This window comes from Mycoplana sp. MJR14 (assembly GCF_029210525.1).
Classification (GTDB): domain Bacteria; phylum Pseudomonadota; class Alphaproteobacteria; order Rhizobiales; family Rhizobiaceae; genus Mycoplana.
Genome location: NZ_JARGEO010000001.1, coordinates 169354 through 226696, shown reverse-complemented (window position 1 = coordinate 226696; position 57343 = coordinate 169354). Strand labels below are relative to the sequence as shown.

Annotated in this window: 49 protein-coding genes, 1 tRNA gene, 3 pseudogenes and 1 other annotated feature (2 of these 54 running past the window's edge); of the genes and pseudogenes, 24 read left to right on the top strand and 29 right to left on the bottom strand. The window is 62.5% G+C overall.

Annotated elements, in window-relative coordinates:
* The 5 genes from P0086_RS01075 to P0086_RS01055 all read right to left on the bottom strand — a co-directional run.
* A protein-coding gene (locus tag P0086_RS01075; protein ID WP_275782118.1) for a DJ-1/PfpI family protein crosses the window boundary here: on the bottom strand, positions 1-465 show its 5' portion. The gene continues 123 nt to the left of window position 1, outside the view; only the first 465 of its 588 coding nucleotides appear in the window; its start codon is at positions 463-465; the stop codon falls past the left edge of the window.
* A 65-nt stretch (positions 466-530) separates the two neighbouring features.
* A complete protein-coding gene (locus tag P0086_RS01070) occupies positions 531-1496 on the bottom strand; it encodes a substrate-binding domain-containing protein (RefSeq protein WP_148189546.1) in 966 nt (321 codons plus the stop codon).
* Between the two features lie 31 nt (positions 1497-1527).
* Complete coding sequence (locus P0086_RS01065; protein ID WP_148189547.1) at positions 1528-2523, bottom strand: ABC transporter permease; 996 nt, start codon at positions 2521-2523, stop codon at positions 1528-1530.
* Positions 2489-4081 (bottom strand): sugar ABC transporter ATP-binding protein, encoded by a 1593-nt coding sequence (locus P0086_RS01060; RefSeq protein ID WP_275782117.1) that lies wholly within the window; start codon positions 4079-4081, stop codon positions 2489-2491. The genes P0086_RS01065 and P0086_RS01060 overlap by 35 nt, the downstream gene beginning before the upstream one ends.
* Positions 4078-4767 (bottom strand): GntR family transcriptional regulator, encoded by a 690-nt coding sequence (locus P0086_RS01055; protein ID WP_148189549.1) that lies wholly within the window; start codon positions 4765-4767, stop codon positions 4078-4080. Before P0086_RS01055 ends, P0086_RS01060 begins: the two co-directional genes overlap by 4 nt.
* A 94-nt stretch (positions 4768-4861) precedes the next feature.
* Here P0086_RS01055 and P0086_RS01050 point away from each other — a divergent pair, with 94 nt between their 5' ends.
* Genes P0086_RS01050 through P0086_RS01035 form a run of 4 tightly spaced genes read left to right on the top strand, consistent with a single transcriptional unit; the run spans position 4862 to position 9416 of the window.
* Positions 4862-5863 (top strand): Ldh family oxidoreductase, encoded by a 1002-nt coding sequence (locus tag P0086_RS01050; protein WP_275782116.1) that lies wholly within the window; start codon positions 4862-4864, stop codon positions 5861-5863.
* A gap of 21 nt (positions 5864-5884) precedes the next feature.
* Positions 5885-7084: an iron-containing alcohol dehydrogenase gene (locus P0086_RS01045; protein WP_275782115.1), complete on the top strand. Its 1200-nt coding sequence runs from the start codon at positions 5885-5887 to the stop codon at positions 7082-7084.
* Positions 7085-7096: 12 nt separating this feature from the next.
* Positions 7097-8560: an NAD-dependent succinate-semialdehyde dehydrogenase gene (locus P0086_RS01040; RefSeq protein WP_275782114.1), complete on the top strand. Its 1464-nt coding sequence runs from the start codon at positions 7097-7099 to the stop codon at positions 8558-8560.
* A 16-nt stretch (positions 8561-8576) separates the two neighbouring features.
* Positions 8577-9416: an alpha/beta hydrolase gene (locus tag P0086_RS01035; protein WP_275782113.1), complete on the top strand. Its 840-nt coding sequence runs from the start codon at positions 8577-8579 to the stop codon at positions 9414-9416.
* 461 nt (positions 9417-9877) lie between these two features.
* On the opposite strand, the pseudogene P0086_RS01030 reads toward P0086_RS01035, so the two are convergent.
* A pseudogene (locus P0086_RS01030) lies at positions 9878-10033 on the bottom strand (IS5/IS1182 family transposase); the annotation flags it as partial.
* A gap of 184 nt (positions 10034-10217) precedes the next feature.
* Between P0086_RS01030 and P0086_RS01025 the strand changes: the two are divergent.
* Complete coding sequence (locus P0086_RS01025; protein WP_148179120.1) at positions 10218-10403, top strand: DUF3606 domain-containing protein; 186 nt, start codon at positions 10218-10220, stop codon at positions 10401-10403.
* Between the two features lie 358 nt (positions 10404-10761).
* On the opposite strand, the gene P0086_RS01020 is transcribed toward P0086_RS01025, so the two are convergent.
* From P0086_RS01020 to P0086_RS00975, 10 genes and pseudogenes are all read right to left on the bottom strand, one after another.
* Positions 10762-10983, bottom strand: coding sequence for a hypothetical protein (locus P0086_RS01020; protein ID WP_275782112.1), 222 nt, complete (start codon positions 10981-10983; stop codon positions 10762-10764).
* Complete coding sequence (gene xth / locus P0086_RS01015) at positions 10980-11774, bottom strand: exodeoxyribonuclease III (RefSeq protein WP_275782111.1); 795 nt, start codon at positions 11772-11774, stop codon at positions 10980-10982. Before xth ends, P0086_RS01020 begins: the two co-directional genes overlap by 4 nt.
* A pseudogene (locus P0086_RS01010) lies at positions 11755-11956 on the bottom strand (hypothetical protein). The gene xth and the pseudogene P0086_RS01010 overlap by 20 nt, the downstream one beginning before the upstream one ends.
* Before the next feature lie 2137 nt (positions 11957-14093).
* Entirely contained in the window at positions 14094-14867 is a 774-nt protein-coding gene (locus tag P0086_RS01005) for a MarC family protein (RefSeq protein ID WP_275782110.1), read from the bottom strand.
* Between the two features lie 10 nt (positions 14868-14877).
* On the bottom strand, positions 14878-17229 hold the full coding sequence (locus P0086_RS01000; RefSeq protein WP_275782109.1) for an ethanolamine ammonia-lyase: 2352 nt from the start codon (positions 17227-17229) through the stop codon (positions 14878-14880).
* 57 nt (positions 17230-17286) lie between these two features.
* A complete protein-coding gene (locus P0086_RS00995) occupies positions 17287-18606 on the bottom strand; it encodes a glucoamylase family protein (protein WP_275782108.1) in 1320 nt (439 codons plus the stop codon).
* A gap of 2 nt (positions 18607-18608) precedes the next feature.
* Positions 18609-22463: a glycosyl transferase gene (locus tag P0086_RS00990; protein ID WP_275782107.1), complete on the bottom strand. Its 3855-nt coding sequence runs from the start codon at positions 22461-22463 to the stop codon at positions 18609-18611.
* Positions 22464-22502: 39 nt separating this feature from the next.
* The gene (locus P0086_RS00985) at positions 22503-24965 is read right to left on the bottom strand and encodes a phosphoketolase family protein (RefSeq protein WP_275782106.1); all 2463 of its coding nucleotides are present in this window, start codon (positions 24963-24965) and stop codon (positions 22503-22505) included.
* A 45-nt stretch (positions 24966-25010) separates the two neighbouring features.
* Positions 25011-26039 (bottom strand): alcohol dehydrogenase AdhP, encoded by a 1029-nt coding sequence (gene adhP, locus P0086_RS00980; RefSeq protein ID WP_112598161.1) that lies wholly within the window; start codon positions 26037-26039, stop codon positions 25011-25013.
* A gap of 65 nt (positions 26040-26104) precedes the next feature.
* Positions 26105-26776, bottom strand: a complete 672-nt coding sequence (locus P0086_RS00975) for a CBS domain-containing protein (protein WP_275782105.1) — start codon at positions 26774-26776, stop codon at positions 26105-26107.
* Positions 26777-27288: 512 nt separating this feature from the next.
* Between P0086_RS00975 and P0086_RS00970 the strand changes: the two genes are divergently transcribed.
* The 4 genes from P0086_RS00970 to P0086_RS00955 all read left to right on the top strand — a co-directional run bounded on the left by P0086_RS00970 (position 27289) and on the right by P0086_RS00955 (position 30503).
* Positions 27289-27678 carry a hypothetical protein gene (locus P0086_RS00970; protein WP_275782104.1) on the top strand — a complete coding sequence of 130 codons (390 nt, stop codon included), beginning with the start codon at positions 27289-27291 and terminating at the stop codon, positions 27676-27678.
* Between the two features lie 92 nt (positions 27679-27770).
* Complete coding sequence (locus P0086_RS00965) at positions 27771-28277, top strand: DUF3833 family protein (RefSeq protein ID WP_275782103.1); 507 nt, start codon at positions 27771-27773, stop codon at positions 28275-28277.
* Positions 28278-28280: 3 nt separating this feature from the next.
* Positions 28281-29657 (top strand): MFS transporter, encoded by a 1377-nt coding sequence (locus P0086_RS00960; RefSeq protein ID WP_275782102.1) that lies wholly within the window; start codon positions 28281-28283, stop codon positions 29655-29657.
* Positions 29658-29714: 57 nt separating this feature from the next.
* Positions 29715-30503, top strand: coding sequence for an SDR family NAD(P)-dependent oxidoreductase (locus tag P0086_RS00955; RefSeq protein WP_275782101.1), 789 nt, complete (start codon positions 29715-29717; stop codon positions 30501-30503).
* Between the two features lie 2 nt (positions 30504-30505).
* Here the strand turns inward: P0086_RS00955 and P0086_RS00950 are convergent, their stop codons facing one another.
* Genes P0086_RS00950 through P0086_RS00940 form a run of 3 tightly spaced genes read right to left on the bottom strand, consistent with a single transcriptional unit; the run spans position 30506 to position 33874 of the window.
* Positions 30506-31723 carry a cyclopropane-fatty-acyl-phospholipid synthase family protein gene (locus P0086_RS00950; protein WP_275782100.1) on the bottom strand — a complete coding sequence of 406 codons (1218 nt, stop codon included), beginning with the start codon at positions 31721-31723 and terminating at the stop codon, positions 30506-30508.
* Entirely contained in the window at positions 31710-32519 is an 810-nt protein-coding gene (locus P0086_RS00945; RefSeq protein ID WP_275782099.1) for a DUF1365 domain-containing protein, read from the bottom strand. The genes P0086_RS00950 and P0086_RS00945 overlap by 14 nt, the downstream gene beginning before the upstream one ends.
* Positions 32516-33874, bottom strand: a complete 1359-nt coding sequence (locus P0086_RS00940; protein ID WP_275782743.1) for an FAD-dependent oxidoreductase — start codon at positions 33872-33874, stop codon at positions 32516-32518. The genes P0086_RS00945 and P0086_RS00940 overlap by 4 nt, the downstream gene beginning before the upstream one ends.
* Positions 33875-34104: 230 nt before the next feature.
* Here P0086_RS00940 and P0086_RS00935 point away from each other — a divergent pair, with 230 nt between their 5' ends.
* From P0086_RS00935 to P0086_RS00900, 8 genes and pseudogenes are all read left to right on the top strand, one after another.
* A complete protein-coding gene (locus P0086_RS00935) occupies positions 34105-34674 on the top strand; it encodes a sigma-70 family RNA polymerase sigma factor (RefSeq protein WP_148187918.1) in 570 nt (189 codons plus the stop codon).
* Positions 34671-35345 carry a ChrR family anti-sigma-E factor gene (locus P0086_RS00930; protein ID WP_275782098.1) on the top strand — a complete coding sequence of 225 codons (675 nt, stop codon included), beginning with the start codon at positions 34671-34673 and terminating at the stop codon, positions 35343-35345. Before P0086_RS00935 ends, P0086_RS00930 begins: the two co-directional genes overlap by 4 nt.
* 25 nt (positions 35346-35370) lie before the next feature.
* Positions 35371-35784, top strand: coding sequence for a DUF2177 family protein (locus tag P0086_RS00925; protein ID WP_275782097.1), 414 nt, complete (start codon positions 35371-35373; stop codon positions 35782-35784).
* Between the two features lie 309 nt (positions 35785-36093).
* Positions 36094-36540, top strand: coding sequence for a pyridoxamine 5'-phosphate oxidase family protein (locus P0086_RS00920; protein WP_275782096.1), 447 nt, complete (start codon positions 36094-36096; stop codon positions 36538-36540).
* A gap of 414 nt (positions 36541-36954) precedes the next feature.
* Positions 36955-38272 (top strand): annotated as a pseudogene (locus P0086_RS00915) (IS3 family transposase).
* Positions 37236-37352 (top strand) — a sequence feature (AL1L pseudoknot). (Overlaps the previous pseudogene by 117 nt.)
* Positions 38273-39293: 1021 nt before the next feature.
* Positions 39294-41303, top strand: a complete 2010-nt coding sequence (locus P0086_RS00910; protein ID WP_275782095.1) for an AMP-binding protein — start codon at positions 39294-39296, stop codon at positions 41301-41303.
* Positions 41304-41432: 129 nt separating this feature from the next.
* Positions 41433-41921 (top strand): hypothetical protein, encoded by a 489-nt coding sequence (locus tag P0086_RS00905; RefSeq protein ID WP_275782094.1) that lies wholly within the window; start codon positions 41433-41435, stop codon positions 41919-41921.
* Positions 41922-42078: 157 nt separating this feature from the next.
* Positions 42079-42152: transfer RNA gene (locus tag P0086_RS00900), tRNA-Gly, on the top strand.
* Positions 42153-42271: 119 nt separating this feature from the next.
* Here the strand turns inward: P0086_RS00900 and P0086_RS00895 are convergent.
* Entirely contained in the window at positions 42272-44188 is a 1917-nt protein-coding gene (locus tag P0086_RS00895) for a glycosyltransferase (RefSeq protein ID WP_275782093.1), read from the bottom strand.
* A 186-nt stretch (positions 44189-44374) separates the two neighbouring features.
* Here P0086_RS00895 and P0086_RS00890 point away from each other — a divergent pair, with 186 nt between their 5' ends.
* Positions 44375-45175, top strand: a complete 801-nt coding sequence (locus tag P0086_RS00890; RefSeq protein ID WP_275782092.1) for a transporter substrate-binding domain-containing protein — start codon at positions 44375-44377, stop codon at positions 45173-45175.
* A gap of 58 nt (positions 45176-45233) precedes the next feature.
* Here the strand turns inward: P0086_RS00890 and P0086_RS00885 are convergent, their stop codons facing one another.
* The 5 genes from P0086_RS00885 to P0086_RS00865 form a co-directional block, all read right to left on the bottom strand.
* Entirely contained in the window at positions 45234-45647 is a 414-nt protein-coding gene (locus tag P0086_RS00885) for a tellurite resistance TerB family protein (RefSeq protein ID WP_112596087.1), read from the bottom strand.
* Between the two features lie 12 nt (positions 45648-45659).
* Positions 45660-46520, bottom strand: a complete 861-nt coding sequence (locus P0086_RS00880) for a hypothetical protein (RefSeq protein WP_275782091.1) — start codon at positions 46518-46520, stop codon at positions 45660-45662.
* 16 nt (positions 46521-46536) lie between these two features.
* Positions 46537-47199: a helix-turn-helix transcriptional regulator gene (locus P0086_RS00875; RefSeq protein WP_112596095.1), complete on the bottom strand. Its 663-nt coding sequence runs from the start codon at positions 47197-47199 to the stop codon at positions 46537-46539.
* Positions 47200-47296: 97 nt separating this feature from the next.
* Positions 47297-48187, bottom strand: a complete 891-nt coding sequence (locus P0086_RS00870) for a DMT family transporter (RefSeq protein WP_275782090.1) — start codon at positions 48185-48187, stop codon at positions 47297-47299.
* Between the two features lie 88 nt (positions 48188-48275).
* Positions 48276-48701: a hypothetical protein gene (locus P0086_RS00865; protein ID WP_112596100.1), complete on the bottom strand. Its 426-nt coding sequence runs from the start codon at positions 48699-48701 to the stop codon at positions 48276-48278.
* Positions 48702-49115: 414 nt separating this feature from the next.
* Here P0086_RS00865 and P0086_RS00860 point away from each other — a divergent pair, with 414 nt between their 5' ends.
* Positions 49116-49994 carry a DMT family transporter gene (locus tag P0086_RS00860; protein ID WP_275782089.1) on the top strand — a complete coding sequence of 293 codons (879 nt, stop codon included), beginning with the start codon at positions 49116-49118 and terminating at the stop codon, positions 49992-49994.
* Positions 49995-50097: 103 nt separating this feature from the next.
* Here the strand turns inward: P0086_RS00860 and P0086_RS00855 are convergent, their stop codons facing one another.
* From P0086_RS00855 to P0086_RS00845, 3 genes are all read right to left on the bottom strand, one after another.
* On the bottom strand, positions 50098-50451 hold the full coding sequence (locus P0086_RS00855; protein ID WP_275782088.1) for an EF-hand domain-containing protein: 354 nt from the start codon (positions 50449-50451) through the stop codon (positions 50098-50100).
* Positions 50452-50467: 16 nt separating this feature from the next.
* Positions 50468-50716, bottom strand: coding sequence for a hypothetical protein (locus P0086_RS00850; protein ID WP_275782087.1), 249 nt, complete (start codon positions 50714-50716; stop codon positions 50468-50470).
* Positions 50717-51083: 367 nt separating this feature from the next.
* Positions 51084-52250, bottom strand: coding sequence for an acyl-CoA dehydrogenase family protein (locus P0086_RS00845; RefSeq protein ID WP_275782086.1), 1167 nt, complete (start codon positions 52248-52250; stop codon positions 51084-51086).
* 134 nt (positions 52251-52384) lie between these two features.
* Here P0086_RS00845 and P0086_RS00840 point away from each other — a divergent pair, with 134 nt between their 5' ends.
* The 4 genes from P0086_RS00840 (at position 52385) to P0086_RS00825 (ending at position 55290) form a co-directional block, all read left to right on the top strand.
* Positions 52385-53077 carry a helix-turn-helix domain-containing protein gene (locus P0086_RS00840; protein WP_112596384.1) on the top strand — a complete coding sequence of 231 codons (693 nt, stop codon included), beginning with the start codon at positions 52385-52387 and terminating at the stop codon, positions 53075-53077.
* A 113-nt stretch (positions 53078-53190) separates the two neighbouring features.
* Positions 53191-54246 (top strand): Tim44 domain-containing protein, encoded by a 1056-nt coding sequence (locus P0086_RS00835; RefSeq protein ID WP_275782740.1) that lies wholly within the window; start codon positions 53191-53193, stop codon positions 54244-54246.
* 174 nt (positions 54247-54420) lie between these two features.
* Positions 54421-54555, top strand: coding sequence for a hypothetical protein (locus P0086_RS00830; RefSeq protein ID WP_275782085.1), 135 nt, complete (start codon positions 54421-54423; stop codon positions 54553-54555).
* 237 nt (positions 54556-54792) lie between these two features.
* Positions 54793-55290, top strand: coding sequence for a DUF6790 family protein (locus P0086_RS00825; protein ID WP_112609210.1), 498 nt, complete (start codon positions 54793-54795; stop codon positions 55288-55290).
* A 47-nt stretch (positions 55291-55337) separates the two neighbouring features.
* Here P0086_RS00825 and P0086_RS00820 read toward each other — a convergent pair whose 3' ends face one another.
* Positions 55338-56387 carry a helix-turn-helix domain-containing protein gene (locus P0086_RS00820; RefSeq protein ID WP_148178237.1) on the bottom strand — a complete coding sequence of 350 codons (1050 nt, stop codon included), beginning with the start codon at positions 56385-56387 and terminating at the stop codon, positions 55338-55340.
* 208 nt (positions 56388-56595) lie between these two features.
* On the opposite strand from P0086_RS00820, the gene P0086_RS00815 reads away from it, so the two are divergent.
* Positions 56596-57343, top strand: partial view of a class I SAM-dependent methyltransferase gene (locus P0086_RS00815; RefSeq protein WP_275782084.1) — the 5' portion only. 329 nt of this gene lie beyond the right edge of the window; the window shows 748 of its 1077 coding nt (coding positions 1-748); the start codon lies at positions 56596-56598; its stop codon lies beyond the right edge, outside the window.

Below are 57343 nucleotides of genomic sequence, written 5' to 3'. Positions count from 1 at the left end.
GACATAGATGCCACCAACCGCTGTGACCTCCGGTTCGCAGGCACCTAGGCCAGCGACCTTTCGGCCCTTCAGTACACCGGGCACTGCCATCAAAATCTGCACTCCATGGCAGATCGTGAAGATCGGCTTTCCGCTTTCGTGGAAGTGCCGCACCATGTCCTGGACGCGCTTGTCGGTGCGGATGTACTCCGGACCTCTGCCGCCCGCGGCATAGACCGCATCGTAATCGTCAACCCTGACTTCAGAGAAAGTTTTGTTGATATCGGCGTAGTGACCAACCTTTTCGGTGTAAGTCTGATCTCCTTCGAAGTCGTGCAGTGATGTCTTGATGCGATCGCCCGCCTTCTTGTCTGGGCAAACCACGTGCACCGTGTGACCGACAGCCTCCATCCCCTGCTGGAAGACGTAAATTTCATATTCCTCGGTGAACTCGCCTGTCAGCATGAGGATTTTCTTGCCACTCATGTCAGATCTCCTGTTGTCATGGAACTCGGTGGTTCCCCGGCAATCCGCGGGGCATCCTTTTCAGATCAGAATGGAGAATCGGGGAAATAGAACTGATCGGCATTGTCGGGAGTGATCAGGGGCGCGCCGAGCAGGAAAGAACCGCGAACCGGAGCCTGACCGCTGAACTGCGCCGCCGTCATATACATGGCCGATTTGATCATCGAAGGCGGATAGGGCGTTGAAATCGGCGTACGCTCGTTTTTCTCCTTCACCATCTCGATGACCTGCTTCATGCCGTTGCCCCCAAGGGCGTATTTGATGTCCTTGCGGCCCGCATTATCGACGGCTTCCAGCACACCAAGCAACATGTCGTCGTCATTGGCCCAGACTGCATCGATCTTCGGATACTTCGCAAGATAGTCCTGCATCAGCTTGAAAGCCTCGTCCTGGTTCCAGTTGGCGTACTGGATGTCGAGGATCTTGATATTGGTCTTCTCGATGACGTCGGAGAAGCCCTTGATCCGCTCGTCGTCGATGACGGTCGGAATGCCGCGAAGCACGACGATCTGGCCTTCGCCACCAAGCTTGTCGGCAAGCCACTGCGCCGTATTGGCGCCTACGGCGATGTTGTCGCCGGCGACGTAGAGATCCTGAACGTCGGGATCTGTAAGGCCGCGGTCGACCACGGAAATGAACGTGCCGTTCCGCTTGATCTGCTCGACCGGTCCGGTGAGCTCTTCTGAGGTAAAGGGCAGGATGACCAGAGCGTCCAGCTTGCGGCTTGCCGAAAGGTCCTCCAGCGCGGAAACCTGTGCAGTGGCGGATGATGCGGTCGAAATCACGACATCAATGTTCGGGAACGCGGCCTCGATCTCCTTTTCGGCCTGCTCTGCATGGTAGACAACTCCCCCCGTCCATCCATGCGTTGCAGCCGGTATCGAGATGGCCATCGTCACATTTCTGTCCTGTGCGTAAGCGACGAAGGGCAGCGCAAGAGCCAACGCGGCAGTCGATATCAATAACCCAGATTTGCGGATAATAGACTTCATTTTTTCCTCCTGTTTGAAGTCAGCGCTGTTCTCAGCGGTTTGCAGTAAAGCGGTGCGCCAGCATGGCGATGATGATGATCGCGCCCTGAACGGCGGCGACGAGATATTCGGAGACCATGTCCGAGAGAACCATTACGTTGGCGATCACCTCGAGGATGAGGGCACCGGCAACGGTGCCGCCGATGCGCCCCCGACCGCCGCGAAGAAGCGTGCCACCTATCACGACGGCAGTGATGACCTGCAGCTCCCACAGCTGTCCGGTGGTCGGCGTTGCGGCGCCGAGGCGGGGCACATAGCAGATGGCCGCTACCGCGACGCACAATCCCTGGATCACGTAGGCGATAGTGCGCACGGCGGCGACGTTCACGCCGGAAAAGCGCGCCACCTCGACATTGGATCCGGCAGAGGTCAGACGGCGGCCATATTTGGTCTTGTAGAGCAGGAACGCGCCAAGCAGAACGACGACGGTCGTGATGAAGACCGGATAGGGAATGCCGAGCAAACTGCCGAAATAGACAGGTCGATAGGCTTCACGCAGGCTGCGGTCGATCGGCAGCGAGCCGCCATCGGTCATGAAGGTGATGAAGGCGCGGAAAATGCCCATCGTACCGAGCGTGACGATGAACGGCTCTATTCGCCCGAGGGTCACGATCAGTCCGTTGAAGAGGCCGCAAAGCGAGCCCACGACCAAGGCGACACCTGCTCCCATGGGAATGGCCCAGGCACCGTAGGAGGGGGTGAGATGGTTCATCACCATGATCATGATGCCGGTAACGAAGGCCATCATCGATCCCACCGACAGGTCCAGCCCCCCTGATGAGATCACGAAGGTCGCCCCGACGGCGATGATCGCAACAAAGGCGCTACGCGTGATCACATTGATCAGGTTCGCCGACGAGAGGAAATTGGCGTTCACCAACGCGCCGAACAGCACGATGACGGCAAGCGCGATGAAGGGTGCCAGATCGGCCCAGCGGATACAAATTCCCTCATCAGTCGGTGAGACTGTTACTGCGGCTGTCGTCATATTCTTCCTCCCTGACGTCCCCACGCCCGCCCGTCGTGGCTGCAAAGACGACATTCTTCTCATTGATTTCACTGCCCCGAAGTTCGGCTACGATTTCACCGGCCCTCATCACCAGAACGCGGTCGGCGAGGCCAACGAGCTCTGGCATTTCCGACGAGATGACGATGCAGGCCTTGCCCGACCGCACCATCACGTCGATAAAGTCGTAAATCTGGCTCTTATTGCCGATGTCGATGCCGCGTGTCGGCTCATCGATGATGACGACAGAGGGGGCAGCCATCATTATCTTGGCGAGAAGCAGCTTCTGCTGATTACCGCCCGAAAGCTTGCCAGCCTCAAGCCGAAGCGACCGGACGCGGATGTCATAGTCAGTCACCGCCTTCTCAAGGCGGGAGAGCTCCATTCTGCGATCAAGTACGGCGCCGGGATTAACCGTGTCGAGCGCTTGCAGGGTGAGGTTGGGGCCGAGCTTCTCCTCCAGAAGCAGTCCCTTCCCCTTGCGATCTTCCGTCAGGTAGACGAGACCGGCGTCCATCATCGTCCTGACCGACCGGTTCACGATCTCCTGGCCGTCGAGGCTCACGCTTACCGCGTCGGACGGACGAAGCCCCATCAGTCCCTCGAACAGTTCTGTACGGCCCGCACCGATCATGCCACCAATGCCCAAGACCTCGCCCGGACTGACGGCAAAGGATACCTTTTGCACTCCATGATCTACTGAAAGATCCCTCACGACTAGGATTGGCGCGCCGTGGACGGCAGGCCGCTTGTGCGGATACAGCATGTCGAGTTCTCGCCCGACCATCAATTCCGCCATCTCACGTTGGCCAAGACCGGCCGCCGGCCAAGTGCCAATCATGGAACCGTCACGTAGCACGGTAATGCGGTCGGCAAGCGCCTGCACCTCGTCGAGACGGTGGGAGATGTAGAGCACGGCGACCCCATGGTCGCGCAGACCGCGCACGATGTCGAACAGCGCGGCTACTTCGTCATTGGCAAGGACGGCCGTCGGCTCGTCGAAAATGACGACCTTGCGGTCATCCAGGAGCGCTCGTGCGATCTGAACCAGCTGACGCTGGGCAAGCGACAGCTCGCCCACCCGGTCGCGCGGCCGGGCGGTCGAGCCGACCCGTGCTAGCAGCTCGGCCGTACGCCTGTTCATCAGCGCATCGTTCACTACCGGGCCACGACCCGCCTCGCGACCTAGGAACAGATTTTCCGCAACTGTCAGATCGGCGGCGAGGAGGATTTCCTGGTGCACGAGCACAATGCCCGCGGCTTCGGCCTCCACCGCATTGCGGAACTGGATCGGCTGGCCGGCCACCAGCAGGTGACCAGTTGTTGGCACGACATGACCGGACAGCAATTTCATCAGCGTCGACTTGCCCGCGCCGTTCTCGCCGATGATGGCGTGAACCTCTCCGGCGTGGACATCGAGCGTGACGTCCGCCAGGACGGTGATCTGGCCATAGCTTTTGCCGATGTTCTCGGCGCGGAGTGCGGCAACGGTCGGATTTTCCGGCGTCGGCACGATCTGGGGAGAGGGCACCGCGTTCATTCGAAAGCCGACAGCAGTCGGTCGCGTGAACGTTCGACGTGGATGCGCATCGCATCCAATGCCGCTTGTGCATCGCCGGCACGAAAGGCGCTAAGCAGGTTCTCGTGCTCCTCGAGCGCCTCCTGCGTCACGCGCGTGTGGAACATGAGCCGGAAAATATGCAGGTGGACGTGTTGGTTCGAAAGCGTACTGCGGATTATTTCGTTGCCTGCAATCTTCAGAATGGCGTCATGAAATTGCGCGTCGGCTCGCGCAAAACGGGAATAGCGCGTGTTTCGGTCGACGGGTGCCTCTCCATGCCCCATGTCCGCGGCAGATTCCTCGAGCTGCTGAAGTGCCTCGGGCGTCATACGGATTGCTGCAAGCCGTGCTGCCTCCGGCTCGACCAGCAAGCGAAAGGCATAAAGGTCTTCGAACTGCTTGCGCGTCCACTGTGGCGCCGCGCTGTAACCGATTAAGTGCTCCTTCCAGACGAGGCCTTCGCGCTCCAGCCGGCTCAAGGCCTCGCGGACGGGCGTCTGCGATACTCCAAGGTCACGTGCGAACACGTCTATCGGAATGCGGGCACCCGGCGCGATCTCCAAGGACATCAGTCGGTGGTAGATATTGTCGTAGACGTTGTCGACCACGCTGCTCGGGCGAACGCTTGCCCTGCCTTCCCGTTCCGCCGCAAATGCCACTTCCATTCTCCGAACGCTTCTTGACACGCCGGCATTTATTGCAAATAAGATATCGTATGTCAAATACAATATCATATACGATCTGATATAGGAGTTTGGAATGATTGTTCGACCCGAACGCCTCCGAGACCTGGCAACCACCCTTCTTGAGAGGCGGGGCGCTCCGTCCGATCACTCGCGCCTGCAGGCCGACCTCCTTCTGGAGGCCGAGCTGCGCGGCCTGCCGTCGCATGGCCTGCAGCGGCTACCGATGTTGCTGTCCAGGCTGGACAGGGGATTGGCGGATGCGGGAAAGAGTGGAACGGGAACCTGGCGGAGACAGGCCTTTCTCAGCGTTGACGGAGAGCGTGGACTCGGACCGGTCGTGTTGATGAATGCAATGCAGACGTTACAGAGCGCGCTGGGTGAGACAGGGATTACGATTGCCGCGATCCGCAACGCCAACCACATCGGTATGCTCGCCTACTACGCAGAAATCGCCGCGAGCAAAGGTCTGATCGGCATTGTCATGTCGACTAGTGAGGCGCTCGTGCATCCATTCGGCGGCACCAAGGCCATGCTCGGCACGAACCCGATCGCAATCGGCATTCCGGCCGACCGGCCTTTCGTTATGGATCTTGCCACCAGTGTCGTTTCCATGGGGAAGATCAACAACCATGCCATGCGCGACGTGCCGATCCCTTTAGGATGGGCCGTGGACGGAAAAGGTCACCCGACGACGGATCCCCAGGCCGCGAAGACCGGGGCGATCGCGCCCTTCGGCGGCGCGAAGGGTTATGGCCTGGGTCTTGCGATCGAACTTCTTGTCGCGGCGCTGGCCGGTTCCGATCTCGCGCCGGCTGTGCGCGGTACGCTCGACGACATCCATCCTTCAAACAAGGGCGATCTCCTGATTTTGATCGACGCGGCGGCGGGGAACGGTCGTGCAACATCGCTGTCGGGATATCTCGAGCAACTGCGACTTTCCCCTGCCGTTGACGCCCAAAATCCCGTCGCCGTTCCAGGGGACGGCGCGCGCCGGCGTCGCGCAGGGACGATGCAATCGGGCATCGACCTTCCCCCTCAGCTTTTCGAACAGCTTATGGCCCTCGAGGCCGCGTGAACTTATCGGAGGATATACGGGATGAACCTATTCGGCACATTAAGAGCGCCGCGCGAACTGCTTTTTGGCGCCGGCCAGCGACATGCTCTCGGTACCATCGCATCGAGGTTGGGCCGGCGCTCGCTCATCGTCACGGACAGGCGCCTCGCCACAGATGCCGACTTTCTGGCGCTCGCCAGACAGCTCCAGGAGGCTGGGCTTGCGGTAATGGTGGACAGTTCCACCCTGCCCGACGTTCCAGTCGAATCCGCCATTGCCAGCGCAGAGGGGGCGCGGAGCTTTGCGCCCGACCTTGTCATCGGCGTCGGCGGCGGCTCATGCCTCGACATGGCGAAATGCGTCGCCCTGCTCCTGGCGCATGGAGGGCGGCCGCAGGATTATTACGGCGAGCAAGCCGTACCGGGACCGGTCATGCCGTTGATCGCCATTCCCACCACCGCCGGCACTGGCTCGGAGGTGACCCCTGTCGCGGTGCTTTCGGATGCCGAGCGCAGCCTGAAGGTCGGCATTTCGAGCCCGTACCTCATCCCGACGGTCTCAATCTGCGACCCGGAACTGACCCTTTCCTGCCCGCCAACCCTGACGGCTATCGCGGGCGCGGACGCGTTGACGCATTCAATCGAGGCATTCACGGCCATCCGGCGCGATCCTGTATCCGGCATTGCGCAGCAGCGCGTTTTCGTCGGTAAGAATGAAATGTCCGATCACTTCGCCCTGAGCGCTATTTCGCTCCTCTGGCAGGGGCTGGAAGCTGCCTGCAAGAATGGCGGCGACTACGCGGCGCGTGAAAAGGTGATGCTCGGCGCGACGCTTGCCGGCCTTGCCTTCGGAGTTGCAGGCACTGCAGCCGCCCACGCCATCCAATATCCCGTTGGCGCCCTCACCCACACCGCACACGGCCTCGGCGTCGCCTGCCTGATGCCATACGTCATGACGTGGAATGCACCCCTCATAAGAAACGAATTGGCGCAGATCGCTCGGGCCGCAGGACTGGATGGACCTGACGCAGTGATTCCGGCGCTGGCTTCCCTGCTCGAACGGATCGGCATTCCCGCAACACTCCGCGATCTTGGTCTAGAAGAGGAGCGGATCGACTGGGTGGCGGAGCAAAGCTCGGGCATCACGCGCCTTATCCAAAACAACCCCCGTCCCCTGAACCCGAGCGAAATCCGCAATCTCGTCGCCGCCGCCTACTACGGCGATACAGCCGACCTAAATTAAAGGAGACCCGTCATGACGTCCCCCACCAAGTTCTCCGGCTATGCCGATCCCACACTGCACGCGGAGGGCCTCTATATCGGCGGCAAATGGCATGGAGGTGGCGGCATTACCGTCAAAGACCCCTCGACGGGCAATAGTCTGGCCGAGGTCGCAGATGCTTCCGTCGAAGATGCCATGCGCGCCGTCGGCGCCGCGGAAGCCGCAGCCTGCGGGTGGCGCGCCACCCCTGCCCGGCAACGTTCGGAAATCCTGCATCGCTGGTTCCAACTGATGACAAAGCACGGGGAAGAACTGGCCACGCTTATCGCGCTGGAAAACGGCAAGGCACTCCCCGACGCACGCGGCGAAGTCGCCTACGCCGCCGAGTTTTTCCGCTGGTATGGGGAGGAGGCAGCTCGCATTCCCGGCGAATACCGCCACACGCCTTCCGGTTCGCACCACATCATCGTCGACCATGAGCCCATCGGCATCGCCGTTCTCATCACGCCCTGGAACTTTCCGGCCGCGATGGCGACCCGCAAGATTGGTCCGGCCCTTGCCGCCGGTTGCACTGTCATCCTGAAGCCCGCTTCCGAAACGCCGTTGACGGCCTACGCCATGGCGCGCCTCGGCGAGGAGGCAGGCGTGCCCGCCGGCGTGGTCAACGTGCTCACGACAACCAGGCCGGCTGCGGTGACGAACGCCATGCTCGCCGATCCTCGCGTGCGAAAACTCTCTTTTACGGGCTCGACCCTTGTCGGACGAACGCTTCTCGCAGAAGCCGCCAAGTCGGTCGTCAGTTGCTCGATGGAACTCGGCGGCAACGCGCCTTTCATCGTCTTCGACGACGCTGATCTGGAAGCGGCACTCGACGGCGCCATGGTTGCAAAGATGCGCAATGCCGGCGAGGCCTGCACCGCCGCCAACCGCTTCTATGTTCAGGCAGGGATACATGACGCATTCGTTGCCGGCCTCACGAGCCGCATGGCTGCTTTGAAGATTGGTCCCGGCTACGATCCCGCCACGCAATGCGGGCCGATGATCACCCCGAACGCTGTGCGTAAGATCGACCGACTGGTCTCCGACGCGATCGCCGGGGGCGCCCGCCCGACGACCGGCGGCAAGCCGCTCGCGGAAAATGGCTATTTCTATCCGCCGACCGTGCTCCACAACGTTCCCCAAGGCGCTGCGATTGCGAAAGAGGAGATCTTTGGCCCCGTCGCGCCGGTCTACAGGTTCGAAAGCGAGGACGAGGCCATCCGTCTCGCAAACGACACCGAATACGGCCTTGCCGCCTATATCTACACCGGCGATTTGAAACGTGCGATGCGGGTTGGCAAGCGTCTCGAAACGGGCATGCTCGGCATCAACAGAGGCCTTATGTCGGACCCGGCCGCACCCTTTGGCGGCGTGAAGCAGAGTGGCCTTGGCCGCGAAGGTGGCGTGACGGGAATTCTGGAGTACATGGAGGCGAAGTATTACGCAGTACAGTACTGAATTACGGGGGATGAATATGAAACTAGAGGACCTTTATCGAATTCGCGACTTCGTTCCCGATTTCGACGCCATCGCCGCGGAATTCGTCGAACGAAGCCGAGCGTTCTCGGCCAATGCCAGCGTACTGGCGGACGTGCGCTACGGCACACGCCCGCGGGAGATCCTGGACGTCATCCTGCCGGAAAATCAGAAAACCGGTGCCCCGCTTCATGTTTTCGTCCATGGCGGATACTGGCGCTCCGGTGAGAAAGAGAACTACCACTTCGTGGCCGCCCCGGTGCTCGCAACCGGGGCTGTTGCCGCAATCGTCGAATACGATCTCATGCCGGGCGAGCGGCTTGGCGTGCTCGTCGATCAGGTGCGGCGGGCGGTGCTCTGGCTCGAGCGGCATGCTGGTGATTTCGGCGCGGATCCGCGCAGGCTGACGGTCAGCGGTCACTCGGCTGGCGCCCATCTTGCGTCATTTCTCGCGGCGATCGGCCCGCAAGAGACGGCCGCGACCTTGCTTCCGTCTCCGCGTGGGCTTCTGCTCCTGAGCGGGATCTATGATCTTTCGGATATTCCTCACAGCTTCCTACGCAACGAAGCCGAGATGACGGTTGCGGAAGCGACAGCCTGGTCGCCACTTACATCCACCCAGCTCCCGTGTCCGATGCGGATCATTGCCTTTGGAGGGGAGGAAACAAGACCATTCAACGAACAGGCGTCGGCTTTTGACATGCGCCTCAACGTGCAGGGTTGCGCTTCGGAACTGCTGCCCATACCAGGTCTCAACCATATGAACGTCGTTTTGGACCTGGCGGACCCAGACGGGCAGTTGGGAAGTCGTCTGGCGATGATGGTCGCGTCGAGCTAGAATCCCGCTTCTAAATCGAAACGGATTAGGACGCCCGCACGGAACAGTGACAATGTTACAGTCAGTTTTGAGAAGGGTGTTCTCCAGCCGTTGACGTCGACAGGGTGATCGGCTGTGGCTGATGAGCAAAGGCTGTTGTAGCGAGGGTGAGAGCACGAAGGAACGTGCATGAGTATCACCCCAGTAGTCGTGTTGATTGGCGCGCTGCGTTTACATAAGCTCTCCACTATGGCTCACAACGAGCTCCGCTAAGGCCCCGCTTCTCAGCCGTTCATCCATCCAAAGGGGCGGTCCTCTCAGCAATCGGTAAGAACTCAGTGCGAGTGAGCGCAAAATGGCCTTGAGAGGTTTCCTAAAAGCGTGACGCGAACGCTTTCCACAATATCGGTACCCTGCCAAAGCCGTGTCAGGTTCAGGATGTGGGCGACGGCAATCCGGGTCCGGCTGATGCGCTGGTTTTCCGGGCTAAGCTCGAAGCCCTTGCCCTTGTCGGTCCGCTTGACAGACCGGAGCGAGAACGCAGCGATGATTTGGAATACGCCCTTCATCTTCGGTCCGGCATAACTGCGATCGGCGAAGACATGAATCAGCCACGGCCAACGATTGAGTATGTATTGGGGGCGGCAGGCGCGCGTCGAGATCGGCTGTCTCTCGGCGCTGTACACCGGGGTCAAGCATTTTGGAGAAGCGCTCAACGGCCGCTATTCCGAAAGCTGCCCCCGCCGCCTGGCCTCAATACGAGTTTTGAGGAACCGAGCCTCCTGCAATGCGTTAACGGTCGTGTCACTCAGGGAGGTTCCAATGTCGGACAACAAGAAAAAAGTGGGAAAACCAGACCGTGAGCATGTGGCAACCAGCCAGCCCTATGAAATTTCATACTTCGCAAAGAAGCACGGCATCTCGGCTGAGGATGCAAGACGCATTGTAAAACAGCATGGTGGCGACAGGGATGCCGCTGACAACGCCGCTAATCGTCTAAAACGATAGCTGCGACCCGCATCCTCGGCCTACAGACCAAAACTGCCGACATTTCGACACCTTGGGGACGCAGGTGATGCAGTCACATTTCGCCTTGTCGTCGACACACTTCGGGTTAGAGAAGCGCCGGTTTCTGGCACGAATACGTCGATAGGGCTGACTGGAACCTGGCTTCGGCGGTCCGGCCCTCCAGGAGGCGAAGACGAAGAAGTCGTTCACGCGTCGGATCTTGCTCGCGATCAAACTCCTCCAAGTTGGCCGTTGGCTGCAAACATCGCCTCTCCTGGTTTTGCCCGCGCGGCTCTACAATCCCCTCTGACCGGCCATGATCGGTATGGGGCCTTGCTGGATCATTCTGGATTTTCACTCAGCCTTTGTCGGCCGCGGGCCAATCGTTGGACGGTTCTTCAATGACCTGTTCGCTGACATCGTCGGCGGGGTCAGGGTCTCGTTGATAGGCGAGGCGAAGCTGTCCAATCTCGTCAAGAATGGCGGCGTAGACATCCTGTTGGCGCGCGCCGACGACGACGGCGGCATCAACCAGCTCTTCTAGTGCGAGGCGCAGCTCGGCGCGCCAATCATTCGTCATTGACCTTCCTCCATGGGCCTATCTGAAAGTTCGATCCAGGTCGGTGCGTGGTCGCTTGTGTGCGACCATCCCCGGACATGCCTGTCGACCCCCGAGGCCGAAAGCCTCCTGGTGGCATCCGGGCTGAGCAAAAAGTGATCGATGCGAAGCCCAGCATCCCTCGCGAACGCATCTTGGAAGTAGTCCCAAAAGGTGTACACGCGTTCGCCGGCATAAAGCTGCCGAAGGGCATCCGTCCAGCCCTGTTCAAGCAGGCGACTATAAGCGTCTCTAACCTCGACGCGGAACAACGCGTCGTTCACCCAACGCTCGGGTTTGTAGACATCAAGTTCCGTCGGCATGACGTTGTAGTCGCCAGCGAGGATCACCGGCACGTCGAGTTCCAGCAACTCGGCCGCGTAAGCCATCAGCCTGTCGAACCATGCCAGCTTGTATTCGAACTTCGGTCCCGGATAGGGATTCCCATTGGGCAGATAGAGGCAACCGATCACCATCCCATTGATCACTGCCTCGATATAGCGACTATGGAGATCTTCCGGATCACCGGGAAGGCCCTTGCGCGTCAGCGTTGGCTCCGTGTCTCTGGCGAGGATCGCCACACCGTTCCAACTCTTCTGGCCGTGCCAAATCGATCCGTATCCTGCAGCCTCGATAGCCTTGACGGGGAACTTCGGGTCCGGTGCCTTGAGCTCCTGAAGGCAGACGACGTCGGGTGACGCCTCTTCCAGCCATCGCAGCAGGACAGCCAGGCGACCATTGACCCCGTTGACGTTATACGTGGCTATCTTCACGGTCGCAGTTCTTGCGATCACCCTTGTCGCCGTGGCCCGGCTTCGCGTCGTGCTTCGCCTTCTGGTTTCCTGTCCGGCAACAGGGAACGGCCGACATCCACTGACTGTTTGAACTTCCTTCTTTCGTCGCGCCGCATGCAGCGCTTGTCGGTCCCGATATCGATGAGTTCACGCTTTGACACCACTGCCTCCGTTCGTCAGGTCGCCCCCCACAGGACGCAAGGAAAGCCGTAAAGTTCCAAATCTCTCGCCCAGCCATACTCTTTGGTCTGCTCATGCACCAAGTGCTGAACCGCAGGCCGAACGTTGGATAGGCATGTTACAGATTTCGACAAGCCACTGATCGACCGTAGCCCCTCTCCTGGATAGCAGCGTGATTTGGCGACCACTGTTCTCACCGACCCGGTTTACGCATGTGCAATGGACGTGACCATGAAACCACAGCGCCGGCGGCCCTTCAACGATAGAGTCCTCGATATCAGGAACGTAGCAGATAGCGGGTCGCCCTCGAAACTCGGTTGAACGTGACCTGGGTGACGGAGCGAGAGCGTCAAGACCACCGTTTCCCCAAGGCAAGGTCGCCACAACTGCCTGTTTGCGAAACGTCATTGGTGATGACACGCGTGGTGGCTTGATTCCGACAAGGCAGCTTCGAAACTGACCTCGGGCAATAGTTCATCCCGCTCTGGGCAGCCGCCATCGTGAGTTCCGGATCACCGCCGCTGAGGCGGAAGTCGATCCAGAGCGTTGCGCCAACAAACCTGACGGCTCCGATATCAAAGGGCTCGTTTTCGAGATGACGTGTCCAGCGGGGTCAACAGGGTATCTGCCTTGTGCGTCTCGCGCTGAAGCCCACTTGCGGAATTAGTTTCCTGTGTGTGCGAGTAAGGTTCCGTTGAATTCACCTGCAACGCTTTTGAATTCGATGGTTGACGCGCTTCATAATGCATGTGGAATCGCCACCGATCTCAGAAGTTCGCTTCGCAACATCTTCGCAGATCCCCCCGCCCCGATCAGGATGGGATAGTTTTGCGCGTCGGAATTACAGACCAGCACGTTGAAATCACCGCATCAAGAAGCTTCACGCGCTCGCCGGGGGAAACCAGATCGCTGATGGGATCGAACATCGCTTGAACGCCGACAAGACGATCAAATGCGCTAACGTGATCGCCGTTTGTATGGTGTTAAAAGAACCGCCTTAATAACTGTAGGATCCCGCTCTCCTCGGGAGTAGAGGCGGATGATTGCGTTACCAAGGGATGCCGCCAGCTCGCTGTCGGAATTTATCCGGCATTCAGCCAGGCAATCCTCGAAAATTTCCTGGAGGCGATTCAGATCATCCGGACCGAACATCCGCGTGCTGGACCCGCATGGGAAGACCGGACAACCCGCGGCATCATACTCTAAGGACTTGGACATAACTTCCTCCCCCTGTTTGGGCGGAAGCTGCCATCTCCCTGTCGTTCCTGCCATGCATATGGAAGCGATGGGACATTGTGCGGCCTGTTATACGCCCTGTCTATGTCGTTTGACGTATGGTGTGTGGAATGTCTGAGTTCAGGCGCTACGCCGCCTTCTCTGCCTACGGTAATCCACTTCTCGTGGGCGAGCATTTCGCGAGTCAGTCGGCCTGGTGCTATCTTTGACTGTCGTTGCGGAGCGCTGAACCGAACTCTATGTGTCTTTATTGGCGGCGCTGGCGACAATCTTGTCGACGACAAGTTCGGCTACCGACTTTATGACAACGGGGTCGCATCCGGGTGCGGTCAGTCTGTCTCGCCTGATGAGCTCATGCGCGGCGGCACGGACCTCTTCCAGAACGCAAGCGTCGTGAGCAGTATAGTCCGTCAGGGCACTAAGGGCGGCCTGTGCTATCGCTCTGAGCCCTTCGACTTGACCTACGAGATGCTCGATAGCCTTGTCACCCACGCTAACCTCCCAAGGTGGTGCCTCGTCAGCCCCCGAAAAAGCGCACCATCGTGCAAAGTAATCTGTATCACACATCGTCATCGGCGTGACTGATAAACACAGGGCGGGACGCTTGCAGAGCCAGCGAGTTGGCGCGGCCAGGGATAGCTCGCGTTTTACCCGGACCGTTTCGACGCCATCGAAACAACGCCTCGCGATTGAGCGCTGGATCATTGGCCCAGCAAATCAGTCGGACTCTGTTGTTGTTGTTGTTGTTCCGGTGACTCGCATTGGCGATGTCCAATGGTGCGCTGGCAACTATCCGCCCTGAGACAGGTTGCTCCAAGCATCTCGATCGCGTCAATTCGCGAGCCCACGTCCTGGCTGCCATGACCTCCGGCAGCATCATTGCTACCAGGCAATCATACTGAAACTATGCAGGATAACCTGCAGACCCAAGGCGGCCTGGGTAACGCCGAGCACGACCGCCAGGACCTGGAGCGATGTCCCGATCCACCTCAGGATCGTCTCCGCGAAAATCATCGCCACCCAGTTGAGCACCAGGATCAGCAGCACGATGCCCGCCACGGTGAGACCTTCCGTCTGGCGGTTGCCCGCCAACGTGGAAAAGACGATCACGGCGGCTATACCATAGGGCGTCACGATCGTTGGAAAGGCCAGCGGCGTGAGCGCGATGCCCAGATCCGTCTGGCTCGGCATCGACGATCGGATCGGAAGATCAGCGCTCGGCTGCAGGACGGTCCGCAGCGCCACGATGAACAGGATAATCCCGCCGGTCATCGCCAAGACAGGCAATGAGATCTCCAGATTTTCGAGCATGGTGCGCCCGAGCAACCCGGCAATCGCCAGCGCCGCAGCCGAGAACAGGATCGCCCTGGTGGCGATACGCCGCCGCGAGACGCGATCGAGCCCGCCTGCCAGGACCTTGAATGGCACCAGTATCTTGATCGGGCCGAGCATCAGGAAAAGCATGAGGAAGATCTTGCGGGCTCCGAACTCCACCTCCGGCAGGTCCGCGCCGAGCGGAGATTGCGCCAGGGATTGCAAGGGAATCCCGGCAGCGCAGACGGCTGCGAGCACGCAGACCAGTCCTCGCCGGCCCTGGCTGCGTTTCCCTCGATATTCCACATCGCCTTTCGCTTGCGTACGAACCATCGCCGACATGCCTTTGCCGTCATCCGTAGCGACGGCTGCCGTTGACGTTCCTGCCAACGATTTCCCGAATGATGGTCAGCGTCTCCCGTGCCGCCTCCTTCGGCGGCAGGGCAGTGTCGGCGACATTGCTCACAAGCCTGGTGATGTCGTGGTCGATGTCCTTCTCCGACCAGCGCTTGCCCTTGGCGACGGTGATGTAGACGGAATAGGCATGATGCATGGTGCCCGGACGTTCGCCGATGATGTGGAGGATCCCCCTGAAGCTGTTGGGATCGGCATCTGCGAACAGGACTTCGCCGATGCGGTAGCCGACCCGTACCCTTCCGCTGGTGACGAGGATGTTCCGGTCGCTCATGCTGACGTCGGCCTCGGCAAGCAGCCGGCGCATCTCGTCGAGGTACGGTGCAAGGTGTCCGTCGTCCATGATGGCCTTCGCGTTCAGGCCGTCCGAGATGACGATCTGCCCCTTGGGGATGCTGCTTCCCCAGGACGCTCTTAGTCTTTCGAGTTCGCTTGTGGCTTCCGGGCTCAGCGTTTCGCCGGTCGTCGGATGGGCGATGTAGTCGTTCCTGTCTGCGGACGGGGTCCGGATCGGGACGACGTCGGGCACTCTGGCAATGAAGTCGGGTGTGAGCTCTGCCCAGAGAGACAGTTTGGCGTCGTCATAGAGGCCCTTCACCTTGGCGGCCAGCGCCGGGTTGAGATCCCAGATGTTCGCTCCATGCCCCGTGGCGAGGTCGACACCCCTTGCTTCGACCTCGCCCATCTTCTGCCGACCTTCCGCGTAGATCGTGTCCCTGGATCGTCCATCGCCCTTGGCCACGCGATACTGGTAGTAGACCCGGAGCGGGTCGCCATAGTGCTCGGTGTATGTGTTGTCTTGGCCGACGATCCCGATCCGCCTGTAGAAGTCCCACATCGCATCGTTGACCTTGAAGCCAAACTTGTCCCTGATGCGCACGTGATCCTGAAATGCGGTCGTGAGATAGCTCAGCATCGGGTCGTTCTTGGTCGGCAATGCGATCAGATAGGCGGGATTGGCCGGCATGATCTGGTCCTGGCACCAGTCGAGGTCTTCCAGGCTGACGGTCATGTGCAGCGTGGTGCAGATATCGAGGCCGATGGTAAGCCCGTGCAGCTTGCCCATGACCATGTCTTCGAGGCAGCACCTCACGAGCTGTTCGCGGCTCTTGAAGACCTCCGGCCCGATGAACCCGGCGACGTCGTTGACATGGAGCCACGCGCCCCTGGGCTGCACTTTCGCCAGTTCGATGCCCACCGCTCTGCTGAAACCGTACTTTCGGGATTCGAGCACCATCATGTCGACGCCGTTTGCCGCACCGTTGGTGAACTCCGAACCCTGCCCGGTTTCGAAATAGAGACCGTACCGCTCTCCCGCTTTCGAACGCGCATAGTTCACGATTTTCTCGTTCGTGATGTCGAAGATCTTGTTGCAGTCGTCCGTGCCGGCGAGGCTCTGGAACATGGTCGAGACGGTGCCCGGAAAGCGTTCGCTCACTTCGCCCTGGACGTCGATATGCGCGAGCACGCACCAGGGGATGGTTTCGCCGAGCTGGAAAGTGTCGACGATATCCTTGAGCGCGCGTTGAACGGTGGCGACGCTGTCGACCGTACTGTCGACCGGATTGGTGCCGATGACGATGTCGCCGGTCGCATAGGCGAACGCGTCGAAGACCTGCCAGGCGATGTCCTCTGGATGGTCGGTCGGAGAGTTCGGCTGGATGCGGGCTCCCATGTACCCTTTCGCCCCGAGCTTCGTGCCGGGCATGACGTTGAAGATCTTCTGACTGACGATGATGAGTTCCTCGTTGCTCATCAGCTTCGGCACGCAGCCGATGGTGTCGCTGGTCAGACCGGGCATGACGCTCTTGATGTCCTCCTCGGATCCGGCCAGCAGGAATTCCTTCAACTGCCCCATCGTCCAGTCCTTGACCTTCTCGTACTGGGCCTGGTCGGTGGTCTGCCAGATCAGTTTCTGCAGGTCGTCCTCGAACAAGGGATGGTCGTGGAGATCCCGGATCGTCGTGTTTGCTAGCAGAGCACGAGCGTTCGCACGCGTCGCGGCATCCTCCGCACCCACTCCGATGGCCCGGTCACCTTCCTTGAACTCATTTGCGGCACCGATCACCTGGCGATAAGCCGTTTGTTCGAACCCGCCCCTGGTCCTGCCTATGTAGGCAAAGACGCCCTCGCCCCGGTTCACGTCCCGGATCGCGATCGTGCCGCCGTCGGTGGCCGCCTTTGCAAGATGGCTGCAGACTGTGAGACCGGCGGTGGCAGCCCCCGCGAAGAACAGGAGATCGCGTCTGGACAGTCCGTCGGGTTGACTTGAGGGCACGCATTTCCTCATGACCAGTTCCTCCCTGCCGGAGGCAGATGCGACCGGCGTTGTGTCACGCTTCAACGGCTACAGCCATCCGCCCTCGAACCCGGCCCGCCTGAGGCCCACCACGATCGGCTCGCAGCCGCGCATGATCTCCCACAGGAGACCCGTGCGGTAGTTTTCGATCATCAGCACCACCGGTCCCTGGTCGATGCCGAAGTGGCACGGACTGACCCACCAGCCTGTCTCGCTGTCCTTGAGCGGAAAAGAACGGTTGAAGGACGGCTTGAAACCGTAGAGCCGCGACATGCCGAGGTTCATGCGTGCAAAGTTCCAGACGGTCGGAATGACGATCTCTGGCGCGAACGGCAGCGAGGCGATGACCACCCAGGGCGACACGGTCCCGTCGTCCGGCCCGAAGGGGGCGCCGCGGGCGATGTAGTCGAAGAACTCCCGCTCCGTGCCGTCGACGGTGCGCTTGATCCAGCCCGGTCCGTCGCTCGCCGTGAATCCCCAGCAGTACTCGCCGTAGCCTACGAAGTTCATCGGGTTCCGGATGGCATATTGCTGGTGGACGAAGGTGGCGTGACGGCTGTTGCGAAAATAGTCGCTGTTGTGCTCGCGCATGAACTCGTCGCGAATGCCACGGAAGTCGATCCACATATGCGAAAGCTGGTGGGTGAACAGCGGCCCCGAATAGAGCAGTTCTCGACCATAGATGTTTCGCCAGTCATAGCTCTCGGTATAGGCAGCATAGGATTCCGGCGGCAGCGGATGGGTGGGCGAACCAAGGCCCAGGATGTAGAGCAGCAGGCCTTCGTCGTAACCGCGCCAGCGATAGGGAATGAAGCCGCTCTCCGGTCGCCAGCCATGGGTCAGCGTCAAGCCGTTGTCGCAGGCCCAGTTCCAGTCGGCCCGCTCGTACAGCGTGTTTGCAAGGCGGCGGATCTCGGCCTCTTCCGCATCGTCGCCGTCGAAATAGGCGGCGACCGTCAGGGCCCCGGCAAACAGGAACGCGGAATCGATCGTCGACATCTCGCAGTTCCAGACCCGTCGGCCCGTTTCGATATCGAGGAAATGGTAGAAAAAGCCCTTGTGACCGGATGCGTCGGGCTCCGGCCCCTGCGGGCATTCCAGCAGAAACTTCAAACGGCGCCGGGCGATCTTGCCTGCGAACTTGCGGATGATGATCCCGCGCTCCACCAGCACCGGAATGGTGGCAAGCGCCATGCCGACCGCGGCGATGCTTGCGGGCGCGTCGGAGGCCGTCTTGTCGCGCACGAGTCCATTGTCCGGATTGGTGCAGTGCAGGTAGTACAGCAGCGTCGTGAATTGCAGTCGACCGAGATCCTCGTCTGTCGGCATGCGGTTCAGTTCCGGATCAGTCGAGAGCATCTCTTCCATGGCTAGCCAGCCATCATCTGGACATCATGAATGCGACCGTCGTCCACGAGTGGAATGTGGCCTTCGGCCGACTGCATCCCGTCGATGCTCAGAACACCGCGCCCGGCGTGAGGCGCCCTCCTCACAGTGATGCGATAGGTCGCAGCGCCATATCGATAGTCGACCTCAAAGCCTGGCCAGTCGGTGGGGATGCATGGCTCAACGTGCAACTGATGACCTCGGCGGTGAATGCCGAGGATGGCTTCTAGGCCGACCCGATAAAGCCAGCCGGCCGATCCCGTATACCAGGTCCAGCCTCCACGGCCGGCATGGGGTACCGCGCCATAGACATCCGCACTCACGACATAGGGCTCGACCATGTAGAGTTCCGTGTCTTCCGGAGTGAGGGCGTGATTGACGGGGTTAAGCAGGCTCCAGAGTGCGAAGGCGCGGTCGCCGTCGCCGAGCAGTGCGGTCGCAAGCACGACCCATGCAGCCGCATGGGTATACTGGCCACCATTCTCGCGAATACCGGGAACGTAGCCCTTGATATAGCCGGGTTGCAACGCTCCTTTGTCGAACGGCGGATCGAAGAGCTTGATCAGCTTGCTCTCCGGACGAACGAGGCGCTCCCATACCGCCTGCATGGCACCGCGCGAGCGCTCGGGATCGGCAACACCGGAGATGACGGCCCAGGCCTGGGGAATGGCGTCGATCTGGCATTCGTCGTTCACCGACGAACCGAGTGGCGTGCCGTCGTCGAGATAGGCGCGGCGATACCATGCTCCATCCCAGCCATACGTCTCGAGCGAGTTCCGCAAGGCTTCGGCACGCTCTCGGCACCAAGCGGCCCGCTTTTCGTCGCCTGTGGCCGACGCGATCCCGGCAAAGCCGCTGAGCACGGAGAGAAAGAACCAGCCGTTCCACACGCTCTCGCCCTTACCCTTCGCACCAACCCTGTTCATGCCGTCGTTCCAGTCGCCGGTTCCCATGAGCGGAAGTCCATGGCGGCCGAGCCGGAACCCGTACTCGAGCGCACGGCAGCAGTGATCGTAGACGGTTCCGGTCTCCTCGCTGACCTTGGGAATACCGAAGCTCTCTTCCTGTTCGTCGTTGAGAACGGCCGACGTGATGAACGGGACCTGTTCGCTGAGCAGCCCGCGATCGCCTGTCACCGTTACGTAGTGCTGGACGACGAAGGGCAGAAAATAGAGATCGTCCGTCATGCGGGTCCGCACGCCGACGCCGGACGGGGGGTGCCACCAGTGCTGAACGTCTCCCTCGGTGAACTGGCGCGCGGCCGCACGAAGAATGTGCCTGCGTGCTTCGTCGGGTGCGGCGTGCACCAAAGCTGCCACATCCTGTAGCTGGTCCCGGAAGCCGTATGCGCCGCCGGACTGATAGAAGCCCGTTCGTGCCCAGACACGGCAGGCCAGGACCTGGTAGAGCAGCCATCGGTTCATCATCAGGTCAAAGGCGGCATCAGGCGTCCGAATGGTGACTGCACCCAACACCCGGTCCCATTGCTTGCAGACGCCTGAAAGAGACCGCTGCGCGCTCCCCGCCTCGGCGTATTTTCGGACGAGCCTGCGAACCTCATCGAGGCTGTCGACCTCACCGAGCACGAACGCCAACTCGGCGGCCTGACCGGGCGACACCGAAACCTCGACCATGACTGCAGCGCAAGGATCACCCTCCGTTTCAACGCTCCCGCTGAAATTCGCGGCGGCTAGACCGATTGGCTGAGCGACGGAGCCGTTTCTGCCGAGAAATTCCAGCCGGCTGCACGTAAAGGATCGCGGCAGGCGGCTTGCCGCAATGAAAGCGACCTTTCTGGCGAAATCCCCGTCCCAGGCACTTCGCGCGACAATTGCACCGCTCTCGACATCCCGTTCGCATATGACCCGTCCGGATGCCTCTTCGCGCAGCGTTCCAAGAACCCATTCGACGAAATAGGTGGCGGTCAAGGTGCGCTGCTCAGATCCGTCGTTGCGAATGGCAAGCTGCACGATCTTGACGGGGTCCGCTTCGGCGACATGGACCGTCATTTCGTGATGCAGGGCTCCGCGAGCGCTCTCATAGCGACTGAAGCCCTGTCCATGGGTCACCGTGGTCGCGAGATCCCGACCAAGGGGTAAAGGCGTTGGCGACCAGAGTTCTCCGGTCTGCTCGTCGCGCAGATAGACGACCTCGCCCGGCGCGTCGGAAACCGGATCGTTCGACCAGGGCGTGAGCTTGTTGAGCTGGCTGTTGCCCGCCCATGTGTAGCCAAGTCCGTTCTCACTCGTCAGGCACCCAAACGCCTGGGTGGCAATGACGTTGCACCACGGTGTCGGCGTCCCTCTGTCGTCGTCGATCGCCACGACATACTCGCGCCCTTCACTTGCGAACCCGCCACGACCGTTCCAGAACGACAGGTTGGGCCGTCCCGAGCCCCGCGACCTCCTGCTGGCCCTTCGCGGATATTGGACATGGCGCAAGAATTTTTGTCTGACGGCCGGTCCGGACACGAACTGATCGGCAAGCGCCGTTCCACCCGAGCGGAGGACAACGCAGGCAGCAGCAAGGATTGCATCCCTCGCGTCCGCCGAAACTGCGGCCGCAGACAGGATGTGTACACCGCCCGGCCCGCCGAGCTTCACATCCCCTCCTTCTACCTTCAGCATGCTGTCTTCGACCGCGCCATGTTCATCGAGGAGGACAAGATCGAAGGGAAGACCGCGCCCGGAAATGAACGCATGCGCATCGATGAGTTCGCCGACAAGAGATCTGTCCTCGGCTCTGTCCACATGGAGAAGCAGGAGAGGCACATCACCGGAAATTCCGACCGACCAGAGCGCTCCCCTGTTCGGCGGCGCTTTTCCGAGCGCCACCGCGGCTGAAACGTTGCGGCGCGAGAAGGCGAGGTTTCCGGCTATTTCATTGTAAAGCGCCACCTTCTTCGCCGTGAGACTGGTGGAAGCAAGCACGGTGGCAAAGCCTGACCTTGCCTCTGAAAGCGCACTTCCCGCCGCGTCGATACTTGCAAAGCGTTTAGCAACGGCTTGAATCTCGTTCTCGTTGTCGGCCGCCCCCGTGACAAAGGCCACCCATATTTCGCTGGATGGCTCCAGGGAGTGAGTTCGCCGATGGCTGAATATCGGGTCAAGCACCGGCCCTGTTGTCCCCGACAGCCTGCCCCCGGGCTCCAGGGCCTGTGGATCCGATGGCGAATTCCCGCGGCCAAGGAACTGTAAGCGGTCCGTTTCGAATTGGAGGGGATGGTCATCGCCAGCGCTTGATGCAGAGACGTGACATGCCCAAAGGGGTTTGTCGGCGGCGCTGCGCGGACGGCGCCTTGCGAACAAGGCCCCGGTGTCTGCATCGAACCGCGTCTCGATGAAGAGTTTGGCGAATGCCGGATGGGCACTGTCGGCGCGCCGGCCGTTCAGACAGATCTCAGCGTAGCTCGTAAGTTCGAGCCTTCTCGTTCTAGTGCCGGTATTGACGAGCCGAAGCAAACGCACTTCCGCATCGCAGTCCAAGACGACGAAGATATTCCAGGTGACATCGATATCCTCGACCGTGCAGCGAAACTCGGCGCTGTCACCGTGAAAGTCCCACGCATAGGTTCCCTCCCCCCTGCAGATCGGTTGCCGGCCAATCGACCAGACCCGATTGTTCGCAAGGTCACGAATGTAGCAGAACTGGCCCCAGCAATCCCGGGTGGCATCTGCCCGCCAGCGCGTCACGTCGAGGCCGTGCCAGGATCCGTATCCCGATCCGGCCTCGGTAACGAGGACGCTGTATCGTCCGTTTGAAAGCAAAGCGATCTCAGGCAATGCTGCCGGAGTGTCGGTCGCATCGGCATTCGCGATTGTTTCAACCGGTCGGACCATGCATAGATCCCTCAATCGATGCGAAAAGTGCGGCGCCAGCTAGGTATTGTCGCCCTCGGTGGACGTCGTTCCACGGGCCTTGTCCGCGCTTCTGGCCCCCCACGTCCACCCGCTGATCGCCGGCAAGTCGTCGCCGTGCGTCTCGATATACTCGCGATGTTCGATCAGCTTGGCCTGGATTGCCTGCTTGAAGTAGGCGGCCCGCGAGCCGAGCTGCGGCAGCCGGTCGATGACGTCGCCGACAAGGTGGAACCGGTCGAGTTCGTTCAACACCACCATGTCGAACGGCGTCGTCGTCGTGCCCTCTTCCTTGTAGCCACGGACGTGCAGGTTCTTGTGGTTCCTCCGACGGTAGGTCAGCCGGTGGATCAACCAGGGATAGCCGTGGAAGGCGAAGATGATCGGCTTGTCCGTCGTGAACAGCCCGTCGAAGTCGCGATCCGAAAGCCCGTGCGGATGCTCCGTTTCCGGCTGCAGCTTCATCAGATTGACGACGTTGATCACGCGGACCTTGATGTCCGGCAGATGCTCGCGCAGCAACTGGACGGCGGCGAGCGTCTCCAGCGTCGGAACGTCCCCGCAGCACGCCATCACCACATCAGGCTCGCTACCCCGGTCGTTGCTGGCCCATTCCCAGATGCCGATGCCCATGGCGCAATGCCGCACGGCCTCCTGCATCGTCAGCCATTGCGGCGCCGGCTGTTTTCCGGCGACCACGACGTTCACATAGTTGCGGCTGCGCAGGCAATGGTCGGTCACCGAGAGCAGCGTATTGGCGTCCGGCGGCAGGTAGACCCGGACCACTTCGGCCTTCTTGTTGATCACATGATCGATGAAGCCGGGATCCTGATGGCTGAAGCCGTTGTGATCCTGCCGCCAGACATGCGAGGACAGGAAATAATTGAGCGAGGCGATCGGCCTGCGCCAGGGGATTTCGTTGCACACCTTCAGCCACTTGGCATGCTGGTTGAACATGGAATCGATGATGTGGATGAAGGCCTCGTAGCACGAGAAAAATCCGTGCCGGCCCGTCAGCAGATAGCCTTCCAGCCATCCCTGGCATTGGTGCTCGCTCAAGACTTCCATGATGCGGCCGTCCGGCGAGAGGTGGTCGTCCTCTGGATAGATCTCCGCCATGTAGCAGCGGTCGGTGACCTCGAGCACGTCCTGCCAGCGGTTGGAGTTGTTCTCATCCGGGCTGAACAGGCGGAAGTTCCTGTCGCCCAGGTTTTCCTTCATCACGTCGCGCAGGAAGGTCCCCATCACCCGCGCCGATTCCGCCGTTGCAGCACCGGGACTTGGAACGTTGACGGCGTACTTGCGGAAATCCGGCATCTTGAGGTCGCGCAGCAGCAGACCGCCATTGGCGTGCGGATTGTCGCTCATCCGCCGGCGCCCGACCGGGGCGAGTGCCGCCAGCTCCGCTTTCAACGCGCCACTCTCGTCGAACAGTTCGTCGGGGCGGTAGCTCTTCATCCAGCCTTCGAGGATGCGGACATGCTCGGGCTTGTCCATGTCGCCCATCGGCACCTGGTGCGAGCGCCAATAGTCCTCGCATTTCTTGCCGTCGATCTCCGCCGGGCAGGTCCAGCCCTTCGGCGTGCGGAAGACGATCATTGGCCAGGCGGGACGCTTGAGGTTGCCGTTCTCGCGCGCGTCCTTCCAGATGGCGCGGATCTCGGCCATCGCCGCATCCAGGACCTCCGCCAGTCGCTGATGCACCTGCTCGGGCTCGTGGCCCTCGACGAAATGCGGCCTGTAACCCATGCCCTCGAAGAACTTCTGCAGCTCATCCTTGGGAATGCGGGCCAGGAAACAGGGATTGGCGATCTTGTAGCCGTTCAGGTGCAGGATCGGCAGCACAGCGCCGTCGCGGGCCGGGTTGAGGAACTTGTTGCCCTGCCAGCCGGTCGCAAGCGGCCCGGTCTCCGCCTCGCCGTCGCCGACGACGCAGGCGACGATCAGGTCCGGATTGTCGAAGGCGGCGCCATAGGCGTGGCTCAAGGCGTAGCCGAGCTCGCCGCCCTCGTGGATGCTGCCGGGCGTCTCGGGCGCGACGTGGCTCGGGATGCCGCCGGGAAAGCTGAACTGCTTGAACAGCCGCTGCATGCCCTCCGCATTCTGGCTGATGTTCGGATAGAACTCGCTGTAGGTTCCCTCCAGGTAGGCATGGGCCACGAGCGAAGGCCCGCCATGCCCGGGGCCGATCACGTAGATCATGTCGAGATCGTCGCGCTTGATCACGCGGTTCAGGTGCACATAGAGCATGTTCAGGCCGGGCGATGTGCCCCAGTGGCCGAGCAGCCGGGGCTTGATGTGTTCCCTTTTCAGGGGCGCGCGCAGCAGCGGATTGTCGAGCAGGTAGATCTGTCCCACCGAGAGGTAGTTCGACGCACGCCAGTAGGCGTCCATCAATCGAAGCTCATCTGTCGACAGCGGTCCCCGCGCACGCGTGGTACCGGATCCCGCGTCCTTTGCCGCTGGCGTTTCGCGCGATGCCATCTGATCCTCCCGAGCAAATGTCGTTACGATTGTGCGGTCCGCGAACTACTGCAGCCTCATGACGATGCGGCCGTCGATCTGCCCCGCTTCCATGCGGTGAAAAATGTCGTTGATGCTCTCGAGGCTTTCCCAGGAAAAATGCGGGGTCACCTTGCCCTCCGCGGCGAACTGCAGCGATTCCTCCAGGTCCTGCCGCGTGCCCACGATCGACCCACGCACCGTGATGCGCTTCAGGACCGTTTCGAACACGGGCAGGGAGATCATCCCCGGCGGAAGCCCGACAAGCGCCATCGTTCCCTTCGAGCGCAGGAAACCGTAGGCCTGTTCCATTGCCGCCGGGGAAACCGCAGTGACGAGTGCGCCGTGAACACCCCCGCCGGTCGCCTCACGCACCTGCTCGATGGCGTCCTTGGCCTTTCCATTGACGGCAATGTCGGCCCCCAGCTTCTTTGCCAAAACCAGCTTGTCATCGAAAATGTCGGCGGCAACGACATTCATGCCCATTGCCTTAGCGTACTGAACGGCCATGTGCCCCAAGCCGCCAACACCTGATATGGCCACCCACTCGCCGGGCCGGACTTCGGTTTCCTTCAGGCCCTTGTAGACAGTGACGCCGGCGCAAAGAACGGGTGCTGCGGGTCCGAAATCCAGTCCATCGGGGAGATGGCCGACAAAGTCCGGATCGGCCAGGCCATATTCGGCAAACGTGCCGTTGACCGAGTATCCCGTGTTCGACTGGGAGGCGCACAAGGTCTCCCAGCCGGTCCGGCAATAGGGGCAGTAACCGCAGGCACTGTGCAGCCAGGGCACGCCGACCCGATCGCCGTCCTTCACCCTCTTCACGGCCGCGCCCGTGGCTGCGACATAACCGACACCTTCGTGCCCGGGAATGAACGGCGGGCTCGGCTTTACGGGCCAGTCGCCGTTTGCCGCGTGGAGATCCGTGTGGCAAACGCCTGTCGCTTCAAACTTGACGAGGATCTGACCCGGCCCCGGTGTTGGTACGGGCATTTCCTCAATGGCGAGCGGCGTGCGGAACTGTCGAACGACAGCCGCCCTCATTGTCTGTGCCATTCCCGGTTCCTCCCTTGGCATCGACTGAGAGCGGGCCTCCCGACGGGAGTGCCCGTCTTCGGATGCTATTGCGGAGACGGATTCGGAAAATGCTCCACCACGCCTCTGACACCGTGCACATTTTCAGCGAGGATGCGCGCGGCGCGGCGGCAATCGGCAGTCTCCACCACGCCCCAAAGATGCACGACCCCGTCTGTGACCGCGACGGTGATGTCCAGGCTTTCAAGACCTGTGTTTTCGCCAAGGCGCGTGACGATGCATCTTCGTATCGCCTCATCGTCCGCCAATGTCTCGTCGGGCTTTGCCGCCAGGATCGCCTGCAGAAGGTCCGCACGGCTGACGATGCCGATCAGGTGACCGTCGCGTGTGACCGGAATCCGCTTGATACCGCGTTCCTGCATGAGCCTTGCGACACGCGAAACCGACGCATCCTCGTCGATCGTGACGGGATCCACCGTCATGGCATCACCGACCCTCCAGGACGACCTCCGGACATAGGCGCTTGCCCGCGCGTCCGTGGCAAGGGCCCGGTCCTCGGGCGACGCTGCCATACCGCTGCACAGTTCCGTCCGTCGGATCAGATCACCTTCGCTGAGGACGCCAACAAGTCTTCCCTCATCATCAACGACCGGCAGGCCGCTGACGTGATGGTCGAGCATGATTCTGGCGGCCTGCCTGACACTGTTGTCGGGCGACAGTCGGACGACTTGCACCGTCATGACATCTTTGGCGCGCATGGGAATCCAATTCCGGCAAGGGCCTCGCTATCGCCATCAGTAGGGACAGACTAAACCTGCCTGTACCGTTCGACAATAACTCGAGGCCCGCCAACGCGTTGTCCCGGTGTAACCTACCCCGTAAATCGCGGAGGTGCCGCCCGCAGTGAGGTTGACGAGTCTCCGACGGGGCGGCCTTCGTCTAGCCGCGCAGAACCACCAAGCATCGACCCCATAGGCCGGACCGTCTTGTCAGCGATCCGGTTCACTCATTGGTCGCCTGACGATGAACGCAAGCCCCCTAGCATGGCAAATGCAGCGGCGGACTGCGTGATCACTCAAACGCTGCGAAACCTCAGCAACCGGATAGCCTCGCTCATACGACGTTCCAAACCGCGTTATACGCGGGCGGGTTCGCAGCAGATATTGGGCCCCAGCAAAATCGCCGAACCGGCAAACTAAAAAGCGGGCTGATCCAAAGGAACCTCCCGACCGTAATGAGCGCATAGATCGCAACGCGTTAGGGACGTATCATGCGTTCAATTACCGTCATGATTGCTGCCGTGCTCGCGGCGACGTCTTTGGAGGCTGCTGCCGAGCGCTACACGGCCCAGGACATAAGGGACGGAATCGTAGGCCGGCGCATCTTCCTCGCCGTACCCTTTGGTGGTGAGTTTCCGCTCAACTACAGAGAGGGCGGCCGCGTGGACGGCAGCGGCGAGGCGCTCGGCCTTGGCCGCTTCGCCAAACCGAACGACACCGGCAGCTGGTGGATTGAAGCCGACCGTCTCTGCCAGAGGTTCCTCAGTTGGTATGGCGGCACAGCCATGTGCTTCGATCTCTACCGCATCGATGACAAGCGGCTGAAATGGATCCGCAATGATGGCAAGGCCGGCACGGCGCGCATTGGGCCACGATTGTGAGCGGCCTTGAGACTGGTAATGGCCACGGCTCAGACCCTTGCGGTGTTGCGGGGATAGGCATTGCGACTACAGGATCATCAGGAGAATGAAGGATGCCCCAATTCGCAGCATTCCTCGTCGTGGCTGCCATGAATATGATTTTCGCGATCGTACCGGCACAGGCACGCGGCTTCTCGCTCGAAGGTTTCTTTACCGGCAGGACCGACGCCACGGGCAGCTTTCGAGCCATCACCGGCGTGCAAAGGACGTTCGCAGTCACGCTCCACGGAAAATGGGATGGGCGTACGCTCACGCTCAGGGAAGACTTCAAGTTTGGCGACGGCACCCGGGACCGCAAGATCTGGCGCTTCGTGAAGACCGGACCCGACAGTTACCGCGGCACGCGCGAGGACGTGGTCGGCGCGACGCTGGTCACGATCGACGGCAACGTGGCGCGTTTCACCTACCTCGTTTACCTCGATGAGGCCAACCGGAGAAACAAGGTCCGTTTCCACGACACGATGACACTGAGAAACGACGGAACGGTGCTCAATTCCGCCTACGTCACGAAATTTGGGTTGCCAGTCGCATGGACGCGCGTGGTATTCAGGAGGCGCTGAGCGATGCGGGGAGCAGGGGGCATCCATGAAGACAGGGGCGTAAGGGCGTTTGGTGCACGGGCCCTCGTCCTGATCGCCTATGCCCTCCCCGCCTTGCCGCTGGCGGCATTGGCCCTGCCGCTCTACGTCATCGTGCCCACCTTCTATTCGGAAGCGATCGGACTGCCGGTCGCGGCCGTCGGCGCGGTTCTCCTCGCTATCCGTCTGCTCGATGCGGCCACCGATCCCGTGTTCGGCTGGCTTGCCGACCGGTGGCGCGGGCGCGACGGCCGTCGCCGCGGCTTCTTCCTCGCCTCGCTGCCCCTTACAGCAGGGTCCGCGTTCATGCTCTTCTGGCCCTCCGGAGAGGCGAGCCTCGGCTATCTCGCCTTTTGGGCCGCGCTTGTCTCAATCGGCTTCACGTGGACGTCCCTGCCCTACACTGCCTGGGGTGCTGAACTTTCCGGCGACTACTCGGAACGCACGCGCATCTCCGCCTTCCGCGAGGGCGCCACGCTGATCGGGATCCTGCTTGCCACAAGCCTGCCCTTCTCGATCGGGCTGACTGGAGGTGAAGGGGTGCGCGGGCTTCAGGCGATGGCGATCCTTGTTGCGATCCTGCTGCCGATAACGGGTCTCGCTGCCGTCATCCTGGTGCCGGAGCCGAAGAACCATTCGTCGAGAGAACTCGGCATCCTCGAGGGTGCAGTCTTCATGGCCGCAAACCGGCCGTTCCTCCGGTTGATTGCTGCTTTCCTGCTCAACGGGTTTGCCAATGCCATTCCGGCCACCCTGTTCCTCTATTTCGTATCCGACCGGCTGGAGGCATCAGACGGGCGCGGTCCGCTGCTTCTCGCCTACTTCGCCTGCGCGGTGCTCGGCGTGCCGCTCGCGGTGAGGGCCGCCAACCGCTTCGGCAAGCACCGCGCATGGTGCGGCGCGATGCTGGCAACCTGCCCGATCTTCGCTCTCTCGGGTTTTCTCGGCCCCGGCGACGTGATCGCGTTCGGCGTCATCTGCATGCTGACAGGCCTTCTGCTCGGCTTCGACCTAGCCCTTCCGCCATCCATCCAGGCCGACGTGATCGATCACGACACCGCTCGTTCCGGCGCGCAGCGCTCCGGCCTTTATTTTGCGGCATGGAGCCTTGCAACGAAGCTGTCGCTCGCAGCTGCGGTAGGGCTGGTATTTCCTTTGCTCGCTTTAACAGGCTTCGACCCGCAGGCCGGCCCTAGCGCGCCGAATTCGTCGGAGGGGCTTGCGATGCTCTATGCCTGGCTACCGATCGTCCCGAAACTTGCTGCAATCCGGATGATGTGGCGCTTTCCCATCGACAGATTGGCGCAACGGGAGCTGCTTCGCCGGATAGGAAGGGCGACTGACGACGCCGGACCCGGCTGATCCGAAAGCACTCCCGCCCCGTAGTCGAGGAGGATCGCCATAAACGGGAGGCTCAAATTGGTCAATAACAAAGAACCGACCCGGGAGCACACGCCGCGCAGGGTGGCCTGGATCACCGGGGCAAGCTCTGGCATCGGCAGGTCGGTTGCCATCCGGCTGGCGCAGAACGGGTGGACGGTGGCTGCCAGCGCACGCAACGCGGCCGCACTCGGAAAACTCGCGGCGGTGCTGCCTGGCATCATCCACCCCTATCCGCTCGACGTCACCGACCGCGAGGCGACTGCGGGGGCTTTCTCCGCGATCGAGGCAAATCTGGCACCCATCTCCCTCGCCGTCTTCGGTGCGGGAACCTACCGGCGTGAGACGATTGCGAGTTTCGACGCCGGAGAAATCGGCGAAATGATCGCGCTCAACATCATGGGCACCGTCAACTGCCTGGAAGCGGCGATGCCGCCGATGGTTGCACGCCGGGCTGGCCAGATCGCCGTCATGGCGTCGGTTGCAGGCTATATTGGCCTGCCAGGTGCTGCCGGCTACGGCGCTACGAAGGCGGCGCTTATCAACATGTGCGAAGCCCTCTATCCCGAACTCGATCGCAGCGGCGTGCGGATGACAGTCGTCAACCCCGGCTTCGTCGACACGCCGCTCACACAAAGGAACGACTTCCCCATGCCCTTTCTGATCTCGTCGGAGGAAGCGGCGGACCACATCCTGAGAGGGCTCGACAGGGGGAGCTTCGAAATCGCCTTTCCGTGGAAGATGAAGGTAGCCATGAAGCTATTGAAAGCGCTGCCTTCGAGCCTGCGTTTCGCGCTCACCCGGCGCATGCTGCGCAAGGACACGTGACGTCATTGCCTATCCAGGCGGAACTGGTACACGCCGATCCTACCGGTACGAAACCCTGCGGCGCAGTAGTGCAGGTAGTAGAGCCACATCCGAAAGAAGCGTTCGTCGAAGCCGAGCGGCCGTATCGCCGGCCAGTTCTCGACGAACGCGCGCTCCCAGTGCCAAAGCGTCTTCTCGTAGTCGCGACCGAAGGAGAATGAATCGCTCACCGCCAGGCCGGACGCAATCGCCCTTTCCCTGAAGATCGTCGGCGACGGCAGCATGCCGCCGGGGAAGATGTAGGTCTGGATGAAATCGGCATTGCGCCGGTAGTGCTCGAAGCGCGTCTCGTCGATGGTGATGACCTGGATCATCGCCTGACCGCCCGGCGCGAGTAACTGCCGCAGGCGATCGAAGTAGAGCCGCCAGTTTTCCTCACCTACCGCCTCGAACATCTCGATCGAGACGACCTTGGTGAAGCGTCCCTCGCAATCGCGATAGTCCTGCAGCCTTACCTCCGCCCGGTGGGACAGACCCGCGGCTGCCAGCCGAGCCCGCGCATACTGCGCCTGTTCAGTCGACAGCGTGAGTCCCGTAATCCGGCAACCGGTGCGCGACACGGCATGTTCCATAAACCCGCCCCAGCCGCAGCCAATCTCGAGCACGTGGTCTTCCGGGCCGATGCGAAGCGCCTTCAGGATCCGGTCATATTTCGCCCGTTGGGCCTCGGGCAGCGGCTGTGCCTCATGCTCGAAGACGGCGGCGGAATAGGTCATCGTTTCATCGAGCCATGCGCCGTAGAAGGCGTTGCCCAGGTCGTAGTGGAAGGCGATGTTGCGACGGCTGCCGGCGCGCGAGTTGCGCCGCAGCCGATGGCGCAGATAGGCAAGCTTGCCGACCAGCGGCGAGGACGCAAGCACCGGCCGCAACGCCGGCTCGTTGGCGATCGCCAGTTCCATGACCGCCCCCAGATCCGGGGAATCCCAGTCGCCGTCGAGATAGGCACGCGAAAAGCCGAGACTCCCGCCTGTCAAAAGACGCCAGAACGTTCGCGCATTGTTGAACCGTATGGCGGCGGACGGGCCGGCCTCTTCGCCGACTGCCATGTACTCCCTGCTGCAGGGAAACTGAATCCGGATACGCCCGCGTTCGATGCGGTCGGCCCAGCGGCAAACAAGCTGCTGCCAGAACGTCCGGTGCGGCGCAAGCAAAGTCGGTGCCTGTTGTTCAGCCTGGCTCATGCTGTGGTTCTTCCGATGGGTAGCGGGAAACGATGGTGGTGGCGACGGGGACGCCGGCCGGTCGATGGCGATGGACAGGAACGCCCTTCATCCACAACCGCAGCGCCTCCCAGTGGATGCCGCCCATGACCTTCAGCGTCATCAGCGGGTACTTGAAGAGCATGGAAAGCAGCCGGCGATCGGACATCTCGACCCGCCTCCCGGAGAAGGTGGCGATCAGCAGCGGCCCGTGACTGTCACGTTCATTGATCGCGATCAGCACCCGCTCGCCCGGCGGCTCAATGCAAAAATCGTAGCGGCAATCCATCGGCACGAAGGGGGAAACATAGAGTTCCTTGGCGCAGGACTGCCGGATGGTGCCATCTCCCGAGCCCGGGACAGGGATTACATAGGTATGCCGCTCGCGGAAGGTGTTGCAGACCTCGTAGAGGACGGCCCGCGGGGCCCCGTCCGACCCGCTGCAGAAGTACACCGTCAGCGGATTGAACACGAAGCCGAAGATGCGCGGATAGCAGAGCAGACGGATGCGGATGCCGTCGACATGGACACCGGCGTCGACGAGCTGGCGCTCGACCCAGGCACGCAGCCCGCCGGCCGTGCCGTCGCCGTGGTCGGCATCCTGGAAGGAATACAGTGCTCGGCGATTATGACCGAACAGCCGCAGCCCCTGGTCCAGCGCCGGCAGTTCGTCCAGATCCAGCAGCATGGAAAACACGCGATAGCGCAGCCGGTGTCGGCGCGGACGATGCCGCGCATGCATAACATCCCCGACATAAAGGTATGATCCGCCTGTCATTGCGCGATCGCACGACGGGTGGTGGAAGGGATGCGACCGGTCTCATGTTCGACGGACCAGGGGCGGCGTTGGCCGCAGATCGCCTCAGCGACCGAAAGGCCTGATTGCAGGCCATCTTCATGGAAGCCATTGCCGAAATGGGCGCCGCAGAACCACACGCCACCGCGCCCCTGCAGGCGCCATAGTTCCTTCTGCGCCGCAAGCGCCGCCAGGTTGAACAGGGGATGGTCGTAGTCGACCGCGGCGATGATCCGTTCCTCAGGGATGTCGCGATGGGGATTGAGCGTGACGAACAGCGGCGTGGCCGGATCGATGCCCTGAAGCCGGTTCATCCAGTAGGTGACGCAGAGCGGCCTTTCGCCGTCCCGTTCCGGCTCGCCGATGTAGTTCCAGCTCGACCAGACCTTTTTGTGCCTCGGCATCAGCCGCTCGTCCGTGTGCAACACGGCAGTGTTGGCCGTGTACCCGATCGCGCCCAGCAACTCCCGCTCCTGCCCGAGGGGATCGGCGAGTATGGCGAGCGCGCGATCGGCATGGGTCGCGATCACGACGTCGGTGAATGTGTCGCGGTTGCCACGCCAGTCGATCACCGATACAGAGCCCATCTCGCGACGGATTTCCCGGACGGCGCTGCGCAGGCGGATTTCCCCCGAAAAGTCCGCAAGCAGCCGGGTGACGTACTCGCGGCTGCCGCCGGTCACCGTGCGCCAGCGCGGCCGGCCGGAAAGCGCAAGCAGGCCGTGGCTTTCGAAGAAGCGGATGAACCCATGGAGGGGATAGTCGCGCATTTGCCTCGCCGTCGTCGACCAGATCGCTGCTCCCATCGGCAGGAGGTGATCGGTGACGAAGGCGGGGCTGTAGTGGTTTTCGTAAAGGTACTGGCCGAGCGTCGTCGACGCCAGATCCTCGCGCCCGAGCGCAGTCGGCGCCTCTTTGTAGAAGCGCAGCGTGTCGGACAGCATGCGCCAGAAGCGCGGCCGCAATACGTTGCCAGGCTGGCCAAGCAAGCCGCCGATACCGGAGCCGGAATATTCGAACGCACCACCATCAAGCGATGCCGCAAACGACATGTCCGAGGCCTGGGTCGGCACCCGCAGATGCTCGAACAGCGCCACGAGGTTCGGATAGTTGCGGTCGTTATATACGATGAACCCGGTATCGACCGGGATCGGGCCGGAACGGGAGGGCGCCGATACCGTGTTGGCATGGCCGCCCGGCCTGTCGGCCGCCTCGTAGAGCACGACCTCCATGCTGCGATCGATGAGCCAGGCAGCGGACATTCCGGATATGCCCGCGCCGATCACGGCCACCCGCCGTCGGCGCGGAACGTCGGCGAAATCGCGGTCAACGCGCATGATATCCCCTTCCGTCAGCAACAGTTTCGTCTGAAGATACGAAGGAAGCGCACGACCGGATTGATACCGGCGCAGATTTTTGAACAATGGTGATCCGGCACACAGTCGTCTTCGTATCGGCCTGCATGACAATCGCAGTCCCCATAACGGCGCCCGCGTGCCACGACATCCCGATCCCGAAGCCCCGGCGCGATTCGGCAGGACTTCGGGTCAACATGAAGCGTGCACGGATGAGCGAGACCGCCCGAGAACTGACAAAGGACGAAGCCCGCGTACTGCTCGAAGCGGTCGGCCGCCATCGGGATATGGCGGCCTTTGAGGCTCTCTTTCGCCACTACGGTCCACGTATCAAGGCCTATATGGCCCGTCTGGCCCGCGACGGCAGTGTTGCCGAGGAACTGATGCAGGAAACCATGATTGCGGTCTGGAACAAGGCCGCCCAGTTCGAGCCGGGCCGCGGGAACGTCTCGACCTGGATCTTCACCATCGCCCGTAATCTTCGGATCGATGCCTACCGCAAGACCCGTCGGCCGGATTTCGATCCGAACGACCCCGCTTTCGTGCCGGGCGACAGCCCGCCGGCGGACGCTGCCGTCGAGGAAAGGCAGGAGGCCGAGCGGTTGCGCAACGCCATGACGATGTTGCCGCAGGAGCAGCTGGAGCTGCTTCGCCTTTCCTTCTTCAACGATTGTTCGCACAGTTCTATCGCCGAGAGGCTCAACCTGCCGCTCGGCACGGTGAAATCCCGCATCCGGCTCGCCTTCGCCAAGCTGCGCGCGGCACTGGAGGACGGACAATGACGATCCGTCACCATGTCAGCGACGAATTGCTGCTCGCCTACGCTGCCGGCACGCTTGAGGAAGGCTGGCGGCTCGCTGTCGCAACGCATCTGGCGCTCTGCCCCGATTGCCGCAAGCGGCTCTCCGTGATGGAGGACGCGGGAGGCCAGTTGCTCGAGGACATCACCCCGGAGCTGGCGATGTCGACCTCTTTCGAGCACTTGCGTCAGCGGATTCTGCACGAGGGTGCGCCCGTCCGACCCGCGCCTGCAGGCGTGCGCCCGACCGCGTCGGACCACGTCGCGTCGCCGGTCCTGCCGGAACCGCTTCGCTCCTATGTCGGAGGTGATGTCGAAACGCTGAAGTGGAGATCGCTCGGGCGCGGCGCCTACCACATTCCGGTCAAGACTGCCGACGGAACGACGATGGTGCGGCTGCTGCGGATCCCGGCCGGCAAGCCGGTGCCGGAACACGGCCACGGCGGCCGTGAACTCACGCTCGTCCTCAGCGGCAGCTTCTACGACGGCGAAGAACTGTTCGCGCGCGGCGACCTCGAGGAGGCCGACGCCAACGTCCAGCACCAGCCTTTGGCAACGCCCGGTGAAGACTGCATCTGCCTCGCCGTTACCGATGCGCCCCTGAAGTTCAAAAGCTGGCTCGTGCGACTGGTCCAGCCGGTGCTCGGCATATGAGCGACGCTCGGGAGCGTGGACCGGTATGACCTATCTGATCTCGTATCTGGCAACAGCGCTTGTCTTTCTCGGCCTCGACGTTCTCTGGCTGACGCGCATCTCGCCCGCATTCTATCGCAGCCGCATCGGCGAGCTGCTGCTGGCGCAGCCGAATTACGCCGCCGCGGCGGCCTTTTACCTGCTCTATGTGGCTGGGATCGTCTATTTCGCCGTGGTTCCGGCCCTGAACGCCGGAAGCTGGACCACCGCGCTCCTCTCCGGCGCCATTCTTGGCGTCGTCGCCTTCGGCACCTACGACATGACCAACCTCGCGACACTGAAGGGATGGTCGCTGCAGGTCAGCCTCGTCGACATGGTCTGGGGGATGGTGATCACAGCCAGCTCCGCCACCGCCAGCTACCTGGTGACCATGCACTGGTTCCTGCCAGAGCGATTGTGAGTGAGACCTCCGGGCCGCGAGCCTGCAAGGGCGGACAGCCGAAAAGGATAGCTGCTGTGCGGCACTCAGGAGCCCATCCACGAGAATTCCAGCGCGACTTTCGGGTTGAGGGGCCGGCGGATTTCCAGGCCGTCGGACATTTCCTGCAACTCTCCTAGGAAGGTTGCTTCCGATCTAGAACCGAAGATCGACGATCGTCCGGCAAGCCATGGTGCGCGACATTTCCAAATTGGCTGACCGCCATGTATAAATGTCAATGAAGATCATCACCACAAGGTGGGTGGGACCCCGTAGGGAAAGGGGACTTCGATGCGCATCGCCGACATGACCATGAACGAATGCTTGGCACTGTTGAGCGAAGGGCACGTGGCGCGGCTTGCATGCGCGAATGCGGGAAAGCCGTATGTGGTGCCTGTGCACTACGTTCTGGCTGGGCGTCGAATTTACAGCTTTTCGATGCCGGGAATGAAGATTTCCTGGATGCGGGATAATCCCCAGGTTTGCATTCAGCACGACAGCATTAAGGATGCGTGCAACTGGAGGAGCGTTGTCGTCCACGGGCTCTACCGAGAACTTCCGGACAACGGGCACGCCCACGCGGAACATATGAAAGCCTGGGAGCTGCTTCAAAGACGTCCAAACTGGTGGGAACCAGGCAGTTGCACCCCCAATGATCAGGCCGGCGGGACCAAACCGATATTCTATTTCATTGAAATAGTAGACATTACGGGCCGCAGGGCGCTCGAGGAAAGCTGACTGTGTCCGACACGTGCGTCGTGCAGCTCGAACTCCAGCAGTATGCCAAGGTCAATGCCGGACAAGCACCGGCATCGCAGGCGGCTGCTTCAGTATCTCTTAGGTGATTCCGCCAAGGATCCATTCACGCGACCGAGAATGGCGGTAGGCAACCACAGCGATCATGTCCGCGGCGATGTCTGCCGCATACTGCTTCAACACCGTGGCGACTGGCGAGCATCCGCTGGCAAACGGTCGACGGTGACCTTGACGCCGGTGCTCCAGCAGGAACAGGGTCAGGCGACATCGCGTCCGGCCTGCTCAGCCTCACTACCAGATCTGTGATCACACGCCAATTTCCCGTCATACAGCTCTCTCAGACTGAACCGCACCGGGTTTGCCGGAGGCTCCAACTTCTGAGACAGTGGAGCCGATATGAGCAAGACAACGAACAAATTCTCACGGGAAGTCCGCGCCCGAGCAGTGCGGATGGTTTTGGATCACCAAGGGGAATATTCCTCGGGATGGGCAGCGGTTTCCTCGATCGCCGCCAAGATCGGCTGCACGGCGCAGACGCTCAATGAATGGGTGAAGAAGGCGGAAGTGGACGATGGTTCCCGGCCCGGGCTCCCAAGCGAAGTGGTCGAGAGGGTGAAGGCTCTGGAGCGGGAGAACCGCGAGCTTCGGCAGGCCAATGAGATACTGCGCAAAGCGTCCGCTTATTTCGCGATGGCGGAGCTCGACCGCCCATTGAAGCCATGATCTCCTTCATCGACGAACACCGGTCGGTATTCGGGGTCGAGCCGGTCTGCAGACTGCTGCCGATTGCCCCATCAACCTACTACGAGAATGTTGCCAAGCGCCTGGACGTGGACCGGTTGTCGGTCCGCGCCCGCAGCGATATTGCATTGAAGATCCAGATACGCCGTGTGTTCGAGGCGAACTTCCGCGTCTACGGCGTGCGCAAGGTCTGGCGGCAGTCGAAGCGGGAGGGCTTTGATGTTGCCCGCTGCACCGTCGCTCGGCTCATGCGATCGATGGGCCTTCAGGGTATCTCCGGGGCAAGCCGATCCGCACGACGTTTCCCGACAAGACGGCTCCGAGCCCGATCGATCGCGTGAACCGCCAGTTCAAGGCTCCTGCGCCGAACAGGCTCTGGGTTTCGGATTTCACCTATGTCGCCACCTGGCAAGGCTTCGCCTATGTGGCCTTCGTCATCGACGCCTTCGCGAGCAGGATTGTCGGCTGGCGCGTGAGCCGGACGGCGCATGTCGGGTTCGTCCTCGATGCTTTGGAACAGGCGCTTCATGAGCGGCGTCCCGTTCATGGCGGCCGCCGAATCACCACTCGGGCAGGGGCGTTCAATACCTGTCGATCAAGTATCAAGTATTCGGAGCGACTGGCCAAGGCAGGCATCGAGCCTTCCGTCGGAAGCGTCGAAGACTCTTATGACAACGCGCTCGCCGAAACGATCAACGGCCTCTACAAGGCCGCGGTCATCCATCGGCGCGGACCGTGGCCCAGCTTCGAAGCGGTTGAATTCGCCACGCTGGAATGGGTCGACTGGTTCAACCATCGACGGCTTCTGGAGCCCATCGGCAACGTCCCGCCAACCGAAGCCGAGGAGCAGTATTACGCCATGCTGCCATGGCTGCATAACTTAAACCAAACAGCCGCCGGCAAACCCGGCGCGGTTCACAGGCTTGATATGATGATCTCGGACCAGAATATCATCAGACACCGTAAAGAATAACTCATGCCTGCCTGCAGGCTGGCTGCATTGACTACATAATGATGAAATGCAATAGTATATACATTGGGGATGAAATATTTGATGCCTGCCGTAAAGACTGTTAACATGTTAATTCTATATCTATGATGATTTTTGTATTTTAATAATAGAATGTTGTTGTTAATAACTATTATGAGAACGTATGAATGTGTCTTTCAGATAGTAATGATATGAATGATATTCGTTTTATCATCTGATGTTTCCTGATGAGCTCGGAGTTGAAAAGACGAAAGAGATTGGATTTGTAACGAATTAACGACTTGTTCGCTGTTTGGCTGAACGAATTTGTCTTCGTCGTTGGCGGCTACGCCGGGCGGGGCATCGCCCGTGCTTGCCGGCCTCATATTTGGGAGAGGGATATGTTTGTCCGCCAGCGAATGTCGAGTGTCGTTCCTGCGGTGCACGGGGTTCAGTCAGGTATTGGCGCAGGAGGATAGGGGGGCGTCAGTGTTTGAAGGCTGTTGGGGGCGAGGCGAGGCCACTCTTCGATAGCGACCGTTTATCGTTTCGGACCACGATCGAACATATCTTCCGGACCGCAGCCGAGGCGGAGCAAGGGACGGATGCGCGGGCGCTTGCCACTTCGGAAAGCGAGGTGCCAACGCTTATTGCTGGTTCAGTCCGTTCTTTTAGTCAGGTGGCGAGGATAGACGACGGAGTGCGGAAATAGTGCGAGAACTCGCCCAAACGAAGCCGAAGTCCAACTCTCTCAGTTGCTGGCGAATGTGAACCCTGCCGGACCAATGAGTCGGATGGCGTCGTCTCTGCAAGTTGAAGGTATCTCTGCGAATACCATGTTTATCTAATTTTTTGATCAGTATTGAATAGAATTTTCGTACTGTTCATTCAGTAATCGTACTGCTGTTCTATAGAAATAATTTCATCAAGTTAATAAATAAAAAAATCATCCAAGCGGGTCAGTGCAGCGCTATTTCTCGATGATTTATCTTGGGGTTGCAATATATTTTGGAGGCTGAATAATATGTATAGGTTTAAGAAATTCTGGCTCTTCGAAGAATTTTCAGATGAGATGTGGGATAATCCTGCGCTCATATTCCCCGCCTCCGACTCCATTAGCTATCGGCAGCTTGACCAAATGGCAGACAGATGGCGGGAGCGCGTGACACAAAGCGCGAGAACAAGTCGCCCTTTGGTAGCCTTGGACTTTGTGACATCCCCGGAGGCCATTGCCGCCTATATAGGGGTTCTGCGAACCGGCTTTCCTTTGCTCGTTGTGGAGAAAGGGCAGCTGAACCCGAATACGGCTTTGTCCAATATCTGGCACCCCGACATCCATATCGCGTGCTCGGACACGGGGCTGGAGATTGTTCAGTCTGAGGTTGGGGGAGTATTGGGGGCCGGGTCGACCGAAGAGCCCGCAGCAGAGCTTGCGCTGCTTCTATCGACCTCGGGTAGCATCGGCGATCCGAAGCTGGTTCGCCTTTCGCGGGAGAATATCGCATCGAACGCCGCTTCGATTGCAGAATATTTGGATATAAAGGTCTCTGATCGTGCGGCAACAACGTTGCCACTCCACTATTCATACGGAATATCGGTCATAAATTCTTACCTCCTGGTCGGCGCTTGCCTGTTGATGACTGAACGTTCGGTATCTGAAGCGCAATTCTGGGAAGATGCGCGCCAGGCGCACGTGACAAGCCTCGCAATGGTGCCGCATCAAATCGAATTGCTGAATCACATGAGTCCAGAGGTCTGGAAACTGCCAAGCCTTCGCTACATGACGCAGGCCGGGGGTAAGCTGGCCCCTGGATTGGCGAAACGCTTTGCTGAAATGGCCACAGAGAACAAATGGCTCTTTTTTATCATGTACGGCCAGACCGAAGCCGCACCGCGCATTTCCTTTGTCCCTGCCGAAGATGTTGCGACTGCTTTTGACACGATTGGAAAGGCGGTTCCTGGAGGTCGGCTTTGGCTCGTCGACGATAGCGGCAAGGAAATCACGGGAACGGGCGTAGCCGGTGAGTTGGTCTACCAAGGGCCCAACGTTATGATGGGGTATGCGCAGAGCCGCGCGGATCTTGCGTTGGGAAAGGAATGCCTGGAGCTTCGAACCGGCGATATCGCTGAACGGACGCCAGGCGGTTATTTCCGCATCGTTGGCCGTCTGAAGCGCTTTGTGAAGCTTTATGGTTTGCGCCTCAGTCTTGATCAGATCGAGGCGGTTCTCAGCGACAAGGGAGTGGTCGCGAACGCGGTGTCGGTGGGCGATCGCCTCGTTCTCCTTCATCGTGATTCAAACCAAGGCGACGAGGTGGTGCAAATCGTCTGTGACGCCTATGCGCTTCCTCAAGATGCCTTGGTTGCTGGGCCGTTGGAAGAGTTGCCATTGCTGTCATCCGGCAAGCCCGATCAAAGGGCGTTGCGCGCAATTGCCGAGGAGTTGATCGCAAAAAATGACGTGGAGCGATTGAGTGCCCGATCAACCGAGAGCGTGGCGGATACACTGAAGCGTGCAACGCGTAGCCGCTCCGTCAGTGCTTCCGACAGTTTTACCTCGTTGGGCGGCGACTCTTTAAGCTACATTGACGTGCAGATGTTTCTTGAAGAGCGGTTGGGACAGGCCCCACAGGGTTGGGAAAACATGACGGTTTCTCAACTTTCCAATCTCTTGGCGGCTCCGGCGTCTGCCCGCAGTCGTGGTGTCGTTGGCATAGGATCGGATATCGTATTGCGCCTGGCGGCGATTACGATGATCGTCATTGGTCATGCAAGCGACTATTCGATTTTTTACGGCGGGACATGGATATTGATTCTTCTCATTGGTTTTTCTGCTGCTAAATTCCAGATAAAACAGATTGAAGAAGGTAATTACGGTAAGATAATTTTGAAGACTATGTATTTAATTATTCCATTGTATTACGTTTTGTTGATTTGTTATGGAATGATGCGGGAAAACGTCCCGCTGGACTATATATTGCTCGTAGGGAATTATAGAATTTGGAGTTATGGAACGTTGCTGGAACCGTATTGATTCGTATCTCTCTACGTCCAGATCGTTGTATTCTTGGCGGTCGTATCAATAATTCCCACAATGCGTCATTCGATAGAAAGATATCCGTGGGGTTCGGCGGCGGTTTTGAATTTATTTCTGATTGTTGTCATGACCGTTGAATATATACTGCAAGGTGAAATTGGAGGGGTGCCATACCACGTTGAACGAGGATTTGCTGAGTGTCTTTCTATTTTCGCCGCCGGATGGATGATCTGCAAGATGCGAGATGAAAAGACTGTTTTTGTCACGTTTATTCTGATCTGTGTCGACATGGTTCTTTTGATGGGACTCGGCATGCAGAAGTTTGTGGCGGCAAAATTAGCCGCCACTGTAGCGGTTCTCGCTTTCTACCCACAGTTCATGGCGCCACTGCCCCTCGCACGTATGTTGAGCCTCCTCGCATCCACGACGCTCTTCGTCTATATCATACACAATCCGATAGTATTTTTTGTTTCAAAATTAGGTATGTTTGAGGTGTTGAACGTGGTAATCGTAATCGTTTTGAGTTTTTCACTGGCTGTCGCAATGAAATATATCTTCGACATGCTGACGATGCTTATAATGAAGCGGTCTTTGCGTTACAGATCCGCGTTCTGAGGCGGGCTCAGGCGGCATTGCCTTGAGTTCGCATTGAACTTTGGGCGCGACAACGGGGGCGCGGATATCAGGGCCTCGAGCGGACGGCTTCGCACCCAGACGGTTCCCCACCCTTGACACGCCCGCCAATCTCGCCGATGACTTCCCCCGGCCATTCGCGGGTATGATGTAATGGTAGCCTGTCAGCTTCCCAAGCTGAACGCGCGGGTTCGATTCCCGCTACCCGCTCCAGCCCCCGCAGACCGCTTACTCCAGCCCCCTGCAGACCGCATCCCGCTTGCCGCCGGTACTGCGAGCCGCGTTTCCTGTGCGGTTTCATCCGCTGCGTCTTCCGAACATTGGCCAGGACCTCAGGGTGGAGGCATGGGATTTTCGGCATGGGCGCCGGCTGGCGACCCCGACATCCCTGATACCCCGGGCGATCCGGGGGCGACGGGGCGGTGGGCGGTCTTGTTCCAGAAGAAGGGGTCGCGGCGCAGTTCGGCCACGGCGCGCCAGGCGGCGAGCGACATCAGCATCCAGTAGCCGGGGACGAGGACCCAGCGCCAGCCGACCGCCCTGCGTTCGCGCGCGCGCATCGGCTTCCAGCCCAGCGCGATGAAGATGGCATAGCTGCCGAAGATGTTGGCGACATCGATGGCAAAGAGAAAGAGGGCCAGCGGCCCGACGACGAAGGGGCCGTCCGCGGCCACCGCGACCATGACCCGGACGACATGGGCGAGAAGGAGCGGATGGGCGAGGGCGGAAAGCAGCAGCCCCCCGATCAGCACCTGGAAGGCGGCAAACGGCAGCAGGCCCATTTCGGAGACGAGCAGGCCCGGCCGGCGCATCAGCACGAGCCAGGTCTGCAGCCAGCCCTTGAACCAGCGGGTCCGCTGCCCCAGCCAGGCGCGGGTATCGTCCGGCGCGTCCTCCAGCGTCGGCCGCCGCAGCGTGGCGCAGCGAAAGCCCATCCGGTGCAGCCGCATGCCGAGATCCGCGTCCTCGGTAACGTTGTACGGATCCCAGCCGCCGCAGGTCCTGAGAATGTCGGTGCGGAAATGGTTCGACGTGCCGCCGAGCGGCATCGGCAGCCGCCGGGCGGCGAGAAGCGGCAGGAGCCGCCGGAACAGGCCGGCATACTCCAGCGCGAACAGCGCGCTGATCCAGGATGACCGCCCGTTGGAGATGACGAGCGGCGCCTGCAGGCAGGCGACGTCCGGCGGCGCCGCGCGGAAGGCGGCCCAGGCTTCGCCGAGCTGGCCGGGATGCGGCCGGTCCTCGGCGTCGTAGACTGTGAGATAGGAGCCGCGGGCCGCGGGCAGGGCATAGGCGAGCGCGCGCGGCTTCGTCCGGGGACGGCCGGGCGGCACCTCGACGATCTCGTACTGTGCGCCGAGGTCGCGCCCGCGCAGCGCTGCGAGTGTCTCGGTGTCGTCGCCCTCGCAGATCAGCTTGATGTCGAGGCGCGAGCGCGGCCAGTCGAGCCGGTCGAGATGGTCGATGAGCTGCGGGACGACCTCCGCCTCGCGGTAGAGCGCGACGAACACCGAATAGACGGGCCGCGGCTCGGCGGGTGGCGGGGCAGGGGACGTCGCGCCGTCCGCCGCCGTGCCGAACAATGCGCTGAGCCGGATGACGAGGGCGGCGACGAAGAGCGCGCTGAGGACGAGATGCAGCGTCACGACGGCCAGCTCCGGCGCCAGCATGGCGGTGAAGACCGCCGCGCAGATGGCAGCGCCGGTATAGAAACCCTGCCGTCCCCAGAAGGTCACGCGGGCGCTGAATTCCGGCGCAGTCTCGAACAGGCCTGCCGTCGTCTCGCGGATGCGCCGCGCCGCGCCGGCGTGCCAGACGGCCTCCCGCATCGCCCGCGGCGTCGTCACCGCGAGCAGGTTTCGCAGCGCCGGCTGCCTTGCGAGCGTTTCCTGAAGCTGCGCCATCCGCGCGGCCGTCGGCACGATCGCCGTGATCGGCGGCCTTGCGCCGGAGGTCAGTCGCACCATCTGCGGCTGCAGCAACTGGGTGTCGAGCCCCGCCATGTCGACGACGCGGCCCGCATCGATCCGGCGCAGGAAGGCCAGGCCGAGCATTTCCGCCAGCGCCTCGTAGTAGATGTCGCTGCGAACCGGACCGGCGGCGATCAGCTCGGCCTCCAGGCTCGTCCGGTTCACCGTCGCCTTGAACAGGAGCTCGGATATCAGCGGCTTGCCGAAGCCGAGGCGCCGCAGCAGCCTCGCCTCCTCGAGGAGATCGGCGCGGATCGTCAGCGTTTCCGGCGACGCCAAGGGGCCGTCCACAGCACCTGGGATTGCGGTGGAAATGGAACTTTGATCGGGATAGTCTGCCAGTCGCATGCGGCCAGCGCCGCACGTCATGTAGCGGCGTCCCCTCTAAACCCCAAGTTGATATTTATGCGGAAACTCCGAAAAGCTTCAAGCGAAATTTTCGCAGCGCTCGCGCTATGCGTGTCGATGGGTTGTTCGGCCGCGGCCGCCGAGCCGGGGGCACCGGGCGGGCTGCCGACGAGCTTCGACAGCCGGGAGCGGATCGCCCGGCCGGACCTTTCCGGCCTGCCGCGGTTGCGGTTCCTGACGGCGGTCGATTTCCCGCCGTTCAATTTCATCGACCAGACGGGAAAGCTGGCCGGCTTCAACGTCGACCTCGTCCGCGAGATCTGCCGCGAGCTGGAACTGGCGGCGAAGTGCCAGATCCAGGCGCTGCCCTTCGCCGACCTGCGCGAAAGCCTCGAAAAGGACGCCGGCGAGGCGGTCGTGGCGGGAATAGCGGTGACGGCCGGCTTGCGGCGCGACTTCGTCTTTTCCCGGCCCTACCTGCGCCTGCCCGCGCGCTTCATGGTCCGCTCCGGCGGGAAGGCGACGACGGTCGCAGCCCTCGACGGCGCCGCCGTCGGCGTCGTCCGCGGCAGCGTGCACGAGGCGATGCTCGCCGCCTATTTCCCCGCGCAGCGACCGGTGCCGCTCGATAGCCCGGCTGCGGCGATGCTGGCCCTGAAGGAGGGCAAGGTCGATGCGGTCTTCGGCGACGGGATGCAGTTCGCGTTCTGGACGGTCGGCCCGCAGGCCGCAAACTGCTGCCGGCTGCTGCCAGGCGCCTATGTCTCCGAAGCCTTCCTCGGCGAGGGGCTGACGATCATGACCCGCAAGGACGAGCCCGTCATCGGCGGGGCGATCGACCATGCGTTGCTGTCGCTTGCCCGGAGCGGGCGGCTGGGGGAAATCTACCTGCGCTATTTCCCGGTCGACATCTACTGAGCGCCCGGAAAGATCTGGTCCGTCCGGCGGTCGACGGCGGGTGGCGGTGCCGTGCCGGTCACAGCCGGCGGAACCGGGCGATCGCCGCGCGCTCGATGGCCGCGCAGGTCAGCTTGTCCAGCTCCAGCCGATCGCGCAGCAGTTGCAGCAGGCGGATCTCCTCGTTGCGGATCCGGTGGTCCGCGGCGGCGATCTCGACCGCCAGCGCATAGGCCGTGTCGGCAAATGCGGCCGGCAGGCGATCGCGGATGACTTCGAGGGTAACGTCCAGCCCCTCGGGCGCCGAGAGCATCGCCGCGCATTCCTGGGCGAGCAGGATGATCAGCGAATCGTCGAAGCCGTCGAACACCGGCAGCGAGCGTGCCAGCCGGCCGATGCGGGCCAGTTCCGCGTCCGTCATCGCATTGTCGACGGCCGACATCATCACCATCACGTGGACGAGGGCTTCCTGTGGCGCGTGGGGACCGGTCATGGCAATCTTTCGTCAGGGCTGTTGCGGTAGGGTCTGGTTTGCGGGTTCGCCGCCGGCCGGCCGGTCGGGCCGTTGCGTCGCCTTGCCGCGCGGGTTCGGGCTGTGGAGACCGAGCCCGGCCTGCCGTGCGGCATCGGCCGCCTCTTCGAACGGCGATCCGGGCGCAGCCTCCGCCCAGCCATTTTCGGCAAGCCATTGCGACAGGTCCTTTCCCGCCACCGTGCAGCGCGCCGTCGCCGTGCCGCTCCATTGCTTGGCGGGCACGGCGCAGTCGATCGTGCGTCCGCGCACGAGGTTGGCGAAGGCGGTGCGCGCCATCCGGCCGCAGGGCCACCCTTCGCCGGCGCTGTCCTGACATTGCCGGTTGACCGCAACGGGAAGGACGCCCTCGAGTTCGAGCACCTTTCCGGCGATGCTGAAGCGACCGGCCGCAAGCACGATCGGGCGGGCAAACGACACCGGCGGCTCCGCCACCGCGGGCACGGCCGCGGCGTTGAACCGTGGCGTCGGCTGTGCCGGTGCAGCCTGGGGCTCCGGCGACGCCGTCTGCCCGGTCTCGCCTCCGGCACTGGTTCCGGCCGCGACGCCGCCCTGCTGCGCGGCCGGCATGGGCGGCGCCGGCAACTCTGGGGCCTGCGCCTGCGCCTGATCCGAATTCGCGCCGGAAGCGGCTGGCATGGGAATATCGTCCTCGCCGCTCTCGGCGGGAAACAGGCTGGCGTCGGGGACTTCGAGCGTGAAGTCCTGCCCGCCTGCCGCCTCGCGGCCGCGGATCTGGGCAGCGCCGATCATGACGAGGAGCGCCGTCAGCACGACGCAGCCGATGCCGCCGAAGAGGGCGCGGTTGGCGGACCCTGTCGCAAGGATGCTCAAGAAGACAACTCCCGTTTCACTGGCTCGCCCAGATGATCCGCGCGATCCAGTCGATCTCCTGGATGTCGAAGGTGCGGTTGGGATGTTCCGGATTGAGCGACAGCAGTTCGATCGAGCGCGGCGTCAGCCGGTGCAGCACCTTCGCCATCACCTCGCCGCCGTTCGTCCGGACGACGACACGGTCACCGCGGCGCACCTGCGCGCCCGGCTCCACGATCAGCATGTCGCCGTCCCGGTAGAGCGGCATCATGCTGTCGCCCTGGACTTCCAGCGCATAGACGCCCTGCTTGCGCTCGGGCGACGTCGGGAATTCGACCACGTCCCAGCCCTGGCCGGCCGGAAAGCCGCCGTCGTCGAAGAAGCCGCCGGCGCCGGCCTGGGCGAAGCCGAGCAGCGGGATCGATCCCGGCTGCGGCGGAAACGCGCCGTGCGGCAGGCCGCCGCCCTGGCCGTTGGTCTGCAGGCCGATGAATTCGTCGATGGTCGTCCCGGTCGCGTCGAGAACCTTGGCGATCGATTCCGTCGAGGGCCAGCGCAGCCGCCCGTCGGCGCCCAGCCGCTTGGACTTGTTGAACGAGGTCGGGTCGAGGCCGGCCCGCCGGGCCAGCCCGGAAGGTGAAAGCCTGTGGCGCTCCGCCAGCGCATCGATCGCCGCCCAGATCCGTTCGTGGGAAAACATCTCTTTCTTCCTGGTCCGCTCCGGCCGTGTCTGCCCGGATGCCGCGAGCATAGCGAAACGGCCGGCTGCAGTAAAGAAAAAAGGAATATAATCCTTTCTACGGTTTGTCGGGCGTTCCCGCCTTGCGTCGAGCGACGACGCTTTCGCGCCAGATCGTGAAGATGCCGGCGCCGACGACCATCACCGAGCCGATCAGCATGTTCGGGGTCAGCTGTTCGCCGAAGACGGTGGCGCCGATCAGGGCGCCCAGCACCAGCTGGAGGTAGGTCAGCGGCTGCACCGCGGCCGCGTCGAGCAGGTCGTAGGCGCGGATCAGGAAGTAGTGGCTGGAAATGCCGGTGGCGCACAGGAGCGCCATCCAGACCCAGTCGACGGGTGCAAGCGCCGTCCAGTAGAACGGCGCGGTGAAGGAAAGCACCACCGCGCCCGCCACGCCCGTATAGAAGAAGCTCGTCGCGGCGGAATCGTCGCGGCTGACGAAGCGGGTGGCGATCACGTAGAAGGCGAAGAGCACGGCGCCCGCGAGCGGCACGATCAGGATGGGGTCGATGCCGTCTGCGCCGGGCCCGAGAATGATGATGACGCCGCACAGTCCGAACAGGATCGCGCTCCAGCGCCGCCATCCCACCTTCTCGCCGAGAAGCGGAACCGACAGGAGCGCCACGAACAGCGGCGCAGCGGCGAATATGGCCTGGCTGTGGGCAAGCCCCACCATCGTGAAGGAATTGATGATGACGATGATCTGCACGGCCAGCAGCATGCCGCGGGCGATCTGCAGCACCGGTCGCTTCGCCGCTGCGGCCGCGCGCAGGCCGCCCTTGGAGCGGGAGGCCATCAGGACCGCAAACGCACCGAACGCCCAGAAGCGGATCATCGTGATGAAGACCGGCGGGTAGAGCCCGCCCAGATGCTTCGATATCCCGTCCTGCAGCGCGAAGATGGCGATCGCCAGGAGCGTGAAGATGTAGCCGGTGCGTTTGGAATCCATATCCCGCCATATACCGCGGCGGGCTGATTTGCATGCACAATCGCGCATTGCAGCAATGCGGCCGGGCGGGGCGACCGCCCGGATCCGCTCAGCCGCGGCGGTATTCGAGCACGTCGATGCGCATGTTGATGGCGTCGATCACCTGCCGGTGCAGGCGCTTCTGGTTGAGGCTCATCGTGCCCATGCGCAGGTCGCCCGTCTGGGCCTCGGGCAGGAACTCGCAGCGCGCGATGTTGGCGCCGTCCGGGCCGAAGCGGATGATGCGGGTGTTCGCGTCCGGGCTCTCCGCAAGCCGGATGTTGACTGCGCCCGGCGCCAGCCGCTTGACCGCATAGGCGCAATAGGCCTCGCGGCGGATTTCGGTGAGGCTGACCTTGCCGGCGGCGATCCGGGGGGCGAACGTGCCCGGATGCGCGGAAAGAATGGTGAAGCCGCCGCTGACCGTGACGATCGCGGCAAGCAGGAGCCCGCTGACAAGCGCAGCCCTTGCGTCCTTTCTGGATTCGTACGTCATGTGTCCCGTTCTCCTTCCGCCTGTCGCGTGCGTCAGGAGCACGGCATCGGCGGACTATCCCTGTTCTTCGATCATGAATTCCTGCATTCGCGTGACGTCTCGGTCGACGCACTCGTTTCATTGGTCTCGCATCTGGCGCGATGGTCGCGGCTGCCAGGCAGCCCGCATGTGCCATCAACGGTGCTGCGCCGATGTTTATTCGCGCATTCTAATTTTTATGAAGAAATATTTTCAGAAATCGCCGGTCACGGCTGGTTCCTGCGTAACAGGCTATTCAGGGCGGGTGCCGCGCACGGGTCGGTGGGGTGCGGAGGCGCCGACCACCAGGATCATCGGCCGCCCCCCTTTCGCAACGGCGCGGCCGGCGCTATCAGAGGGGAATGGGTGCAACTCCTGCGCCCGGAGTGACCCGCCGTGCAATCGCTTCCCCTGGTCGGCATACTGCTGACGACGCTCTCGTTCTTTCTGTTCTCGCTCCAGGACGCCTCCGTCAAATGGCTGGTCGCCACGCTGCCGGTGTGCCAGGTGCTGTTCATCCGCAGCGTGACCATCGTCGCCATCTGTGCCGCGATCGGCCGGGGGCCCGCCTTGCGCCGGGCCTCCGGCTCGCCCGTCCTGTGGCCGATGCTGTGGCGCACGCTGCTGCTCCTGGCCGCCTGGCTCTCCTACTACACGGCGGCGCGCGATCTCGGTCTGGCGCAGCTGACGACGCTCTACTATGCGGCGCCGATCGTCGTCACGGTGCTGGCCATGCCGGTTCTCGGCGAGACGGTGCCGCCGAGCCGGTGGATCGCGGTGCTGACGGGCTTCGTCGGCGTGCTGGTCGCCTGCGATGTCTTCGGCCAGGGGCTCGCCGTCTCCTGGCCGGTCTATCTGGCCCTGCAGGCCGCCGTCTTCTGGGGGATCGCCACCATTCTGCTGCGCAAGACCGCGCTGGAGGAGGGCACGTTGGTGCAGATGCTGATCTCCAGCGCCCTGTTGATGGTGTTCACCGGCCTTGCCCTGCCGTTCCTCTGGCAGCCGATGAGCCTGTCCGAGCTTGCGCTGATCGTCGGCACGGGCGTGCTTGCGGGTGTCGGGCAGTACGCGCTGTTCGAGGGCATGCGACGGGCGGAAGTGTCGCTGCTCGCCCCCTTCGAATATTCCTCGCTGATCTGGGGATTCCTGCTCGGCTTCCTGATCTGGCACGAGGTCCCGTCGGCAAACGTCTTCGTCGGCGCCGGGCTGATCATCGGCGCAGGCGTCCTCGTCATCGGTGCGGAACGCTCGGCTCGCCGCGCCGTTCAGTCCTGATCGTGACGACCGGAGGTCGTGCGCCGCGCCGGCAGCCGGGATGCGGGGCCGGCTCCGCGAACGTGCGGAGCCGCGCCCGTCGTCCGCTACTGCAAGGCCCCGTCTACTGCAGGGCCCCGTCGCCGCTGCGGTCGGCGGCTGCGAAGTCGGCCATCACCCTGTTCATGAACTCGGCCTGGCTGATGCTGCCGTTAGCGTCGCCGTCGGTGGCCGAAAACTGCTCCACCGTCAGGATCGTTCCGACCTCGGGCTTGCTCAGCCTGCCGTCCTTGTTCTTGTCGAGGCCGGTGAAGGCCGCAGCCATGAACGTCTGGTATTCGCTGCGCTGGACGGTCCCGTCCTTGTTGGTGTCGAGCTGGTCCTTGTGACCCTGGTGGATTGCAGCCGTCTGCGCCTGGGCAAACGACAGAGTGCACTGGCAGGCCACGAAAGCCGCCACCAGAACTGCCTTGTTCATCATCTGTCCTTTCCGCCTATCTGCATGCCAGGCGATTGCCGAGAACACCGCCGACACCGATACCGCCGCCGATGGCAGCGATCTGGCCGGTTCCGGCGCCGATCGTTGCGCCCACCATGCCACCGACGATCGCTCCGCCAACCGTTCCGGCCACGCAGCCGAATTCGGCATTGCGGTCGATGACGCTGTGGGAAACCGGTTGCGACTGGCAGGCTGACAAGGCGAGCGCGGCACAAATTACGACAGTTACGGTACGCTTCTTCATTTTAACCTCCAAGTGTACTTCTACGTTTCTCACGTGGAGCCGTGGCCGTGCCGCGCATGAAAAAGAATGAGATTGTGTGGACCCCGTATTTCCCTTCAGCAACGGCTTGATGTGATCGTATGCTGGCAGCGAGAGCTGACGGTGAGAACACCGAAATACATAGAGCGAGCGCGTGGGCGTCGCTTCCCAGTCTGAATCCACGCCGGAAGCGGGGTGGAACCGGCATCCTACAGTCGGCCATGGGCGATGGCAACTCCCACAGGAGGCTGAGCCGGCCTACCCCCTTGGGCGCTTCGACCCGGGCCAACGTGGCGTCATTCAACCGGCACGGCGGCCTCTCCCGATTGCCGGAAGAGGCCGCGCAGGTTCAGAAGATCGTCGCGACGGGCAGTCCCAGTGCCATCGCGCCGGCATATTGCGCCTGCGGACCGGGCTGCAACGGATGGAACCGTGCACCTTGTATGTCGCGGAAGCGCCGCTCGAGACCGGCCGCGCGGTAGAAGCCGGCGCCGCCGGAGAGTTCCATCGCCAGTTCCACGGTCTCGATCGCGTGCCGGGCGACGAGCGAGCGGCCGATCATCACCTCGTTGACGGTCTCCGCCGACGGCGCATTGCGCTCGACGATCTCGATCATCCACCGGTGCGCGAGCTGGGCGGCCCGCAGCGATGTCTCCATCCGCCCGGCGATGTCGAGCAGGCCGGGTGCCGGGCGCTTCCGGCGCGCCAGGTCGAGCGCGATGTCGCGTGCGCTCTCGGCAACGCCGAGATAGACGGCGTAGATCAGCGGGAATGCCGTGGTGGCGATGATCTGGAACACCGGGTGCCATTCCCCGGCGCGGCGGCTGAAGGCGACGCCGGCATCCGGCACGAACAGATCGTCAATGACGACGTCGTTGGATCCGGTGCCGCGCATGCCGAGCGCGCGCCAGGTCTCGACGACGCTGACCTCCGGCGCCTTCATCGGCGCGGCGAAATGGATCACCGCGTCCGGGCCTTCGCCGGTCTCCAGGATGGCGCCGGTCATCAGCAGATCGCCGGCGACGGCTCCCGACGTGAAGGTCTTGCGGGCCTTGATCCTGTACCCGCCCTCCACCTTCACCGCCTTGCCGGAGCCGCCGATCCAGTCCGAGCCGCCGCTGGAAAGCAGGATCAGGCGCTCCGCCGCCACGCGCTTCAGCAAGGGCTCCACGGCGGCGACCTGCTGGTGGCGCCAGCGCCAGGCCGGGATCGCCACCTGGTGGGTGTGCATCGAAAAGGCGAGCGCGGTGGACGAGCAGGCGTGCGCCATGGTCCGCAGCATCTCGGCGAGCGTGCGCACGTCAGCGTCCCCGCCGCCGAGCGCCCCCGGCACGCCGGCCTCCACCAGGCCCGACTGCTTCAGAAGTTCGTAATTCTCCGCAACGAAGCTGTCCGCCTCGTCGAAGCGTGCGGCGCGCTCCGCCAGGACGGGCGAAATCGTCCGGGCAATTTCCACCGGATCGAAAGCGGGCCGATCGTTGCCAGCGTTCGACGGTACGTTCATGGCCGTGTTCATGGCGTCCTCCTCGAAAGAATGGCGACAGGGTCCTACCAAAGCGCAATCCCGTCCAGTTCAGGAACTGTACTACCCCCGTGGCTGCTGCGCCCAGTTTACACTATGATGCCGGAAGACGTTGCCGGATGACGATCATGGACCAGCATGGAAGTTACGGCCAGTTCTGCCCCGTATCGATGGCCGCCGAAATCCTCTGCACCCGCTGGACGGTGCTGATCCTGCGCGAGCTTCTCTGCGGGACGACCCGTTTCAACGACCTGCGCCGGGGCGTGCCGCGCATGTCGCCGGCGCTGTTGTCGAAGCGGCTGAAGGAGCTCGAGCGGGCCGGCGTGATCGTCGCCCGGCCCGGCGAGCGGGGGGTGACCGAGTACCGCCTCTCGCCCGCCGGCAGGGATCTGGAGCCGATCGTCATGGGGCTCGGTTTCTGGGGCCAGCGCTGGGTGGAATCGCAGCTCTCCCTGAAGAACCTCGACCCCTCGCTGCTCATGTGGGACATGCGCCGCAACCTGAACCCGCAGCCGCTGCCCTCGCGCCGCTGCACCATCCAGTTTCTCTATCCCGAGCTGCCGGAAAACCGGCAGAACTGGTGGCTGGTCGTCGATTGCGGCACGGTCGACCTGTGCGGGTTCGATCCCGGCTTCGAAATCGATCTGCTGGTCACGACGTCGCTTCGCAGCATGACGGCGATCTGGATGGGACTGTCGATGATCCGCCGGGAGGTCGATGCGGGAAATCTCGCCTTCGACGGCGACCCGGAGATCGCCAACGCCATGCAGCAATGGCTCGGCTTCAGCAAGTTTGCCGGCGCGCCGCGCAGCGTGGCCTAGCGGCATTCGCGGCCACAAATATGTGACCTGACCTTAAACTCGGCCTTTCGGAGCGCTATATGGACGCCGTGTGCGCCCTTCTGGCGCGGGAAGAGACGACGGGAAGAGTTGAGATGCAGCGTTTTGGACGAATTTTCGCAATGCTGGGCGTCGCCCTCATGGTCATGGTGACCGCGGTCGATGTCGCCGAGGCCCGCCGGGCCGGCGGCGGGTTCGGCAGCCGCGGCACCCGCACCTTCACGCCGCCGCCGGTCACGCGCACCGCGCCCACGCAGTCGGCGCCGATCGACCGGACGATGACGCAGCGCCCGGCCGGGCAGCAATCGACGCAGCCCCAGGCGGGCCAGCAGGCCAACCGGCCGTTCGGCCAGCGCCCCGGCGGCCTGTTCGGCGGCTTCGGCGGCGCGCTGCTTGGCGGCCTGGCCATGGGCGGCCTGATCGGCATGCTGATGGGCAACGGCATCGGTGGCGCAATGGGCTTCCTCGGCCTGCTGTTCCAGGCGGCCCTGATCTTCGGCGCCATCACGCTGGCGATGCGCTTCTTCCGTCGCTCCCAGCAGCCCGCCTATGGCGGCGCAGCCGGAAACGCGGCCTATCGCCAGTCTGACGCCGGCACGCCGTCCTTCAAGATTCCCAGCATCGGCGGCGGCGCCGGCAGCGGCCTCGGGGCTGCCATCGGTGGCAGCCTCGGTGCGGGATCGGGCAGCCAGTCCGGCGCCCGTCCCGGCAGCGCCGGCGGCCAATCGGCCGACGAGATCGGCGTCGGGCAGCAGGATCTCGATCAGTTCGAGACGATGCTCAAGGAGGTCCAGGCGGCCTACGGTGCGGAAGACTACGCGGCCCTTCGCAGCCTGACCACGCCCGAGGCCATGTCCTGGCTCGCCGAGGAACTGAGCGAGAATGCCACGAGCGGCGTCCGCAACGAGGTGCGCGACGTGCACCTGGTCCAGGGCGACGTTGCCGAGGCATGGCGCGAGGACGACGGCACCGAATTCGCGACCGTCGCGATGCGCTACGAGAGCGTCGACGTGATGCGCGACCGCGCCACCGGCCGCATCGTCAGCGGCGACCCGGACCATCCGAGCGAGGCCGTGGAGGTCTGGACCTTCCAGCGCAAGCCACGCGGCAACTGGCAGGTTTCCGCCATCCAGGGCGTCGAGGCGGCCTGACGGCTGATCGGGCCGGGCGGCGCATGAGAATTCCGGACAGGGGAATTTCGTGCGCCTCCGGCACTTGCCTTATGCGACGAACTGGCCTCATCTGACCGACGGCGGATTGTCGCCTGTGGCGCGGTTCTCAAAGATCCGCACCGCCTGATTGTTGATCTTCATTCGGAGAAATTGATGCCGTTCAAATCCATCCTCGCCGCCGCCATCGTGCTTGCGACGCTGGCGGGCTGCGCGACGAGTGCCGCCAACAACACCACCTATGCCCTTCCCGCCGATACCGGCGGCGGCGTTCGCATCCCGATCAACTGATCTTTTTCCGAACGGCTGCCGGGCGCCATGCACGGCGGCCGCCCCCGCCGGAGCAGCCCGCAGCGCTCCGCGGCGCCTTTCGTTCGGCGCGCCCTGCCTTTCCCTTGCCGACCACCCGCAAGCCAGCCCCCGGGCGCGGGGGCGGGATGAACGTCGCCGGTCGAACCGGCTTGGCAACACCCCTCCGCTCTGTCACCTTGCCGGGAAACGCCCGTCGAAACATCCAGAGGTGGTGCCATGGCAGATGCGATACGGCTGGTCCTGACCAACATGCCGACGGTCCTGTTCGTGGCAGCGCTGGCGATCGCCTGGTTCCGGCGGAACGGAACCCCTGCTGACCGCTTCCTCTCCTGGCTGCTGTTGCTGTCCGTCGGGGCAGAGATGATCTGGGGCGGCTTCTTCCACGTCTTCCTGCCGCAGGTGGCCGCAGCCCAGATCGGCTGGCAGGTGAGCCCGTTCCAGTTCGAGATCGGTGTGGCCGATCTCTCCATTGGCGTCGTCGCTGTCCTGTCGTTCTGGCGAAGCCTGTCGTTCAAGGCCGCCGTCGTCCTCTATGTCGTGCTGTTCAACATCGGTGTGGCGATCGGCCATGTTCGCCAGGCCGTCGTCAATGCCGATTACGCGCCGGACAATTTCGGCCTGCTTCTGCTGCTCACGGTCATCAAGATCCCGCTGCTCGCCTGGCTGCTGTGGAAGGCGCACGAGGAGCAGGGGACGGCGGTGAAGGCGCGCTGAAACCCGGCCGGCGACGGGGCCGGTGCCCCACGCCGAACGCCTCGTCCTCAGCCGGCCGTGCGCGGCCGGGCATAGTCGGGGATCCGGAAGCGCCGCCGGTAAGCCCCCGGCGAGAGGCCGGTCAGCCGCCGGAACAGGCGGCGGAAGAAGGCGGGATCCTCGTAGCCGACCTGCCAGCTGATCTCGTCGACCGGCGCCTCCGTACGCTCCAGCCGTCGCTTGGCATCCTCGACCCGGAGCCGCTGGACATAGGCGATCGGGCTCAGCCCGGTCGAGCGGGTGAAGCGGCGCTTGAAGGTTCTCTCCGTCAGTCCGGCCTTGCCGATCGCCTCCGCGAGCGGGTTGGCCACCGAGAAATGCGCGGCGAGCCACGCCTGGGCCGCCTGGATGGCGACGTCGCCATGGTCGCTGCGCCCTTCGAAGATCATGTAGGGCGCCAGCCCGTCCTGATGCCATTGCAGCGCAAAGAAGCGCGCGACGCCCTGCGCCGCCGTCGCTCCAACAAAACGGCCGATCAGGTACAGGACGAGATCGTGCCACGTCATCGACGCGCCGGAACTGATCAGTTCCTCATGCCTGCCGCAGACGACGAGAACGCGCTCGGGCTGGATCGGCACCTGCGGAAATGTCGCCGAAAATGCATCCGCATAGCCGAAGTGCACCGTCGCATCGACACCGTCGAAGAGGCCCGTCTCCGCGAGCAGGAAGAGGCCGGAGCAGGCGGAACACAGGAGCGCGCCGCGCTGGTGCATGCTGCGCAGCCATTCGACGAGTTCCGGATAGCGCCCCTTCTGCCAGCCGCCCGGTCCCAGGAGCAGCGACGGGACGATGATGATGTCCGTTGCCGCGAGCGTGTCGATGCTGCGTTGCACGGTGATGGGCAGGCGGCTGGCCAGTTCGAGCGGACCTGTCCTGCTGCCGACGATCTCGACCCGGAACGGAGGGGCGGGCACCGCCGTGCGCTCGCGGACCGGCGCCATGGCGAAGGCGTTCATCACGTCGAAGATGCCGCTCAACGTCGAGACGACCGCCTCGGGAAGGGCCACGAGGCTGACATGGAGCGGCTGCGGCGCCCTCGCTTCCGTTGCTCCCGGCATTGCAGACCTCGTCCTGGTGAAGCCGGGGGCCACCCTAGCACGGCGGCACCGGCCGTGACGATGGGCTGGCTAACCGGCTCGAAACGCCGCCCCGTGGCACGAACGGACCGGTTTTGGGCAATCCCGCTCTCACGCAGACAGCCTTCTGCTGGGATGATCCGCAAGACCGTTCAAACGGATTTGTCGAAAGGAAGAAGGAGACCGAATCGTGGAACATGTCCGCAACACGACGATCGACAGCGCCAGGCTCGATGCCCTGCTGTCGCGCGCGATAGGAGACCTGTCCGCCGGCTACGGCGGCGTCATGGTCAGCCTCGGCAATCGGCTGGGCCTCTACAGGGCCATGGCCGGGGCAGGGCCGCTCACCTCGTGGGAGCTCGCCAGCCGTGCCGGCTGCGCCGAGCGCTATGTGCGCGAGTGGCTCGGCTCGCAGGTTGCCGGCGGCTATGTCGACCATCACGCGAGCAGCAATACGTACGAGCTGACGCCCGAGCAGGCCCTCGTGCTCGCCAATGAGGACAGCCCCGTCTTCATTCCCAACGCCTGGGCCGTGCCGGCCTCGATGTGGGCGGACGAGGAGAAGGCGCTTCAGGCCTTCCGCACCGGCAGCGGCATCCCCTGGGGAGACCACGACGGGCGGCTCTTCTGCGGCGTCGCCGCCTTCTACCGCAATGCTTACGCGGCAAGCCTCGTGCCCGAATGGCTGCCGGCGCTGGACGGCGTCGTCGAAAAGCTGAACGCCGGCGGCCTGGTCGCCGATGTCGGCTGCGGTCACGGGCATTCGACGGTGCTGATGGCCAAGGCCTTTCCGAAGGCGCGCTTCCGCGGCTTCGACACGCACGACCAGTCCGTGGCCGAGGCCAGCCAGGTGGCCGCCGGGGCCGGCGTGGCGGAGCGGACGAGCTTTGCGACCGCCCGGGCCGACGACTACCCGGGCACCGGCTACGACCTCATCT

Bases quoted from the DNA above. Each gene is read 5' to 3' on its own strand.
- P0086_RS00930 (WP_275782098.1), top strand. From the start codon at position 34,671: ATGACGATCCGTCACCATGTCAGCGACGAATTGCTGCTCGCCTACGCT.
- P0086_RS00905 (WP_275782094.1), top strand. From the start codon at position 41,433: ATGACCGTTGAATATATACTGCAAGGTGAAATTGGAGGGGTGCCATAC.
- P0086_RS00870 (WP_275782090.1), bottom strand. From the start codon at position 48,187: ATGGATTCCAAACGCACCGGCTACATCTTCACGCTCCTGGCGATCGCC.
- P0086_RS00935 (WP_148187918.1), top strand. From the start codon at position 34,105: ATGAGCGAGACCGCCCGAGAACTGACAAAGGACGAAGCCCGCGTACTG.
- P0086_RS00925 (WP_275782097.1), top strand. From the start codon at position 35,371: ATGACCTATCTGATCTCGTATCTGGCAACAGCGCTTGTCTTTCTCGGC.
- P0086_RS00825 (WP_112609210.1), top strand. From the start codon at position 54,793: ATGGCAGATGCGATACGGCTGGTCCTGACCAACATGCCGACGGTCCTG.
- P0086_RS00975 (WP_275782105.1), bottom strand. From the start codon at position 26,776: ATGCGCGCCAAAGATGTCATGACGGTGCAAGTCGTCCGACTGTCGCCC.
- P0086_RS00845 (WP_275782086.1), bottom strand. From the start codon at position 52,250: ATGAACACGGCCATGAACGTACCGTCGAACGCTGGCAACGATCGGCCC.
- P0086_RS00890 (WP_275782092.1), top strand. From the start codon at position 44,375: ATGGGTTGTTCGGCCGCGGCCGCCGAGCCGGGGGCACCGGGCGGGCTG.
- P0086_RS01035 (WP_275782113.1), top strand. From the start codon at position 8,577: ATGAAACTAGAGGACCTTTATCGAATTCGCGACTTCGTTCCCGATTTC.
- P0086_RS00990 (WP_275782107.1), bottom strand. From the start codon at position 22,463: ATGGTCCGACCGGTTGAAACAATCGCGAATGCCGATGCGACCGACACT.
- P0086_RS01060 (WP_275782117.1), bottom strand. From the start codon at position 4,081: ATGAACGCGGTGCCCTCTCCCCAGATCGTGCCGACGCCGGAAAATCCG.
- P0086_RS01025 (WP_148179120.1), top strand. From the start codon at position 10,218: ATGTCGGACAACAAGAAAAAAGTGGGAAAACCAGACCGTGAGCATGTG.
- P0086_RS00875 (WP_112596095.1), bottom strand. From the start codon at position 47,199: ATGTTTTCCCACGAACGGATCTGGGCGGCGATCGATGCGCTGGCGGAG.
- P0086_RS00985 (WP_275782106.1), bottom strand. From the start codon at position 24,965: ATGGCATCGCGCGAAACGCCAGCGGCAAAGGACGCGGGATCCGGTACC.
- P0086_RS00830 (WP_275782085.1), top strand. From the start codon at position 54,421: ATGCCGTTCAAATCCATCCTCGCCGCCGCCATCGTGCTTGCGACGCTG.
- P0086_RS00970 (WP_275782104.1), top strand. From the start codon at position 27,289: ATGCGTTCAATTACCGTCATGATTGCTGCCGTGCTCGCGGCGACGTCT.
- P0086_RS01000 (WP_275782109.1), bottom strand. From the start codon at position 17,229: ATGAGGAAATGCGTGCCCTCAAGTCAACCCGACGGACTGTCCAGACGC.
- P0086_RS01045 (WP_275782115.1), top strand. From the start codon at position 5,885: ATGAACCTATTCGGCACATTAAGAGCGCCGCGCGAACTGCTTTTTGGC.
- P0086_RS01065 (WP_148189547.1), bottom strand. From the start codon at position 2,523: ATGACGACAGCCGCAGTAACAGTCTCACCGACTGATGAGGGAATTTGT.
- P0086_RS01050 (WP_275782116.1), top strand. From the start codon at position 4,862: ATGATTGTTCGACCCGAACGCCTCCGAGACCTGGCAACCACCCTTCTT.
- P0086_RS00960 (WP_275782102.1), top strand. From the start codon at position 28,281: ATGCGGGGAGCAGGGGGCATCCATGAAGACAGGGGCGTAAGGGCGTTT.
- P0086_RS01005 (WP_275782110.1), bottom strand. From the start codon at position 14,867: ATGTCGGCGATGGTTCGTACGCAAGCGAAAGGCGATGTGGAATATCGA.
- P0086_RS00945 (WP_275782099.1), bottom strand. From the start codon at position 32,519: ATGACAGGCGGATCATACCTTTATGTCGGGGATGTTATGCATGCGCGG.
- P0086_RS01055 (WP_148189549.1), bottom strand. From the start codon at position 4,767: ATGGAAGTGGCATTTGCGGCGGAACGGGAAGGCAGGGCAAGCGTTCGC.
- P0086_RS00835 (WP_275782740.1), top strand. From the start codon at position 53,191: ATGCAGCGTTTTGGACGAATTTTCGCAATGCTGGGCGTCGCCCTCATG.
- P0086_RS00920 (WP_275782096.1), top strand. From the start codon at position 36,094: ATGCGCATCGCCGACATGACCATGAACGAATGCTTGGCACTGTTGAGC.
- P0086_RS00865 (WP_112596100.1), bottom strand. From the start codon at position 48,701: ATGACGTACGAATCCAGAAAGGACGCAAGGGCTGCGCTTGTCAGCGGG.
- P0086_RS01040 (WP_275782114.1), top strand. From the start codon at position 7,097: ATGACGTCCCCCACCAAGTTCTCCGGCTATGCCGATCCCACACTGCAC.
- P0086_RS00885 (WP_112596087.1), bottom strand. From the start codon at position 45,647: ATGACCGGTCCCCACGCGCCACAGGAAGCCCTCGTCCACGTGATGGTG.
- P0086_RS00950 (WP_275782100.1), bottom strand. From the start codon at position 31,723: ATGAGCCAGGCTGAACAACAGGCACCGACTTTGCTTGCGCCGCACCGG.
- P0086_RS00995 (WP_275782108.1), bottom strand. From the start codon at position 18,606: ATGGAAGAGATGCTCTCGACTGATCCGGAACTGAACCGCATGCCGACA.
- adhP (WP_112598161.1), bottom strand. From the start codon at position 26,039: ATGGCACAGACAATGAGGGCGGCTGTCGTTCGACAGTTCCGCACGCCG.
- P0086_RS00965 (WP_275782103.1), top strand. From the start codon at position 27,771: ATGCCCCAATTCGCAGCATTCCTCGTCGTGGCTGCCATGAATATGATT.
- P0086_RS01070 (WP_148189546.1), bottom strand. From the start codon at position 1,496: ATGAAGTCTATTATCCGCAAATCTGGGTTATTGATATCGACTGCCGCG.
- P0086_RS00940 (WP_275782743.1), bottom strand. From the start codon at position 33,874: ATGCGCGTTGACCGCGATTTCGCCGACGTTCCGCGCCGACGGCGGGTG.
- P0086_RS00820 (WP_148178237.1), bottom strand. From the start codon at position 56,387: ATGCCGGGAGCAACGGAAGCGAGGGCGCCGCAGCCGCTCCATGTCAGC.
- P0086_RS01020 (WP_275782112.1), bottom strand. From the start codon at position 10,983: ATGACGAATGATTGGCGCGCCGAGCTGCGCCTCGCACTAGAAGAGCTG.
- P0086_RS00910 (WP_275782095.1), top strand. From the start codon at position 39,294: ATGTATAGGTTTAAGAAATTCTGGCTCTTCGAAGAATTTTCAGATGAG.
- P0086_RS00855 (WP_275782088.1), bottom strand. From the start codon at position 50,451: ATGAACAAGGCAGTTCTGGTGGCGGCTTTCGTGGCCTGCCAGTGCACT.
- P0086_RS00840 (WP_112596384.1), top strand. From the start codon at position 52,385: ATGGACCAGCATGGAAGTTACGGCCAGTTCTGCCCCGTATCGATGGCC.
- P0086_RS00850 (WP_275782087.1), bottom strand. From the start codon at position 50,716: ATGAAGAAGCGTACCGTAACTGTCGTAATTTGTGCCGCGCTCGCCTTG.